59 protein-coding genes and 3 pseudogenes (1 of these 62 only partly in view) are annotated in these 56,106 nt (G+C 59.4%); 43 read left to right on the top strand and 19 right to left on the bottom strand.

Going from position 1 to position 56,106, the window contains the following annotated elements; translation table 11 throughout:
• From PHV01_RS06570 to tatC, 4 genes and pseudogenes are all read left to right on the top strand, one after another.
• A pseudogene (locus PHV01_RS06570) lies at positions 1 to 147 on the top strand (inorganic phosphate transporter); the annotation flags it as partial.
• A gap of 49 nt (positions 148 to 196) precedes the next feature.
• A complete protein-coding gene (locus PHV01_RS06575) occupies positions 197 to 829 on the top strand; it encodes a DedA family protein (protein WP_337290357.1) in 633 nt (210 codons plus the stop codon).
• Positions 830 to 919: 90 nt separating this feature from the next.
• Positions 920 to 1,207 carry a twin-arginine translocase TatA/TatE family subunit gene (gene tatA / locus PHV01_RS06580; RefSeq protein WP_337290358.1) on the top strand — a complete coding sequence of 96 codons (288 nt, stop codon included), beginning with the start codon at positions 920 to 922 and terminating at the stop codon, positions 1,205 to 1,207.
• The gene (tatC, locus tag PHV01_RS06585) at positions 1,200 to 2,000 is read left to right on the top strand and encodes a twin-arginine translocase subunit TatC (protein ID WP_337290359.1); all 801 of its coding nucleotides are present in this window, start codon (positions 1,200 to 1,202) and stop codon (positions 1,998 to 2,000) included. The genes tatA and tatC overlap by 8 nt, the downstream gene beginning before the upstream one ends.
• Before the next feature lie 151 nt (positions 2,001 to 2,151).
• Here the strand turns inward: tatC and phoU are convergent, their stop codons facing one another.
• The 8 genes from phoU to PHV01_RS06625 form a co-directional block, all read right to left on the bottom strand.
• Entirely contained in the window at positions 2,152 to 3,510 is a 1,359-nt protein-coding gene (gene phoU / locus PHV01_RS06590; protein WP_337290360.1) for a phosphate signaling complex protein PhoU, read from the bottom strand.
• A gap of 8 nt (positions 3,511 to 3,518) precedes the next feature.
• Positions 3,519 to 4,265 (bottom strand): phosphate ABC transporter ATP-binding protein PstB, encoded by a 747-nt coding sequence (gene pstB / locus PHV01_RS06595; RefSeq protein WP_337290361.1) that lies wholly within the window; start codon positions 4,263 to 4,265, stop codon positions 3,519 to 3,521.
• A 113-nt stretch (positions 4,266 to 4,378) separates the two neighbouring features.
• Positions 4,379 to 5,998, bottom strand: coding sequence for a phosphate ABC transporter permease PstA (gene pstA, locus PHV01_RS06600; protein WP_337290362.1), 1,620 nt, complete (start codon positions 5,996 to 5,998; stop codon positions 4,379 to 4,381).
• The gene (locus PHV01_RS06605) at positions 5,995 to 8,265 is read right to left on the bottom strand and encodes an ABC transporter permease subunit (protein WP_337290363.1); all 2,271 of its coding nucleotides are present in this window, start codon (positions 8,263 to 8,265) and stop codon (positions 5,995 to 5,997) included. Before PHV01_RS06605 ends, pstA begins: the two co-directional genes overlap by 4 nt.
• 19 nt (positions 8,266 to 8,284) lie before the next feature.
• The gene (locus PHV01_RS06610; protein WP_337290364.1) at positions 8,285 to 9,295 is read right to left on the bottom strand and encodes a phosphate ABC transporter substrate-binding protein PstS family protein; all 1,011 of its coding nucleotides are present in this window, start codon (positions 9,293 to 9,295) and stop codon (positions 8,285 to 8,287) included.
• A gap of 265 nt (positions 9,296 to 9,560) precedes the next feature.
• Positions 9,561 to 11,054, bottom strand: a complete 1,494-nt coding sequence (locus PHV01_RS06615) for a porin (RefSeq protein WP_337290365.1) — start codon at positions 11,052 to 11,054, stop codon at positions 9,561 to 9,563.
• A 161-nt stretch (positions 11,055 to 11,215) separates the two neighbouring features.
• Positions 11,216 to 11,575, bottom strand: coding sequence for an STAS domain-containing protein (locus PHV01_RS06620; RefSeq protein WP_337290366.1), 360 nt, complete (start codon positions 11,573 to 11,575; stop codon positions 11,216 to 11,218).
• A gap of 22 nt (positions 11,576 to 11,597) precedes the next feature.
• Positions 11,598 to 11,816 carry a hypothetical protein gene (locus tag PHV01_RS06625; RefSeq protein WP_337290367.1) on the bottom strand — a complete coding sequence of 73 codons (219 nt, stop codon included), beginning with the start codon at positions 11,814 to 11,816 and terminating at the stop codon, positions 11,598 to 11,600.
• Positions 11,817 to 12,189: 373 nt separating this feature from the next.
• Here PHV01_RS06625 and PHV01_RS06630 point away from each other — a divergent pair, with 373 nt between their 5' ends.
• The 5 genes and pseudogenes from PHV01_RS06630 (at position 12,190) to PHV01_RS06650 (ending at position 14,359) form a co-directional block, all read left to right on the top strand.
• Positions 12,190 to 12,468, top strand: a complete 279-nt coding sequence (locus tag PHV01_RS06630) for a type II toxin-antitoxin system prevent-host-death family antitoxin (protein ID WP_337290368.1) — start codon at positions 12,190 to 12,192, stop codon at positions 12,466 to 12,468.
• Positions 12,468 to 12,926 carry a type II toxin-antitoxin system VapC family toxin gene (locus tag PHV01_RS06635; RefSeq protein ID WP_337290369.1) on the top strand — a complete coding sequence of 153 codons (459 nt, stop codon included), beginning with the start codon at positions 12,468 to 12,470 and terminating at the stop codon, positions 12,924 to 12,926. Before PHV01_RS06630 ends, PHV01_RS06635 begins: the two co-directional genes overlap by 1 nt.
• A gap of 9 nt (positions 12,927 to 12,935) precedes the next feature.
• Positions 12,936 to 13,130: pseudogene (locus PHV01_RS06640) on the top strand (type II toxin-antitoxin system RelE/ParE family toxin); the annotation flags it as partial.
• Positions 13,130 to 13,423, top strand: coding sequence for a HigA family addiction module antitoxin (locus PHV01_RS06645; protein ID WP_337290370.1), 294 nt, complete (start codon positions 13,130 to 13,132; stop codon positions 13,421 to 13,423). The pseudogene PHV01_RS06640 and the gene PHV01_RS06645, both read left to right, overlap by 1 nt.
• Positions 13,424 to 14,029: 606 nt before the next feature.
• A complete protein-coding gene (locus PHV01_RS06650) occupies positions 14,030 to 14,359 on the top strand; it encodes a YnfA family protein (RefSeq protein ID WP_337290371.1) in 330 nt (109 codons plus the stop codon).
• 322 nt (positions 14,360 to 14,681) lie between these two features.
• On the opposite strand, the gene PHV01_RS06655 is transcribed toward PHV01_RS06650, so the two are convergent.
• From PHV01_RS06655 to PHV01_RS06665, 3 genes are all read right to left on the bottom strand, one after another.
• A complete protein-coding gene (locus PHV01_RS06655) occupies positions 14,682 to 15,113 on the bottom strand; it encodes an arsenate reductase ArsC (RefSeq protein ID WP_337290372.1) in 432 nt (143 codons plus the stop codon).
• A gap of 96 nt (positions 15,114 to 15,209) precedes the next feature.
• Positions 15,210 to 16,319: an ACR3 family arsenite efflux transporter gene (gene arsB / locus PHV01_RS06660; protein ID WP_337290373.1), complete on the bottom strand. Its 1,110-nt coding sequence runs from the start codon at positions 16,317 to 16,319 to the stop codon at positions 15,210 to 15,212.
• Positions 16,320 to 16,373: 54 nt separating this feature from the next.
• On the bottom strand, positions 16,374 to 16,688 hold the full coding sequence (locus PHV01_RS06665; RefSeq protein WP_337290374.1) for a metalloregulator ArsR/SmtB family transcription factor: 315 nt from the start codon (positions 16,686 to 16,688) through the stop codon (positions 16,374 to 16,376).
• 241 nt (positions 16,689 to 16,929) lie between these two features.
• Between PHV01_RS06665 and PHV01_RS06670 the strand changes: the two genes are divergently transcribed.
• The gene (locus PHV01_RS06670) at positions 16,930 to 19,239 is read left to right on the top strand and encodes a Tex family protein (protein ID WP_337290375.1); all 2,310 of its coding nucleotides are present in this window, start codon (positions 16,930 to 16,932) and stop codon (positions 19,237 to 19,239) included.
• A gap of 5 nt (positions 19,240 to 19,244) precedes the next feature.
• Positions 19,245 to 20,333, top strand: a complete 1,089-nt coding sequence (locus PHV01_RS06675; RefSeq protein ID WP_337290376.1) for a phosphotransferase — start codon at positions 19,245 to 19,247, stop codon at positions 20,331 to 20,333.
• A gap of 6 nt (positions 20,334 to 20,339) precedes the next feature.
• Here PHV01_RS06675 and PHV01_RS06680 read toward each other — a convergent pair whose 3' ends face one another.
• Both PHV01_RS06680 and PHV01_RS06685 read right to left on the bottom strand, forming a co-directional pair.
• Positions 20,340 to 22,172 carry a two-component system histidine kinase PnpS gene (locus PHV01_RS06680; RefSeq protein WP_337290377.1) on the bottom strand — a complete coding sequence of 611 codons (1,833 nt, stop codon included), beginning with the start codon at positions 22,170 to 22,172 and terminating at the stop codon, positions 20,340 to 20,342.
• Between the two features lie 17 nt (positions 22,173 to 22,189).
• Positions 22,190 to 22,873 carry a response regulator transcription factor gene (locus tag PHV01_RS06685; protein ID WP_337290378.1) on the bottom strand — a complete coding sequence of 228 codons (684 nt, stop codon included), beginning with the start codon at positions 22,871 to 22,873 and terminating at the stop codon, positions 22,190 to 22,192.
• A gap of 192 nt (positions 22,874 to 23,065) precedes the next feature.
• Here PHV01_RS06685 and PHV01_RS06690 point away from each other — a divergent pair, with 192 nt between their 5' ends.
• From PHV01_RS06690 to PHV01_RS06770, 17 genes are all read left to right on the top strand, one after another.
• Positions 23,066 to 23,404, top strand: coding sequence for a winged helix-turn-helix domain-containing protein (locus PHV01_RS06690; RefSeq protein ID WP_337290379.1), 339 nt, complete (start codon positions 23,066 to 23,068; stop codon positions 23,402 to 23,404).
• 64 nt (positions 23,405 to 23,468) lie between these two features.
• Positions 23,469 to 23,675, top strand: coding sequence for a TOBE domain-containing protein (locus PHV01_RS06695; protein WP_337290380.1), 207 nt, complete (start codon positions 23,469 to 23,471; stop codon positions 23,673 to 23,675).
• Between the two features lie 18 nt (positions 23,676 to 23,693).
• Entirely contained in the window at positions 23,694 to 24,569 is an 876-nt protein-coding gene (locus PHV01_RS06700) for a substrate-binding domain-containing protein (RefSeq protein WP_337290381.1), read from the top strand.
• A 93-nt stretch (positions 24,570 to 24,662) separates the two neighbouring features.
• Complete coding sequence (locus tag PHV01_RS06705; RefSeq protein WP_337290382.1) at positions 24,663 to 25,001, top strand: molybdopterin dinucleotide binding domain-containing protein; 339 nt, start codon at positions 24,663 to 24,665, stop codon at positions 24,999 to 25,001.
• On the top strand, positions 24,994 to 25,365 hold the full coding sequence (locus PHV01_RS06710) for a hypothetical protein (protein WP_337290383.1): 372 nt from the start codon (positions 24,994 to 24,996) through the stop codon (positions 25,363 to 25,365). The genes PHV01_RS06705 and PHV01_RS06710 overlap by 8 nt, the downstream gene beginning before the upstream one ends.
• 12 nt (positions 25,366 to 25,377) lie before the next feature.
• Positions 25,378 to 26,364, top strand: coding sequence for a formylmethanofuran dehydrogenase subunit B (locus tag PHV01_RS06715; RefSeq protein ID WP_337290429.1), 987 nt, complete (start codon positions 25,378 to 25,380; stop codon positions 26,362 to 26,364).
• 209 nt (positions 26,365 to 26,573) lie between these two features.
• Positions 26,574 to 26,867, top strand: coding sequence for a hypothetical protein (locus PHV01_RS06720; protein ID WP_337290384.1), 294 nt, complete (start codon positions 26,574 to 26,576; stop codon positions 26,865 to 26,867).
• 148 nt (positions 26,868 to 27,015) lie between these two features.
• Positions 27,016 to 28,545: a porin gene (locus tag PHV01_RS06725; RefSeq protein ID WP_337290385.1), complete on the top strand. Its 1,530-nt coding sequence runs from the start codon at positions 27,016 to 27,018 to the stop codon at positions 28,543 to 28,545.
• A gap of 212 nt (positions 28,546 to 28,757) precedes the next feature.
• Entirely contained in the window at positions 28,758 to 29,600 is an 843-nt protein-coding gene (gene modA / locus PHV01_RS06730) for a molybdate ABC transporter substrate-binding protein (RefSeq protein WP_337290386.1), read from the top strand.
• 48 nt (positions 29,601 to 29,648) lie between these two features.
• Positions 29,649 to 30,311: a molybdate ABC transporter permease subunit gene (gene modB / locus PHV01_RS06735; protein WP_337290387.1), complete on the top strand. Its 663-nt coding sequence runs from the start codon at positions 29,649 to 29,651 to the stop codon at positions 30,309 to 30,311.
• Positions 30,311 to 31,405: an ABC transporter ATP-binding protein gene (locus PHV01_RS06740; RefSeq protein ID WP_337290388.1), complete on the top strand. Its 1,095-nt coding sequence runs from the start codon at positions 30,311 to 30,313 to the stop codon at positions 31,403 to 31,405. Before modB ends, PHV01_RS06740 begins: the two co-directional genes overlap by 1 nt.
• A 31-nt stretch (positions 31,406 to 31,436) precedes the next feature.
• Positions 31,437 to 32,135 carry an ABC transporter permease gene (locus PHV01_RS06745; protein WP_337290389.1) on the top strand — a complete coding sequence of 233 codons (699 nt, stop codon included), beginning with the start codon at positions 31,437 to 31,439 and terminating at the stop codon, positions 32,133 to 32,135.
• Positions 32,132 to 33,223, top strand: coding sequence for an ABC transporter ATP-binding protein (locus PHV01_RS06750; RefSeq protein ID WP_337290390.1), 1,092 nt, complete (start codon positions 32,132 to 32,134; stop codon positions 33,221 to 33,223). The genes PHV01_RS06745 and PHV01_RS06750 overlap by 4 nt, the downstream gene beginning before the upstream one ends.
• A gap of 209 nt (positions 33,224 to 33,432) precedes the next feature.
• Positions 33,433 to 33,681 (top strand): DUF465 domain-containing protein, encoded by a 249-nt coding sequence (locus tag PHV01_RS06755; RefSeq protein ID WP_337290391.1) that lies wholly within the window; start codon positions 33,433 to 33,435, stop codon positions 33,679 to 33,681.
• On the top strand, positions 33,678 to 34,175 hold the full coding sequence (gene moaC, locus PHV01_RS06760) for a cyclic pyranopterin monophosphate synthase MoaC (RefSeq protein WP_337290392.1): 498 nt from the start codon (positions 33,678 to 33,680) through the stop codon (positions 34,173 to 34,175). Before PHV01_RS06755 ends, moaC begins: the two co-directional genes overlap by 4 nt.
• 52 nt (positions 34,176 to 34,227) lie before the next feature.
• Positions 34,228 to 35,367, top strand: coding sequence for an acetoin utilization protein AcuC (locus PHV01_RS06765; RefSeq protein ID WP_337290393.1), 1,140 nt, complete (start codon positions 34,228 to 34,230; stop codon positions 35,365 to 35,367).
• Between the two features lie 130 nt (positions 35,368 to 35,497).
• Entirely contained in the window at positions 35,498 to 35,788 is a 291-nt protein-coding gene (locus tag PHV01_RS06770) for a zinc-ribbon domain containing protein (protein ID WP_337290394.1), read from the top strand.
• A gap of 152 nt (positions 35,789 to 35,940) precedes the next feature.
• Here the strand turns inward: PHV01_RS06770 and PHV01_RS06775 are convergent, their stop codons facing one another.
• The 5 genes and pseudogenes from PHV01_RS06775 to PHV01_RS06795 form a co-directional block, all read right to left on the bottom strand.
• Positions 35,941 to 36,333: a type II toxin-antitoxin system death-on-curing family toxin gene (locus PHV01_RS06775; protein ID WP_337290395.1), complete on the bottom strand. Its 393-nt coding sequence runs from the start codon at positions 36,331 to 36,333 to the stop codon at positions 35,941 to 35,943.
• Complete coding sequence (locus PHV01_RS06780) at positions 36,330 to 36,527, bottom strand: DNA-binding protein (RefSeq protein WP_337290396.1); 198 nt, start codon at positions 36,525 to 36,527, stop codon at positions 36,330 to 36,332. Before PHV01_RS06780 ends, PHV01_RS06775 begins: the two co-directional genes overlap by 4 nt.
• Positions 36,528 to 36,861: 334 nt before the next feature.
• A complete protein-coding gene (locus PHV01_RS06785; protein WP_337290397.1) occupies positions 36,862 to 38,712 on the bottom strand; it encodes an AIPR family protein in 1,851 nt (616 codons plus the stop codon).
• Between the two features lie 321 nt (positions 38,713 to 39,033).
• A complete protein-coding gene (locus tag PHV01_RS06790) occupies positions 39,034 to 39,291 on the bottom strand; it encodes an SHOCT domain-containing protein (protein WP_337290398.1) in 258 nt (85 codons plus the stop codon).
• A gap of 266 nt (positions 39,292 to 39,557) precedes the next feature.
• Positions 39,558 to 39,671: pseudogene (locus tag PHV01_RS06795) on the bottom strand (integrase); the annotation flags it as partial.
• Between the two features lie 140 nt (positions 39,672 to 39,811).
• Between PHV01_RS06795 and selA the strand changes: the two are divergent.
• From selA to PHV01_RS06840, 9 genes are all read left to right on the top strand, one after another.
• Entirely contained in the window at positions 39,812 to 41,227 is a 1,416-nt protein-coding gene (selA, locus tag PHV01_RS06800) for an L-seryl-tRNA(Sec) selenium transferase (protein WP_337290399.1), read from the top strand.
• 19 nt (positions 41,228 to 41,246) lie between these two features.
• Positions 41,247 to 41,954 (top strand): dTMP kinase, encoded by a 708-nt coding sequence (gene tmk, locus PHV01_RS06805; RefSeq protein WP_337290400.1) that lies wholly within the window; start codon positions 41,247 to 41,249, stop codon positions 41,952 to 41,954.
• Positions 41,941 to 43,005, top strand: coding sequence for a DNA polymerase III subunit delta' (gene holB / locus PHV01_RS06810; RefSeq protein WP_337290401.1), 1,065 nt, complete (start codon positions 41,941 to 41,943; stop codon positions 43,003 to 43,005). Before tmk ends, holB begins: the two co-directional genes overlap by 14 nt.
• Complete coding sequence (ricT, locus tag PHV01_RS06815; RefSeq protein ID WP_337290402.1) at positions 43,002 to 43,901, top strand: regulatory iron-sulfur-containing complex subunit RicT; 900 nt, start codon at positions 43,002 to 43,004, stop codon at positions 43,899 to 43,901. The genes holB and ricT overlap by 4 nt, the downstream gene beginning before the upstream one ends.
• Positions 43,898 to 45,838 (top strand): methionine--tRNA ligase, encoded by a 1,941-nt coding sequence (metG, locus tag PHV01_RS06820; protein ID WP_337290403.1) that lies wholly within the window; start codon positions 43,898 to 43,900, stop codon positions 45,836 to 45,838. The genes ricT and metG overlap by 4 nt, the downstream gene beginning before the upstream one ends.
• A complete protein-coding gene (locus PHV01_RS06825) occupies positions 45,839 to 46,609 on the top strand; it encodes a TatD family hydrolase (protein ID WP_337290404.1) in 771 nt (256 codons plus the stop codon).
• A gap of 634 nt (positions 46,610 to 47,243) precedes the next feature.
• Positions 47,244 to 47,465: a hypothetical protein gene (locus PHV01_RS06830; protein ID WP_337290405.1), complete on the top strand. Its 222-nt coding sequence runs from the start codon at positions 47,244 to 47,246 to the stop codon at positions 47,463 to 47,465.
• Positions 47,466 to 47,596: 131 nt separating this feature from the next.
• A complete protein-coding gene (locus PHV01_RS06835; protein ID WP_337290406.1) occupies positions 47,597 to 49,057 on the top strand; it encodes an SPASM domain-containing protein in 1,461 nt (486 codons plus the stop codon).
• Positions 49,058 to 49,060: 3 nt separating this feature from the next.
• The gene (locus PHV01_RS06840; protein ID WP_337290407.1) at positions 49,061 to 50,917 is read left to right on the top strand and encodes a cobalamin-dependent protein; all 1,857 of its coding nucleotides are present in this window, start codon (positions 49,061 to 49,063) and stop codon (positions 50,915 to 50,917) included.
• On the opposite strand, the gene PHV01_RS06845 is transcribed toward PHV01_RS06840, so the two are convergent.
• Positions 50,888 to 51,109 (bottom strand): hypothetical protein, encoded by a 222-nt coding sequence (locus PHV01_RS06845; RefSeq protein ID WP_337290408.1) that lies wholly within the window; start codon positions 51,107 to 51,109, stop codon positions 50,888 to 50,890. The genes PHV01_RS06840 and PHV01_RS06845 overlap by 30 nt on opposite strands.
• 302 nt (positions 51,110 to 51,411) lie before the next feature.
• On the opposite strand from PHV01_RS06845, the gene PHV01_RS06850 reads away from it, so the two are divergent.
• From PHV01_RS06850 to PHV01_RS06875, 6 genes are all read left to right on the top strand, one after another.
• Positions 51,412 to 51,942 (top strand): TatD family hydrolase, encoded by a 531-nt coding sequence (locus PHV01_RS06850; protein ID WP_337290430.1) that lies wholly within the window; start codon positions 51,412 to 51,414, stop codon positions 51,940 to 51,942.
• 336 nt (positions 51,943 to 52,278) lie between these two features.
• Positions 52,279 to 52,851, top strand: coding sequence for a hypothetical protein (locus PHV01_RS06855; RefSeq protein WP_337290409.1), 573 nt, complete (start codon positions 52,279 to 52,281; stop codon positions 52,849 to 52,851).
• 635 nt (positions 52,852 to 53,486) lie between these two features.
• Positions 53,487 to 53,663 (top strand): hypothetical protein, encoded by a 177-nt coding sequence (locus PHV01_RS06860; protein ID WP_337290410.1) that lies wholly within the window; start codon positions 53,487 to 53,489, stop codon positions 53,661 to 53,663.
• 264 nt (positions 53,664 to 53,927) lie between these two features.
• The gene (locus PHV01_RS06865; RefSeq protein WP_337290411.1) at positions 53,928 to 54,662 is read left to right on the top strand and encodes an SDR family oxidoreductase; all 735 of its coding nucleotides are present in this window, start codon (positions 53,928 to 53,930) and stop codon (positions 54,660 to 54,662) included.
• A gap of 70 nt (positions 54,663 to 54,732) precedes the next feature.
• Positions 54,733 to 55,410 carry an MBL fold metallo-hydrolase gene (locus PHV01_RS06870; RefSeq protein WP_337290412.1) on the top strand — a complete coding sequence of 226 codons (678 nt, stop codon included), beginning with the start codon at positions 54,733 to 54,735 and terminating at the stop codon, positions 55,408 to 55,410.
• Positions 55,403 to 56,106 carry the 5' portion of a PD-(D/E)XK nuclease family protein gene (locus PHV01_RS06875; protein ID WP_337290413.1) on the top strand. It continues 451 nt past the right edge of the window, so 704 of the gene's 1,155 nt are visible here — the first part of the coding sequence; its start codon is at positions 55,403 to 55,405; its stop codon lies off the right edge, out of view. The genes PHV01_RS06870 and PHV01_RS06875 overlap by 8 nt, the downstream gene beginning before the upstream one ends.

Genomic DNA, 56,106 nt, shown 5'->3' on the forward strand with positions numbered 1-56,106 from the left:
TCCGGGGTCGGGGCGACCAGCGGCCTCTCGGCGGTGCGGTGGGGGGTGGCCAGACAGATCGTCTGGGCCTGGATCCTCACCATTCCCCTCTCTGCTGCCATCGCCGCTGTCTCATTTGCCCTGATCAGACTCTACTTCCGTTTCTAGATTTGTCGTGGCGTGGACCGAATATCCCTGACCTGATGTTGAGCATGGTATGTTCGGACTCTCTCCGCAAGAACTGCAAGCCTTCATGGCCCCCTATGTGGCCCACTGGGGATACCTGTTCATCGGCGTAGCGGTCATGCTCGGCAACATTGGGTTGCCGGTTCCTGAGGAGACGATCTTATTGGTCGGGGGCTATCTTGCGGCGAAGGGGATGCTGAGCCTCTGGGGGCTGATCCCGACGGCGATTGTCAGCGCCACCGGGGGGGATAGTCTTGGGTATTGGCTTGGGAGCCGGGCTGGGCGACGCCTCCTCCTGCAGTATGGAGCGGCCTTGGGGGTGACGCGCCAGCGACTCTTCGCGGCTGAGCAGTTTTTCGGGCGATACGGTCCCTGGACGGTCTTCCTGGCCCGCTTCATCGGTGGCCTTAGGTTCATGGCGGGGCCCCTGGCGGGGGCATTCCGCATGCCATTCCCTCGCTTCTTCCGCTACAATCTAGCTGGGGCGGTAGTCTACTGCACGGCGATCGTCTGCATTGCGTATTTTTCGGCCCCTTTCTTCGATCGGGTCGTTCACCTTGTTGCTATGGCACACTGGGTTTTGGCCCTCTTTGTGTTTTTGATGGCACTAGGCTTCGTTGGCTGGCTCCTTTGGGGCTCGAAGGTCCAGCAGGGCAAGGGGTGAGTGGACTGGGGCTTGACTTTGCTGGGGGTCAAGCGTAGGCTGAGTTGCGGGATAGGGATGGGTCGTCAACGTTCGTAAGGAGTTCTCGCGATGTTCGGACTTGGGATGCAGGAGCTGATCGTTATTTTTGTCATTGCGCTCTTGGTCTTTGGCCCTGGTAAACTGCCGGAGCTTGGTCGGTCACTGGGTCGGGCCATGGCGGAATTCAGGCGGGCCTCTGAAGAGCTGAAGGAAGGGTTGACTGCCGAGCTATCGACCGAGGAGGAAAAGGCAAACGCGCCGACGCGCGAAGAGCAGCAGGCCGCTAAGGTCGAAACGCCTCCGGCCGTAGGCCAGGAGGACAAGCCGAAGGGAACGCACGAGACGCGGAATGTCTGATGAGAAGATGTCGTTCTTCTCCCACCTGGAGGAGCTTCGACGGCGGATTCTCATCTCGCTGGTCGCTATCGGGATCGGCTTCGCGCTCACGTTCAACTATTCCGAGACGCTCCTCCGATATCTCAAGCGCCCCCTGACGACCGACCTGGTTTTCTCCCGGACCTACCCCTTCCTGCGATCTACTCCGCGTCCGGGTCCCCCTCTCGACTTGATCTTCCTGGCGCCTGCCGAGGCCTTCTGGATGCACATGAAGATCGCCTTCGTGGCCGGCCTAATGCTCGTCTTGCCGGTCGTCCTCTATCAGATTTGGAAATTCGTTGCACCAGGTCTGCTCCCTCACGAGAAGCGGTATGCCCTCCCATTCGTCGTGCTGGCCACGGTCTTCTTTATTGTTGGCCTGCTGTTCTGTTTCTACTTTGTTCTTCCGTTCGCCCTGAACTTCCTCCTGACCTACAAAACGGAAAACCTGAAGCCGATGATCTCCATCGGCAACTATGTGGACTTTACCACAAAATTTCTGTTGGCCTTCGGCTTGGTCTTTGAGCTCCCGTTAGTCATTGGGATTGCGGCCAAGATGGGACTGGTCACACCGCAGTTCCTGTCCAAGAACCGGAAGTACGCGATCCTGATCAACTTCACGATTGCCGCCATCCTTACCCCCACACCGGACGTCTTCAACCAGACGCTGATGGCGTTACCGATGTGTTTGCTCTACGAGATTGGGATTCTGGCCGCCCGCATCCTGGTCAAGAAACCGGCAATCACCTCGCAGGAGGCGACGGAAGGAGTCTAAGACGCTGGAGGTTCCAAGTTCGACGCGATACTGTTCACTTTAGCCGTTCGTGGTGAGCCTGTCGAACCACAATTACTCTTCGACAAGCCCAAGGGTGAACGGTTGGGAGGGCCTAAGTGAACAGCATTGAGATTAAACGAGTGGTTCCGACTTACGAATGTTTGAGGACGATCGACTCCACGACGTCAGCGACATCCTCGCAGTGGTCGGTCACTGCTTCCAGCAGTTCGTAAATCTCCTTCCACTTGGTCACCTCGAGGATCGGTCGCTCTCCCTGGAACAAGTCGGCGATGGCGCGCCGATACAGATCATCTGCCGCGTTTTCCAATCGATTGATTTCTACGCAGATCTCCTCCACCCCGGCGAATCCTGGCAGGTCCCCAATCGCCTTCACGATCTGCTCGGCCGATGCCATAATGAGAGCCACCATTTCGCGGGATTCCGGCGTGGGCTGTTCGATCTTGTAGAGCACCATCCGGGAGGCCGTTGCTTCGATGAAGTCCACGACATTATCGAGGGCTGACGTCAGCGCATGGAGGTTCTGCCGGTCGAGGAACGGAATGAAGGTCTGGTTCAGCTTCTTCATGATGCGGTGGGTGATTGCGTCTCCCTCATGCTCAGCTTCCCTGACCTCTCGCCACTTTCCCGCGGGATCGGTGTAATCCTCGAACATGACCTGTAGAGACTTTGCGGCCCGGAGGAGATTGTGCGCGGCGGATTTGATCAGGTCGAGAAACTCCCGCTCTTCCGGAATCAGCCTGTGGGCCGCGAGGGCTGCTTCTCGATCAACTCCTGGAATTTCTGGTGAGATACCGGCCGGGTGCCTTAAGCCCTTTCGTATTTCTTTGTCGCCACGCTCCCGGATATCCTCACCCCGAACGATATAGACGACATCCTCTGCGATATTGGTCGCATGATCGGCGATCCGTTCGAGATAGCGTGAGATGAGTACCAGATCCAAGGCTCTAGGGACCGTTGTAGGGTCAGTAATCATGAAGTTGAGAAGCTCTCTGAAGACCTGGTCCCGCAGAAGATCGACGGGATCGTCCGATTCGATGACGATCCTGGCTAACTCCGCATCCCGCGCTACGAAGGCATCCAGACTTTTCTTCACCATCTCTTGACAGAGTTGGGCCATCCGCGGGATATCGATAAGAGGCTTCAGGGTTGGCTGTCTGATGAGCGACATGGTCGCCTGCGTGATATTGACCGCCAGGTCACCGATTCGCTCGATGTCGCTGTTGATCTTGATGGCTGCCGCGATGAAACGGAGGTCGCCGGCCATCGGCTGCTGAAGGGCCAGCAAGGTGAAGCAGCGCTGATCAGTTTCGATGCATCGCTGATCCATCTCTTCCTCGTGGGCGAAGACCTCCTGTACCAACGCCTCGCTCCGATCCATCAACGCCTTGACGCTCTTGACGATCATCGTCTCGGCCAGACTTCCCATCGCCAACAGGTGTTCTCTCAGTTCCTGTAGTTGCTCATCGAAATGTCGATGCATGGTTTTCATCTGTTGTCCTAGCCGAATCGGCCTGTAATGTAGTCCTCCGTTTGTTGCCTGGAGGGTTTGACGAAGAGTTGCCTGGTGAGATCATACTCGATCAACTGGCCGAGGTACAGGAAGGCAGTGTAATCCGAGACCCGGGCCGCCTGCTGCATATTGTGCGTGACGATCACGATCGTGTACTGTAGCTTCAGGTCGGCTATCAGCTCTTCGATCTTTCCCGTTGCAATCGGATCCAGCGCGGAGCATGGTTCGTCCATCAAGAGGACCTCCGGTTCGACGGCAATGGCCCTGGCGATGCACAGCCGCTGCTGTTGTCCCCCTGACAGGCTGAGCGCGCTGCTGCGCAGGCGATCCTGGACCTCGTTCCAAAGGGCGGCTGCCCGCAGACTCCTTTCCACGATCTCGTCCAGCGACGACTGTCCGCGCATTCCGAGGATCCGCGGCCCATAGGCGACGTTGTCATAGATCGTCTTCGGGAAGGGGTTCGATTTCTGGAACACCATGCCTACGCGTTGGCGGAGTTCCGTGATTTCCAGGGCCGGGTCATGGATGTCGAGTCCGCCGATCCGGATGGTCCCGCTGACCGTTACCCCGTCGATGAGGTCGTTCATGCGGTTCAGACATCGCAGCAGGGTCGTCTTCCCGCACCCCGATGGCCCGATGAAGGCCGTGACCTGATGCTTGGGGATATCGAGGCTGATATCCTGGATGGCGAGCTTCTCGCCGTACTTGAGGGTCAACTTTCTGATTTCGATCATCGGCTCCGTTGTCATCGTCGGTGTTCACAGTCCAATTGAAATCTCATGGCTCCGTACCATTCCCACCAGGCACCGCCCACCGCTTTCTATATCATAGGGCATTTTCTCTATCTCTAGAACGCCGAAGATGCGTATTTTTTTCGCAGACGGTTCCTGATCAGGATCGTTGCCAGGTTCAGGATCAGGACGACCAGGAGAAGGAGGAGCACGGTGGTGTAGACCATCGGCCTGGCGGCGTCCACATTGGGCGATTGAAACCCGACATCGTAGATATGAAATCCAAGGTGCATGAACTTGCGTTCCAGATGTACGAACGGCCAGACGCCATCGATCGGAAGAGACGGGGCGAGCTTGACCACCCCGGTAATCATGAGCGGCGCGACCTCCCCGGCCGCCCGAGCCATGGCCAGAATGAGTCCCGTGAGGACCGAGGGCATGACCGTCGGCAGGACGACCCGCCAAGTCGTCTCGAACTTCGTGGCGCCCAGCGCTAGCGAGGCCTCACGCATCCCCGGCGGGATAGCCGCAAGCCCCTCCTCTGTGGCCACGATGACGACTGGGACGGTCAGAAGGGCCAGGGTCAACGAGGCCCATAAGATCCCTCCTGTTCCGAAGGTCGGGGTCGGGAGCGCCTCAGGATAGAAGAGCCGGTCGATACTTCCCCCGACCAAGTAGATGAAAAAGCCGAGACCAAAGACCCCAAAGACGATGGACGGGACGCCGGCCAGATTATTCACGGCGATCCTGACCGTACTGACCAACACCCCCTGTTTCGCGTACTCTCGAAGGTAGAATGCGGCCAGCACGCCCAGCGGGGCGACGAGAAGGCTCATGATCATCACCATCATCACCGTGCCGAATATGGCGGGGAAGACGCCACCCTCGGTGTTCGACTCCCTAGGATCGCCGGAGATGAACTCCCAGAGCCTGGACAGATAGACGCCGCTCTTGGACCACACCCCCATCGAGTTCGGTCGGATGATTCGCACAATCTGCTGAAGCGGCAGTTCCGTCTCCTTGTCGCCGATGACCGAAACGATGAGCGTCTGTTGGGAGTGGTGGCGGACCGTGGCGAGCCTCGCCTCCTGTTCGCGGTACTTGGCTGCCCAACCCTCCATCTCCTTATCGAGTCGTGCTGTTTCTGAACCTCCCTCTTGTCCTGAGAGTTGAAGCTTCTTGAGCTTGAGGCGGATCTTCTCTTGGGCATAATTGATCGCCCCGATCTCCTTTTTCTCGATCTGCCTGATCTCCTGAAACGTCGATGTCGCATTCGGGAGAAGGCCCTGAAGAGTGGTCCAGGCCGCCTCAGGCCCAGCAGTTACGGCGCGCTCGTTATCCCGAACCTCTTTGATAAAACCGTAGAGATTGCCCCACTCCCGTCGCTCGATGAGGACAGCCTCCGCAGGGAAGTCGCGGCGAGCGATCGTGGCCTCCTCGACCCAGACGAAGTCGGCGCCGTACAGGTCACGATTGCCGACCTTGACCTGAATCCGGTAGCGCGGGGCGGTCCCAGGAGATGCGTCTGGTTGCGGGATCGCCTCCCGTTGCGTCACCTGGCCTAATAGCTCCTTGCCATCCGACAGTATCAGGCGCACAATCGGCGACGGCCAAAAGAAGCCCAGCCCGTTGAGCAGCACCAAGAGGACGAGCCCGGCCACCATGAGCAGGCTGAGGGCTAATGCGCCTCCAGTGAGCCAGATGAATGGATCGCCGCTCTTCCAGAAGCGCTTCATAGGGAACGATACCTCTGCCGGAGCTTCAAGCGAACCAGCTCGGCCAGGGTGTTCACGATGAATGTCATCACGAAGAGCAGGAGGGCTGCCAGGAAGAGAATTCGGAAGAGCGTCCCGCCCTCAGGCGCCTCGGGAAGCTCCACGGCGATGTTGGCCGAGAGGGCCCGAAAACCGTTGAAGATGCTCCAGTCCATCACCGGCGTATTTCCCGTGGCCATCAGGACGATCATTGTCTCGCCCACCGCCCGTCCGAAGCCGATCATGATGGCGGAGAAGATCCCAGGGCTTGCCGTCGGCAGGACGACCCTCAGCGCGGTCTGCCACCGGGTGGCGCCAAGCGCGAGCGAACCGGCCACAAGGTGTTGAGGCACGTTGGAGAGCGAATCCTCGGCAATGGTAAAAATAATCGGGATGACGGCGAAGCCCATGGCGATGCCGACAACCAGGGAGTTTCGTTGATCATAGGTGAGTCCGAGGACATGTAAGAGCCAGCCTCGATAGTCGCCTGACAGCAACAGGCGCTCGACCGCCCCACCGAGTTGGAAGGAGATCCAGCCTCCGAGGATCACGATCGGGATGAGCAGGGCGACCTCGGTACCCGCCTTGACACGACTGCGGATGCCGATGGGAACGAATCGCCAGCACAAGACGGCGATCAGAATGAGGAGTGTGGTCACGATCGGCATGAGGAAGAGACCTGGAACGACCTTTTCGACAAGGGGCGCAAGCCATAGGCCTGCCAGGAAGCCCAGGACGACGCTCGGAAGCGCAGCCATGATCTCTACGGTCGGCTTCACGATCCCCCTGAGCATCGGGTGCATGAACTGGGAGGTGTATAGAGCGCCCAGGAGCGCCAGCGGGATTGCGAAGAGCAGTGCGTAGAAGGTCCCTTTGATCGTCCCGAAGATGAGCGGGGTGAGGCTAAACTTTGCCTCAAAATCGTCGGTTCCTCCAGTGGACTGCCAGACATAGGCCGGCGCAGGGTACCCTTCGTACCAGACCTTCCCGAATAGGTTCCCCCAACTGATCTCGGGGTGGGGGTTCTCCACGGTCCAGTGTGAGAGGCCCCCCTTCGCATCAATCGTCATGACGCCGTCGGCTTTGGGGGCGAAGGTGACCGCGCTCAGTCCCACATCTGCAGCCTTGAGCGTCAGCAAGGTCTTCCCCGTGGTGCCATAGTGGATGCGGATGATGCCGGAGGCATCCGCCGTCACAAACCCCTTATCGCGGCGGGACGGAGCGAAGGCGACGACGGGTCCCGTGTGGGCCAGAAAGTCATGGACCTTCGCCAAGCGCTGCTCTGTGCCATCCGCCTGCACGAGTTGCCAGGAACTGATGCCGCCCATCGCATCACCTATCACCAGTGTGCGGTCCCCGATCAGGAACCCCATCGTGCTCACGCCGATCCCTGGTCGGATCGTAGCGGGGACAACGCCGACAACCTTTGGGTCGTTTGGGTCTCGGAGGTCTACCCTGATGACTTGGCCGGACGAGGTACCGGCGAACAGGTTCTCGCCGCGGCCATCGAGGAGGATCTGAGTGATCTCTCCCTCGATCGGTAGAGTGAGACGCTCACGTGACTCCTCCTTCGTGGACGGACCGATCAGGGCCTTCATCTCTTTGATGGTGACGAGAATGATAGCTTTTGGACCGACGACAGCCGCTGTTACGGGTCCGTTTGGGGTGGAGGCGTAGGCGAGCCTAGCGACCGGGTGCCGCTCCGGATCGACCGCGATCGGATCGCCGGCCGTGAGCTCAGCCTCGACGCGGCGCTTTCCTTCCGGGAAGGTGACCGAGAATCTGACCTCAGCGGGGATCGCACGCCCATCCGAGAGTCCCAGTACAAACGGGCCTCGTCCTAATCCTGATACCCCGACGACCGTCGCGTCGCGCAGCCCCTGGAGCCGATTGGATGTCAGTAACGTTCCGTCTTTGGCGGACACGAACTGTACGCCGGAGGCGGTCACTACGTACACGATCTCGCGGTATTCGTCCACCCCGACCGCGAGCGGGGCCGAATCGAGCGTCGTGGTAATCGCCCCAAGCGGTACTGCCGTCGGCCTTCTGAAGAGGGGATAGACCTCGGCGGCAATGACAAACAGGATGGCCAGAATGGAGACGATGATCGCCGCCCCCCCGAGCGTGACGACCCAACGGGCCAGGCGATCCAGCAGGAGACGCCGCGTGATCTTTTGGTGCGGGACAGTAAACGGGCGAGCCGCCTGCAGTGGCTCGCCCGGTACGATAGCCTTGGTGCTGTCCTTCATGGAGATGCTCAGTGAGCCATTAGAGCGCCTTACTCAGCTCTTCCTTGGCTACGGAGTTCGGGATCGGAAAGAATCCATCCTTGATCACGACCTCCTGCCCCTCCTTCGAGAGTACAAGCCTGATGAACTCACTGGTGAGGGGGTCAAGGCGCTTACCAGGCGCGCGATTGACGTAGATGAACAGGAACCGTGACAGGGGGTACTTCCCGGAATAGGCGTTGGCTGCGGTGGCCTCGACACACGTACCGCCTTCTTTCTCGGCCAGTGGAACGGCCCGCACGCCGGCGGTGGTGTAGCCGATGCCACTATAGCCCATGGCGTAGCGGTCAACGGCCACCCCCTGGACGACAGAGGCCGAGCCGGGCTGCTCCTTTAACTGATCCTTGTAGTCGCCGTTCTTCAGCGCGTGCTCCTTGAAGAATCCGTACGTCCCGGAGGCCGAGTTCCGACCAAACAGGCTGATCGGACGGTTGGCCCAGTCACCGGTCAAGCCGAGCTGCCCCCAGGTTTTGAGGTCTTCCTTGTGGCCGTAGCGCCTGGACTTGGAAAAGATGGCATCTACTTGGGCGATTGACAGGCACTTGATCGGGTTGTCCATATTCACAAATACGGCCAGGGCGTCCACGGCAGTGCGGAGCTCGGTCGGCTTGTGGCCGAACTTCTTTTCAAAGGCATCGATCTCGGTTCCTTTCATGGGCCGAGACATGGGACCGAGCTGAGCGGTGCCGGAGATCAGCGCCGGCGGAGCCGTGGAGGAGCCTTTCCCCTCGATCTGGATCTTCACATTGGGGTAAAACTTGTTGAGCGTTTCGGCCCAGAACGTCATAAGATTGTTCAAGGTGTCCGATCCGACACTCGAAAGATTGCCCGAGACGCCGCTGACCGCCTTGTAGGTCGGGAGTGCCGGATCTACCTTCAGGACCTCAGCCACGGCGAGCGCAGACCAGAGCAAGATCGCACACACTATCTCTGAAAGCAGCAGTAAAAAAGTATAACCTCTTCTCCATTTGCCGTTCTCTTGCCTTAGCATTGTTGGCCTCCTTTTTCAAAAGGTTATCAGATGAAGTATAACGATCACGTTACATCTATGTTACGGATATGTTACATGTTGGCAGCATGCACAACCGGAGATTGTTGGCCCCAGATCGGCTCATCGCCACCATGATTGGAGGGAGGGCTACAATCAGGGGCAGCGATGAGCCTCCAGGGCAACGTACACAGCCTGCTCAAATGCAGCGCGGTACCTCAAATCTGCAGCGCTCGTCGCGAGTGAAACTTGTCATCAAATCTACCGTTTAGAACTGGATCTGCACCTCAGCAATCCCCTCGTGAACCAACTCGCCGTGCGTGCTATTGCTTACCCCGATGGTATTCCGACCCGGCCGGACATCGGTGAGGAGGTAGTTGGCTCGCAGTCGGACACTGGGGTTGACATACCAGTTCAGCCCGAGGGTGCCGGAGCGCATCTCCATTGGCCGCTCCTTGGTGGCCGAGGCGGGTGCCGTATAGGTGCCTGTGTTGTCATCGACCCGCAGGTGCTCGTAGCGGCCGATGGCCAGTAGGCCACTGCGCTTATTACCGAAGATCCAGTAGCCGATCGACCCGTAGCCACCCTGCATGATGAGGTTGTCGAGATTGCTGCCGCCAGCGCCCAAGGCGTCACGCTCCTGAGAGGCGTAGGCATACTCCCCTTTGATGATGAATGGATAGAAGTCGAAGACGAGGTCGCCGCCACCCGTGACGCGGTTCCCATTGATCAGGAAGCCGTTCTGCGACGTGCCGGCCCCGTCGCCCCCCAATTTCCAGCCGGTCGCCTGGATCGGATCGAAGCGATGAAACGAGGTACCGGTGACGGGCGTCGTCACACCGTTTGCCTCGGTTGCCCCTTTCCCGTTCACCATCCTGAAGGTGCGGTGATCGGCGTTCAGCCCGATGGTGAGATTGCCGAAGGGCATAGGAGGCGACAAGGTCAATCGCCCGGCGAACGCCTTATCGCCGTCGTTGTCGATTCCCCCAGGGCACTGATCGATCCGGCCGCAGCCGTTATAGATCGAGGCCCCATAGTAGACAGGCATGGTGGCGAGTTTCAGCGTGCCCTCGACAGTGGCGCCAAGCTGCTGCTCCGGGGACAGCGCTCTGGAGATAACCGCTCGCTCGGCGAAGTCCAGGTCCGAAGAGGAGGTGAGCATCTCGAGGCCGAACCGAGGCTTGTGCTGCCCGACGACGACTTTCGCCCACGGGGCGTACGTGTAGCTGCCCCAGCCCTCTTCGAGCCGCGCAGCACCGGTGATATCAGGCTGGATATGGAAGTTAAAGTCATTGAAGAGTTGGCCGGTCACGAGCAACCGAACGCGGCGCTCCCTGAAGGTGCTCGGGTTGTGTCGAGCGATACCTGCTACCTTGTCTGCAGCGCTATAGTCCTCTTCCTTTCGCGACCCTTCAACTTGCATCCAGGTCTGGAGGTACCCGCCCAGGTTCAGTCGGAACTGGCCATCGGCTGATTTCAGGTAGAACCCCTTCCCCGGGTCATATCCGGTGAGCAGTGACGAGGCGGCGGCCTCGGCGGCCTTCTTCTCCACCTCCATCACGCGCCTGTCCGTGTCTGTCTGTTGCGCAGTCCGATCCTGTCGCAACCGGTTCATCTCCTGCTGCAACTGCTGCAGCGACTGCTGCTGCGCCTCAAATGCCTGCTCGATCTCCGTAAGCTTGTCGGCCCACGCCCCTACCGGGGCGAGCAGCAAGGCGCTGCCTAAGACGACACCACGAACCCACCACCTTCTTTGAGCCATGATTCTCCTCTCTGTGCGTTGTTCGGTTAATCACTGCGCTCCCGAGTGCAGAGCGCTTTGTTGATGCGGGGCGCTGCATTGATCTCGCCCCGGTCCCCTGCATGGGGTGATGCTGGCCGTTGCGGCCCGTGGATGCGCTACACTTATGGTGCTCATTAAGTTCAGGCTGATCGCTTCAGGGGCAGGTCCGGCATCTGTGAGAAACTGCTTTCAAGGTCGTGGTACAACGCGTAGACCTGAAGGAAGGGATTCCAATCGAATTGCGCCCGAAGTTTGTCTTGAAGAGCGCACAGCCGGAGGGTGCCGTCCTGTGCCTTGACCTCTTGGCGGATAGCGCCCAGGACGCCCAGCTCCGGGATGCCGAGCTCGTCAAGTCCGGTCAGGTTGATGACGACTTTCACGCCGTGGCGCCGCAGCAACGGCAAGAGGACTCGGCGTAACCTTGCCTCCTCGTTGTCCAGCGCCTTCCCATCAAGCTTGATGAGCAGACTCCCTTTGCGCTCCTTGATCCGGTATCGCATACTCCACTCCTCTTCGTTATGGTTACGCCGCCCGTCGTTCCCCGCCCATTGGTCGAATGCTGATGCGCAGTGCCTGCTCTTCCCTGTTGTACGAGATTCGTTCGATGGTTCCATCGATGGGGCTCAGCACAAATTGATCATCGAAATATGGAGAGAGACCCAACAGGTAGCCCCTCTTTACCTCGCCCTTTGTGATCAGCCGGTTGTAAGAACTCGCATCAACCTTTAACGTAATCAACATGTCATCCTCCTTTTTGCTGGCATCCTAACCGTGACTTGTTACAACCGTATGAAGGATCGATGACACGGGAGTAAATTTGAGGCTTTTTCGGTGAGTATCTCAGTGAGGCTGGAAAGAGGATCAAGGTCAGATACTTGGCGGAGATTCTCGATAATAGCGAGGGTAATAACGTGGATTCCAGCGAAGAGGCGTAGGTCGGGTTAGCGTAGCGTAACCCGACAACCCGGCTACACTAGGCTCAGGATATCGAAGCCGTCTGGCCGCTCGCTATTTCCAGAGAGGCAAGGTCTATTCTTGGGGAGCACTTTACCGTTGACCGCAACTGTATTTCACAGTAACGTAGTAATGTCACTACGTCGATAGCGAGGTCTGGATGCGGATAGGATTGCGAGAAGCCAACCAGCAGTTCTCAAAAGCCATCAAGGCGGTCAAGACCGGGGAAGAGGTGGTGCTGACCGAACGCGGGAAACCTATCGCCGTAATCAGGCCGTTGGGGCAACCGGGTGCCGCTGAGGCGGAGGTTCGACACCTGGAAGCGGCAGGGCTGTTACACGCGGCGTCCAAGCGCCGGCCTCTCCCCCCCTGCGCGCCACGGCCCTTGAAGGGCCCGCCGATCTCCCGCACGCTTCGTGACGAACGAGACGAATCCTGATGCCTGTGCCGTGGGCGTACTTCGACACCAGCGTCCTGCTCAAACGGTATATCCGTGAAGCGGGTTCGGCGCAGGCGCGCGCCACGCTGCGCCGTCATCGCTTCCTCTCCTCGGCTATTGCTCCGGTTGAGGCGATATCAGCGCTGTGTCGACGGCGTGCATCGGGTGAACTGGCCGAACAGGATCTGACCGTGATTCTCTCTCGCATGCGGCAGGATCGCAGTTATTGGGAACTTGTCGCAGTGACTCCGCTGGTCCTCACCCATGCCGAGGAGCTTATTCGGACGACGGGGGTCAAAACGCTCGATGCCCTCCATCTGGTCTCAGCCCTGGCCTTTCAGACGATGTCTGGAATTCGGATTCCCTTTATCACGGCAGATATACGCCAGCGGGACGCGGCGAGCCAACTCGATCTCACAGTGATGTGGATTGGATCGACTCAGCCACACGCCAATTAAGGGCATGCCCGGCTGCGGATGCTGTTAGTGGCCCTGGATACAGCTCTGAATATCGAGGACATGAACATTCCTGGGTTTCGTTTACACCCTCTGAAGGGATCAGAGCGCGGTCGGTGGTCGGTGTGGGTCAACGGTAACTGGCGCGTAACCTTCGCATTCAAAGACGGACACGCCCACGTCTTGGATTATGAGGATTATCACTGATGGCTATGCACAATCCACCCCATCCCGGAGAGTTCATCACTCAGGTCTATCTGGAGCCGAATCACCTGAGCGGCCGGGAGCTGGCTGCAAAGCTCGGTGTGGCACCTTCGACATTGCATCGTATTCTGGTGGGCTCCAGCCGTGTCAGTCCGGAAATGGCGCTGCGGCTCTCCAAGGCCCTTGGGCGTTCTCCCGAGAGCTGGCTTGCTATGCAGAACAACCATGATCTTTGGCAAGCGAAACAGCGCCTCAAACTCGGCAATGTTGGTAAGGTGCGGCTCACGGCGGCCTAACCCGCCGCTTAAGCCGACGGAAAACTTTTGTGGTGGATCATTCCGTTTTCTGATAGCGACTCAGCGACACAACGTTCGACTTGAAAGGTGGACCGGCCAAGATTGACGCAGAGCAGAGCAATGATGGCAAACGCGTGAGATCGACGAGGGGCGGTGCCGAGCGCGGATCATCATGTGTCGCAAAGCCACCAGGCGCGAGAGAGGGCAGTATGGCAAGTGAGGAGATGAGAAAAGAATACGACTTTTCGAAGGGTGTTCGGAGCAAGTCCAGGACGACGGCAGCTTTACGGGTGGGAGTCCAGCGATTTACTCTTCGGGTCGACTCGGTCATTCGTCACCTCCTGGTTGAGTCGCCCCAGTTTGTCACAAGCGATGTCTACTCCTCAAGGGGGTCAGTATATTCGTCGTGAAGACATGAAAAAGATGATCCTCGCAACCCGGGGCAAGGTATTCACACTCAAGACGCTTAATCAACTCATCGAACATACAAAGCTTAAGGATTTCAAGACCAGGTAACATGCAATTCGAGCGGCATGGCAGGAAGGTGCTGCATCTGGCCGCCAATCCGCTGCGCTTCATCGCAGCAGGTGAGCTTTCCTTCGGCATATGGAGTTACTGCGATCTCTTGGGCTGTTTGTATTGACGGCGGTGGCAGAAATAGTCGGCTGTTACCTGCCATTCCTTTGGCTTCGAAAGGGAGTGTCGCCATGGGTCCTCGCTCCGGCTGCAGTCAGTCTGGCCGTCTTCGCCTGGTTGCTGACTCTCCATCCCACTGCGGCAGGGCGCGTTTATGCTGCATACGGCGGAGTCTATGTGAGCGTCGCGATCCTTTGGCTTTGGGCCGTGGATTCTGTTCGGCCGAACACAACTGACATCGTCGGAATTGCCCTTTGCCTATCCGGAATGCTGGTGATCATGTGGGGTGCCAATGTCTGACTTGGCACTGGAGCGACCGCACGCATCTTTGCGGAAGCCGGGTGTGTACGCCGCTCAGCCTTGGTATGAGGTGCTAGGGCACAGGTCAGTGGTGTCTAGGGGAATTATCTCTACGACCGAGCGCGATGCAGACTGCACTCCCGTGATGTGCGCTTCGTCGCTCCCCTGAATAACCTGTCGTCTTCCTCTCAGCCGATAGCTCACTCCGGATAGCTCGTCGCATAGCCCATCTGCTGATCAGGTGGCTCTTACTTTGCGCCACCTCTCAGTTCCCATGCCCCCAACTACCGGTGGGGACAAGAGGGAATTCGATGACGCCAGGCTACGAGGAGGATTTCTCTTGATCGACGAGCCAGTCGCGAAGCTTGGCGTGGATTTCATCGCGAACGCGACGGAATGTCCTTAACTTGTCTTCATCTGTGCCGGTGGCCTGAGAGGGATCGTCGAAGCTCCAGTGGAGGCGGGTCGTCTTTCCTGGAAAGATCGGACAACATTCGTTGGCGTTGTCGCAGACTGTGATCACATAGTCCCATGATTGGCCGAGGAAGGCGTCGATGGTTTTGGAGGAATGTCCGGTCAGGTCGATGCCGATCTCCTGCATGGCCTGGATCGCAAGCGGGTGAACGCGTGTGGCCTCGGTTCCGGCGCTGGCGACGTCGAAATGATCTCCCGCAAGCGCGCGAAGGAGACCTTCGGCCATCTGGCTCCTGGCCGAGTTGTGTGTGCAGAGAAACAGGACGCGCAATCTGGTCATAGAGCTCCTCTCAGCGTGGAATGCTGACCGTAGATCGCTGGATACTATCCGGAAGAGTTCCCAAATATGGTGAAGCAGAGATCGTGCTGAACATGGTCAGGCCCGCCTGCCGATTGGCCGCCTGGCCGATTCGACGACCGGGACCGCCGTGGGCTCGGTAAACCAATGGCGTGTACGATTACAGACCGAGCATACCGAGAGCATGACCGGCACCTCGACGAGGACCCCGACCACCGTGGCCAATGTCGCGCCGGAGGTGAGGCCAAAGAGCGAGATGGCGGTGGCGACGGCCAGCTCAAAGAAGTTACTGGCGCCGATCAGCGCGCCGGGAGCCGCGACCGAGTGGGGGACGCGGAACCGCCACGCTAACCCGTACGCCAATCCCGAGTTGAAGTAGACCTGGATGAGCAGGGGGATCGCGATGAGCACGATGTGCGACAGCTTCCCCAGGATCACCTCCCCCTGGAAGGCGAAGATGATGAGGAGGGTGGCCAGGAGCGCCACAATAGTGACCGGCTTGAGCCGTGCAAGAAAGACTCCCTCGAACCACGTGGGGCCATTGGTCCGGAGGAGCGCCGCGCGGGAGGCAGCCCCGGCAGCGAGCGGAATAACAATGTACAGGATCACCGAGTACAGCAGTACGTCGTACGGCACCGTGATGTTCGAGACGCCCAGGAGAAAGATCACGATGGGCGCAAAGGCGAAGAGCATGATGAGGTCGTTCAACGCCACCTGGACCAGTGTGTATGCCGAGTCGCCGTCAGTCAGATAGCTCCAGACAAAGACCATGGCCGTACACGGGGCAGCCGCTAGGATGATCGTTCCCGCGAGGTACTGATCCCCGAGCGCGGGACCGATAATCCCGGCAAAGAGATGCTTGAAGAAGAGCCAGCCGAGGAAGGCCATGCTAAAAGGCTTGACCAGCCAGTTCACGAACAGGACGATCAGGATTCCCTTCGGTCGACGCCCGACGTCCCGGAGTGCCGCGAAATCGATCCGCAACATCATCGGATAGATCATCAACCAGATCAGGATCGCGACCGGGAGGTTGACGTGACGCACCTCCATCCGGCTTAAGGCACCCACCAGTCCAGGGCTGACCTTACCGATGGCGACGCCCGTCACGATACAGAGCGCCACCCAGACAGAGAGGTAACGCTCAAAGATGTTCAGCCGCGTTGCAACTGTGATGCCCTGCTTGCTCATATTGTCTTCCCGCTATCCCATCAAGATTCATTGATGAGTCAGGCCAAAAAAAGGTCAATCACATCGTTTCAACGAAACGCGGAGGCTACGTCCTCTTGGTTTCAGCGAGCCAATAAACCGCTCCAGGTCCTCGATCGCCTCCTGGTTCAACGAGTAGTACACCCATCGACCCTCCCGTCTGTCCGTCAGGAATCCGGCCTCCTTGAGTGTCTTGAGATGGAAGGAGAGCAGCGACTGAGTTGTCGCCAGCATGTCGGTCAAGTTGCAGACGCACTGCTCGCCGTCGCTCAGACGTTCGATGATCTGCAGGCGCGTTTCATCGGAGAGTGCGTGAAACCAGCGTGCAGCCCGAGTGAGATCTTTCGGCATCAGAAATAGCATGAACTGAATATATCAAATGTTATTGATGTGTCAAACGACTATGAAATAGGGCGTCTTCCTCGTAACGGCTGGGCTACACACACCAACGAACCCGGGTAATTCCTACATGGCCAGAACTGTGGGGTTGCGGTTCGCTACCCTATGATTTACACTCGGTACGTTGATCGTTGAAGTCATACGCTTAATGACAACCGACTACATCCTAATTCTCCAATAACTCAAATCACCTATGCTTCAAACTATCGAACAGTGCATCGCCACCGAGCTCGGTGTCAAGCCTGCCCAAGTCATTGCCGCGGTTCAATTGCTTGACGAGGGAGCCACCGTACCCTTTATTGCCCGCTACCGCAAGGAAATCACCGGCGAGCTCAACGACGTCCAATTGCGATTACTTGAGGAACGATTGACCTATCTGCGCGAACTCGAAGAGCGCCGTGCGACAGTACTTGCGTCCATAGACGAGCAGGGCAAGCTGACTGCCGAGTTGAAAGCCGAGATCGATGGCGCAGAGACCAAGCAGCGTCTCGAAGATCTCTACTTGCCCTACAAATCCAGACGACGCACCAAGGCCCAGATTGCTCGAGAGGCGGGCCTGGAGCCCTTGGCCGATGCCCTGTTCGACGATCCAACGCGGGTTCCGGAAATTGAAGCCGCACAATATGTGCGAACCGACCTTGAGCCACCAGAGCAGCATGTACCGGATATCAAGGCAGCGCTCGATGGCGCACGCCAGATCCTGATGGAGCGGTTCTCCGAGGATGCCGGACTGCTCGGCGGGCTGCGTCGTTACCTGTCCAATCATGCCCTGATCGCCTCCAGGGTGGTCGAGGGCAGGGAGGCCGAAGGCGCCAAGTTCCGCGACTGGTTCGATTTCCGCGAACCGATCAAAAGCGCTCCCTCGCACCGGGTTTTGGCCATGTTGCGAGGCCGCAACGAGGACATCCTGCGTGTGGCGCTGAAGACCGAACCCGAACTTGAAGATCCGCCGCGTGTCTCGCCATGCGAAGCCATGATTGCAGGCCATTTCGGTATCGCCGACAAAGGGCGCCCGGCGGACAAGTGGTTGCTGGACTCGGTACGCTCGGCCTGGACGATTAAGCTCTCGCTACACCTGAAGCTTGAACTGATAAACGAGATGCGGGAGCGTGCCGAGGACGAAGCCATCCGGGTCTTTGCCTGCAACCTTCATGACCTGCTGCTCGCGGCACCGGCCGGCCCGCGCGTCACCATTGGTCTTGATCCGGGGATTCGCACCGGAGTCAAGGTCGCTGTCATCGACAAGACCGGTAAGCTTGTCGATACCTCCACGATCTACCCTCATGAACCGCGCCGTGACTGGGAAGGTGCGCTGGCTGCCATTCGCCGGTTGGCTCAACAGCACGGTGCAGAGTTGATTGCTATCGGCAACGGTACAGCCAGCCGGGAAACCGACAAGCTCGTCGTCGATCTCATCAAGCGCCACCCCGAATTACAACTGACCAAGGTGGTGGTGTCGGAGGCAGGGGCCTCCGTGTATTCAGCCTCCGAACTGGCCTCGAAGGAATGTCCCGATATAGACGTCTCTTTGCGGGGCGCCGTGTCTATCGCGCGCCGCCTGCAAGACCCTCTGGCAGAACTGGTCAAGATCGACCCGAAGAGCATCGGCGTCGGCCAGTATCAACACGATGTGAATCAGAGTAAGCTGGCAAAGTCGCTCGGCGCAGTGATCGAGGACTGCGTGAACTCGGTCGGCGTCGACGTCAATACCGCATCTGTGCCCCTGCTGACTCGTATCTCCGGCCTCACCCCGACGCTTGCCGGCAACATCGTCAGCTACCGCGATCAACATGGCGCCTTCAAAAGCCGCAAGCAGTTGCGGCTTGTCCCCCGCCTGGGCGACAAGACATTCGAACTGGCTGCTGGTTTCTTGCGCATCAACAATGGCGACAACCCGCTCGATGCCTCGGCTGTGCATCCGGAAGCCTATCCCGTCGTCGAGCGCATTCTGGCCGACATCAGGAAGGGCATTCGTGAAGTGATCGGAGACGGCAAGGCCGTGCGCGCGCTCGAACCCGGGAAATACACCGATGACAAGTTCGGCCTGCCCACGGTTCAGGACATTCTCACAGAACTCGAAAAACCTGGTCGCGATCCGCGACCTGAGTTCAAGACTGCGGTATTCCGCGAAGGGGTTGAACACCTCAAGGACCTTGAGCCCGGGATGATACTGGAAGGCATCGTCACCAATGTCGCCAATTTCGGCGCCTTTGTCGATATCGGCGTACACCAGGACGGTCTCGTCCACGTCTCAGCGCTTGCCGACAAGTTTGTCAAAGACCCGCACAGCATCGTCAAAGCGGGCGACGTCGTGAAGGTGAAAGTGTTGGAGGTTGATATCGCGCGCAAGCGCATTGCCCTGACTATGCGCCTGTCGGACGAAGTCACGGCGAGGAACGACGGCACCATTTCGCATCGAAGAGGCACACCCCCGCTACCGAAACCAGATGCAGTGCAACAACGCAGTGCGATGGCAGCGGCTTTCGCGAAATTAAATAGGTGAGGCCGGTGACGCAGGCTATTCTCGTTCGCCGACCGAGTGGTCTGACGGTCGCCTGGGCCCAACGCATCGTTGCGCAACATGCTGCAGATGCCACGGTGTCGGAGGTCAATGTGCTGTCCGCTGATATCGGGACGACAACGCGGGTGCGCGTTGCGGTTGAACACAATGGGCCGGAGACGTTGCCCCGTCGTTGGTTCGTGAAACTGCCGTCGCGGTCCTGGCGAGCCCGGTGCATTACGGCGTTACCCCGCCTCCTCCAGACGGAAGTGCGTTTCTATCAGGAAGTGACGCAGGCTATCCCCGTACTTCGGCCTACCATTTTAGCGGCACAGAGCCAGGCCGGACGAGGCACGACGCTGGTCCTTGCTGATGTGACAGAACATGGCGCTGTTCCCGGCGCTCCCGGGGATGCTTTGACGGCCGTCCAAGCGACCATGGTGGTCGAGCAATTGGCCAGACTTCACGTGCAGTTTTGGAATAAAGCGAGTCTCGATCGCGAATATCGGTGGTTGGACGGTCCTGTTCGACGCTGGGAAGATCGATTGGGAACAGCCCTGGCAGTGCCGTTGATGCAACGGGGGTTACGGCGTGCTGGGAGCGTCGTTCCGATAGCGCTCCACGCCCCCGCTGTGCACTATGCGCGTCGGCGTCGTCAAGCGATGCGCGTGCTTGCAGACGGCCCACGCACCCTCGTCCATCACGATGTACATCCCGGCAATCTCTTCTGGCAGCAGTCCCAACCAGGATTCCTCGACTGGCAGCTCGTCCGCATTGGTGAGGGGATTGGTGATATCGCGTACTTCTTGGCTACCGCGCTCACACCTGAAATCCGGCGGACGTGCGAAGCGCACCTGCTCGCACGGTATCAACAGGTTCTTGAAGACCATCAGATTGCGGATCTCGATTCCACGACGCTGCGGCAAAGATATCGCGCCCATCTCGTCTATGCCTTTGAGGCCATGGTGGTGACGCTTGCGGTCGGTGATCTGATGCCTCTGGAGAGCAATTTAGAGCTTATCCGCCGAACTGCCGCGGCGGTTGAGGATCACGATGCCTTTGCGTTCAGACCGGCGAAGAACGCCCATCTCGATTGATCCATATTACACGAAGTCCTTACCAAGAGGGGCGATTGGCAGCGTAAAGCGGACGGTGGTTCCTTGGTTTAATTGGCTTTCGATGGCTAGCTCCCCGCCGTGCGCCTTGACTAGGTGCTTCACGATGGCCAGGCCAAGTCCTGTCCCGCCCATCTCCCGAGAGCGGGCCCTATCTACCCGGTAGAATCGCTCCGTGATCCTGGGTAAGTCCTGAGAGGGGATGCCGATACCGGTATCCTGCACTGCAACCTCCACGAAGTCAACGGCAGGGTGTAGGGTATCGGGTGTAGGGTGGGTGAGCGAAGCGGACACCCTGACAGTCCCGCCCTTTGGAGTAAACTTGAAACTGTTGTCCAGGAGGTTGATCATAACCTGTGCGATCCGATCGCGGTCGGCCAGAACGCACGGTAGATCATGGGGAAGCTCGGCCTGAAGCTCGATCTCCTGCTTGGTCGCTTGCGGTCCGTAGATTGTCATAACGCTCCCCACCACCTCGGCAAGGCTCATCGAGCGCCGGTGAAGGGCGATCTTCCCCAACTCGAGGTTGGAGAGATCCAGCAGGTCGTCCAGGAGCCGACCCAAACGCTCGGTGTGCTTGTGAATCACCTCGAGGAACGGACGGGCATGCTCCCGATCCTCGAGCGCTCCCTCCAAGAGGGTCTCCAGGTATCCCCTGACTGAGGTGAGGGGGGTGCGGAGCTCATGAGAGACGTTGGCCACAAACTCCGTACGGGCCGTCTCCAGCCGACGGAGCTCGGTGACATCATGCATCACCCAAAGGGCGCCTGATGGTCGTTCGCTGCCCTTGAGGGGAGAGGCGTGCACTTGAAGCACCCGCTGCACCGGGGTAAAGATATGAAGCTCCCGCGGGGCGAAAATCCCCTCCCGAAGCGTTTGATTCAAAAGATCTAACATCTCCTTGTTGCGGATCACCTCGAGAAATGGCCTGCCCTCCGCTACGACCGACGAGATGTTGAAGAGCCGGCAGGCGCTGGCGTTAATAAAGAGGATCCGATTCATCCCATCAACCGCCAGCACCCCTTCCACCATGCTGTCAAGGATGGCGGCCCCCTTGGCCCGTTCCTCTTCCAGCGCGGTGAGCCGATCCTCCAGCCCCTTTGCCATCAGATTCAGGGCATTCCCTAACTGGCCAATTTCATCGGAGGAGACCGCGGAAATCTTTCGGGAGAAGTCCCCATCGGCCATGCGACGAGCGACGGCTGTCATCTCGGCGATGGGGCTGGTCACCTGACGAGCGAAGATGAAACCCAGGACCGCTGCCGCCGCCAGGGCAATCAGGCCCCCAATGACCAGTGTGTGCCTGATTAACGCGAGATCACGACTGAGATCAGAAAGCGGCATCGCAACGCGGAGGACCCCGGTGATTACCCCATCCTGTCGCAGGGGGATGGCCAGATACAGCATCGTGACGCCGAGGGTGTCGCTTTGACGAAGAACGCTCCCCACACCATCGGTGATGGCAGCCTGAACCTCCGGGCGGTGCAGGTGATTGTCCATCAGCGCGACTTGCTCAAGCGTTCTCTCGGAATCGGCGAGGACTCGGCCTCCCGCCTCGATTACCGTGACTCGGGTCGCGACCTGCTGAGCGAGCCGTTGCGCCAACCGCTGAAGCTGCTCGGCATCCCGGGAGAGGAGGGCGGGATTCACCTCGTTGCTCATGAGCTGAGCTTGGGCCTGTAAGCTTGTCTTCAACCGATCGATCGGGGTGCGCTCGAGCGAAGAGAGGAGATAGACGCCGGCGACGGCGACGATGACCAGCACTAAGAGGAGATACGTGCCGATCAGCTTGCGCTGAAACCCGCCTTCGATCCGTGACATCCTTACTGTTCCGCCGATCAGGAGTCCTGGTTGAACCGGTACCCGACGCTCTTGACTGTGACGATGCGTGCGGCCTCCGGTCCCAGCTTCTCCCGGAGGCGTCGGACATGAACATCGACGGTGCGGGATTCTATTTCGGAGGCCCGCTCGTATCCCCAGACACGGTCCAACAGGTACTCCCTGGTCAGGACGCGGCCCTTGGCCAGAACGAGGGCTTTCAGAAGGTCGAATTCCTTCGGTGTCAGCTCGACGGCCCGCTTGCGGATCGTAACAGTATACCGGTCGAGATCGATCTCAAGACTGCCGGCCTTCACAACCTCTCCCCCCTGGACCTCCTCGCTTCTGCGAATCAGGGCCTTGACCCTGGCTATCAGCTCCTTAGGGCCGAACGGCTTGGTGAGATAGTCGTCGCCGCCCAACTCCAGGCCCAGGACCTTGTCGGTTTCTTCCGCCTTGGCGGTCAGCATCAGGATCGGGAGGCGCGCAGTGTCGGGTTCTTTGCGAAGCCGACGGCAGACATCTAATCCGCTCAGATGCGGCAGCATCAGATCCAGGACCAGCAGACTTGGTCGCTCACGCTTGACCAATTCTAAGGCCTGAAGGCCATCATGTGCCTGAAGGACACGGAATCCCTCGCGCTCCAGATGGTACGCGACCAGGGCGGTAATGTCTTTCTCGTCATCGACTACAAGGACCTTCACGACTACACCTCCAGTCAGGTTATCAGCATCACGTGGTTAGGGTAAGCAGTGGCGTATCCGATGATAGCGACCTTCACGGTGAGTCGCAAGCGCTTTACCTCGGTCAGGGGTCTCTCGACAATTTTATTTGACGCAATAAGCACATGATGCTAGATTTTCGATATGTTCATGCAAACATAACGGAAATAATCGATGCGCGTTGAAGTGAAATCGAAGACTTGGCTGGAGGCCGATGGCAAGTTCATCATCGGGGAGCACGGGATCGCGCTCCTGGAGGCGATCGATGAACTCGGGTCGATTCAGCAGGCGGCGAAACAGCTTGGGTGGGGCTATCGGCACACCTGGGGGTATCTCAAGAATATGGAGCGGAATGCCGGCGTGCCGATCCTGCTTGTTCGCCATGGAGGGCAGTCAGGCGGCGGGACGCAGCTTACACCGCAAGGGCGCAAGCTCCTACGAGACTACAAGCGATTGCAGAAGACGTTGCGGGCAACCATACAACGGAAATCGCGGTTGCTGTTCTCGTACTAAGCTACAGGCGCAGAAGTGACAGATATTACCAAGGTGATGTTCGGAAAGGGAGGAGGTGGGGAGGATGGAGATGAGCGCTCGGAATCAACTGCCTGGGACCATTAAGAAGGTCAAAGTCGGTACCGTGATGGCTGAGATAGTCATGAAGGTGGGAGATCAGGAGCTGGCCGCGGCCATCACCAGCGGCTCGGCCAAGCGAATGAAATTGAAGGTGGGTGATAAAGTCTTCGCCGTCATCAAAGCCACCGAAGTCATGATCGCCAAGGAGTAGCGGGAGATGATTGGGGTCATGGGTAAGAGATGGCTGAAGAGCGCTCGTAAACGCTTTGTCGTGGGTTTGGCGGCGGTTGGCATTTTGCAGATCGCGTTGATCTGTAGCGTTCAGGCCACAAGCCAGAATGTCATTCTGGCGACGACGACGAGTACGCAGGATTCTGGTCTACTTGACGTCCTAGTTCCGCTATTTGAAAAGCGAACTGGCTACGTAGTGAAAACGATTTCCATCGGAACCGGTCAGGCGCTTGCGTTGGGCGGTCGAGGCGAAGCCGACGTCGTCCTGGTGCATGCGCCTGAGGCTGAGAAGAGGTACGTGGCTGAGGGGACGCTCATCAACCGTCAGTTGGTCATGCACAACGATTTTATCATCGTCGGCCCGGAATCCGATCCAGCCAGGATTCGTAGTCTTCGGAAGGCGAGTGATGCGTTTCGCAAGATTGCCGAGACGAAGGCGGCGTTCGCCTCGCGCGGCGACAACTCCGGAACGCATCAACTCGAACGACGCCTCTGGAAAGAGGCGGGACTGAACCCGAACGGCGACTGGTATTTGCAATCGGGCCAGGGGATGGGGCAGACCCTCGCAATCGCGTCAGAGAAACGGGCCTATACCCTCACCGACCGTGGAACCTATCTTGCCTTGAAAAGACAGAGACGCCTCGCCCTGGACACTCTGGTCGAGCGGGACCCATCGCTCCTGAATATCTACTCGGTCATGGAGGTCAGTTCCGCCAAGCTCCCGAAGGTGAACGCTGCGGGCGGGAAGGCGTTCGCCGACTTTATGGTCTCGCCTGCGGCCCAGGAGGTCATCAAGAGTTTCGGGGCAGATAAGTTCGGTGAGCCGCTCTTCTACCCGGACGCAGGCAAACACGAGGAGGAGATTGGGCGCTAATAACTATCGACTCATGGCAACTTTAGGCTCAGTGTGGTTCTAGGATGGCGGGTACCCTTGCAGGCGAGGGGCCTGGGAAGGAGCACGCTTGAGATGACGAAGAGACGGTTTACGGTGATCACGGCCCGGACGCTCACGCAAGGCCAGGCGATGCACGTCGGAAAGGAGTCGAAAGAGTATGTGGACGAGATCTCTACGGCGCGAATGAACCTCAAAGACTTCGAGGAACTCGAACTGCATGACGGGGATCGCATTCGATTAGCGACGAAGCACGGGTCAACTGTGCTGAAATGTGCAAAGGGTGATGTGCCCCAGGGGATGGTGTTCATTGCGTATGGGCGACTGATTAATCCGATTGTCGGCACGGATACCCAAGCGACCGGGATGCCGGACTACAAGGGTATCGAGGTGGAGGTGGAACGCTATGTCTGAGAATGTGGCTGTAATAGACTTGAAGAAGGTGGAAGTGTTTACCGGTGTAGTCTGTCCCTTCTGCGGCACGGCGTGCGATGACATCGAAATTCGTGTCGAGGATGGAAAAATCAAGACGGTGAAGAATGCCTGTGCCCTGGGCAAGGCCACCTATATGCACTATCAAAGCGACCTGGCGACGCCAAGGATTCACGGGCAACCCGCGACCATAGAGCAGTGCATCGATGCGGCCGCAGAGATCCTGGCCAACGCCAAGTACCCCTTGATCTATGGTCTGGACTCGACTGAGTTAAGTGCCCAGCGGAAGGCGATCGAGTTGGCGGAACTGATCGGCGCCAACATCGACCATACGTCATCGGTCTGACACGGACCAGGTCTGCAGGGTCTGCAGACAATCGGTCTTCCGACGTGCACCGTGGGAGACATCAAGAACCGGGCCGACCTCGTCGTGTACTGGGGGTCGAACCCGGCAGAGGCGCATCCGCGACATCCCAGTCGCTATGCCGTAACGGCCAAGGGGCTTTTTACCCCCTTGGGAAAAAAAGAACGGACGATCGTGACGGTCGATGTGAGACCGACTCCTTCGGCCCGGATGGCCGATATCGCTTTCCAGATCAAGCCGAACTCCGACTATGAGGTTCTTTCCGTCCTGTTGGCGCTGGTGAAGGGTCACGAGCTGGATTGCCGTGAGGTGGGTGGAGTGGCGATCGAGGAATGGAAGGCGCTTGCAGACAAGATGAAGCAGTGCAAATTCGGGATCATCTGTTGGGGGATGGGCATCACCATGAGCCGGGGCAAGACGATGAATGCGATCGCCATCCTGAAACTGGCTCAAGAGCTGAACCGATTCACCAAGTTTTCGGGTATGCCGATGCGTGGTCATGGCAACGTGGTGGGTATCCAGCAGGTGCTGACCTGGCAGACCGGCTACCCTATGTCGGTCAACTTCAGCCGGGGCTATCCTCGATACAACCCGGGAGAGTTTTCAGTCGCCGACCTCGTGGGCCGCAGAGAAGTAGACGCCGCCATGATCATCGCGGCGGATGCCGTTGGTCACCTTCCCGGTAAGACCGCGGAGCATCTTCGGTCGATTCCGCTCATTGCCATAGACCCAAAAGAGAGCGATACGACGAAGGTGGCGACGGTGGTGATTCCCGTGGCGCAGGCTGGGGTGGCTGCCGCCGGCATGCAGTATCGGATGGATCACATCCCGCTCAAGCAGAAGGGGGTTGTCGACTCGCCCTGGCCGACGGATCGGGAGGTTGTGGAGCGGATTGTTACGAAGATTGTCGCGAAGAAGAACGGTAGGAGCGGCGTTGCCGCAGGCTTAGGGAAAGGGGGAGCAGTAAAGGGCAAGTGGTAGCGATAAGGGGCTGAAGACAATAATCGCGATCCCCCCAACCGCCATTTGCCCTGCCTGAACCCCCTGCCGAACCGTCGCCAGAACGGGCGCGAGATCCAGAGCGCCCTGCCTTTCTCAGTGAGCTTCTCTAAAACGACTACCAGCCCGGAAAGCGAAAACTCCCACGACCGAGCGCGTAGGTCGGTTCCGGTATTTCCAAAGGGGGTTCGGTGAACAACTCCGTGACCAAGACGGAGGCGGCCGAGACGTTCTATCATCTCGTGAGTCCAAATCTGCCTCCGTTCTGCCAAGGCACCGCCTGTTTTGTGGCGCGCCACCTCAATCCGTGGCGTTTCTCGCAAGCCGAGGCCCAATCCTCTCGCCTGAAGCCCGGCGAACTCTTCTCCACCTTTCATTCCCCGGACTTATTTCTGAACAAGGTCACCGGTCCGCACCGCGACTCGCAGGTCAAGACACCGGAATACAAGCTAACCGCGGTCCATATTGAGGCCGCGGGAACATAATCCGAATGGCGGTGAGGATCTGAAGTCCGCGTACACCAGGCAAGAGATCATCCGATCAGGGCGGGGGCAGTTGAACGCCCCGCATCAACAAAGCGTTCCGCACTCGGGAGCGCGGTAGTTAACCGAACAACGTACAGAGAGGAGAATCATGACGCAAAGAGGCTGGTGGGTTCGTGGTGCCGTCCTGGGTAGCGCCTTGCTGCTTGCCCCGGTGGGGGCGTGGGCCGATAAACTCACGGAACTCGAGCAGGCATTTGAGACACAGCGGCAGTCGCTGCAGCAGTTGCAACAGGAGATGAACCGGCTGCGGCAAGACCGGACCGCGCAACAGGCCGAGACGGACCGGCGCGTAATGGAGGTGGAGAAGAAGGCTGCCGAGGCCGCGGCCTCGTCCCTGCTCACTGGGTATGAGCCCGGGAAAGGGTTCTTCCTGAAGTCCGCCGATGGCCAGTTCACCCTGAACTTGCGCGGCTACGTTCAGACTTGGTTCATCACGGAAGGGGCGCGACAGGAAGAAGAGTTCAACGCCGCAGACAAGGCAGCCGGGATCGCGCGACACACCCCGAGTACCTTCAGGCAGCGCCGCACTCGGTTGATCGTGAGCGGCCAGGTCTTCAATGACTTCGGCTTCTACATCGAGCCAGAGCTCTCCTTCGGTGGGGTTCCCGATTCCACCGGGCAAAGTACAGGCGCTGCACGGCTCGAAGCGGGCTATGTCAACTATACGTATGCTCCGTGGGCCAAGGTGACCGTCGGGCAATACAAACCCCGCTTTGGCCTCGAAATGATCACCGCCTCTACTGATCTGGACTTCGCCGAGCGAGCGGTGATCTCCAAGGCGCTGTCCCCGGACTGGCAGCTAGGCGCCACCGTCGAGGGTACTGTGAAACTGCTTCCCATACCCGTCTACTATGGAGTGGGGATCTATAACGGCTGCGGCCGGATCGATCAGTGTAAGGGCGGCATCGACAATGACGGCGATAAGGAGTTCACCGGTCGAGTGACCGTTGCCCCCCCGATGCCCTTCGGGAATCTCACCATTGGGCTGAACGCCGATCATCGCACCTTCCGAGTCGTCAATGGGAAGGGTGCGACCGATGCAAACAGTACGACGACATCGGTCAGTGGTACCTCGTTTCACCGCTTCAACCCAGCCCAGGCGACCGGCTGGAAATTGGGGGGTGACGGGGCCGGCACGTCACAGAACGGCTTCCTGATCAACGGTAACCGCGTCACCGGCGGCGGCGATCTCGTCTTCGACTTGTACCCATTCATCATCAAGGGGGAGTACGCCTACGCCTCTCAAGAGCGTGACGCCTTGGGCGCGGGTGGCAGCAATCTCGACAACCTCATCATCCAGGGTGGCTACGGGTCGCTTGGTTACTGGCTCTTCGGTAATAAGCGGAGTGGCCTGCTGGCCATCGGCCGCTATGAGCACCTGCGGGTCGATGACAACTCAGGCGCATTTACGGCGCCTGCCTCGGCCACCAAGGAGCGGCCAATGGAGATGCGGTCCGGCACTCTCGGCCTGAACTGGTATGTCAACCCCAGCGTCCGGCTACGGGCCAACTATCTTCTCACCGACGTCAGGCCGGGCCGGAATACGATCGGCGTGAGCAATAGCACGCACGGTGAGCTGGTGCACGAGGGGATTGCTGAGGTGCAGGTCCAGTTCTAAGCGGTAGCGCACGGGCAGGTTTCAGTCGGAACCTACTATCTGAAAGGACATACATTCACGATTGATGCAGACCGTGGGCTACCTGCGCTGCACCTGGCGATCGCGAGTGGGATCGGTCTAATGGAGGCGGGCCGGCACCGGGTGACCACAGGTAAGAGCCGATCGAGGTCAGGATTGCGTTTTAAGCCGCATTCGGCATATACTGAGCCAGAATGCTGCGGGGCGATCGAGAGACAATCCGACCGGGCTGGCGCTTACGCTTACCTGGTTACGCAACGAAGGGTTGGCTGTTAGGTCTCCTGACGGTCATTGCGTGGTTTACCATCGCATCTGCGGCGTCGAAGCAAGAGTTGCTGATTTCCGCCGCGATCAGCCTGAAGGAGCCGCTGCAAGAGATTGGCGCGCTGTTTGAACAACGCCATCCAGAGGTGAAGGTGATTTTCAACTGGGGCGCCTCCGGCGCGTTGCAGCAGCAGATCGAGCGTGGCGCTCCAGTAGATGTGTATGTCTCCGCCGCGTCGAAACAGATGGACGAGCTCGAGGCTAAGGACCTTCTGCTCAATGAAACCCGGCGTACACTTGCTGCTAACCTGCTGGTCCTGATCACATCTTCTACTCTTCGGTCCGATTTCGCTTCCTTCAAAGATTTGACGAAGTCAGGGGTCAAGCTGATCGCCATCGGCAACCCACGGACTGTCCCTGCTGGAGGGTACGCGCAGGCGGCCCTGATGAGTCTTGGGTTGTGGGATTCGCTGCAACCGAAGCTGATCTTCACAGAGAATGTTCGTCAGGCTCTGGCCTACGTCGTACGAGGCGAGGTCGAAGCCGCCCTGGTCTATGCCACCGACGCGCAGAGCGCCGGCGAAGCGGTCCAGGTGGCCGTCGCCCCACTGGAGGGGAGTGCTCCGCCGATCTTGTACCCGATCGCCGTGGTCAGGACCTCAAAACAAAGCCAAGAGGCCAGGGCCTTCGTTGATCTGACGCTGAGCGAGGCGGGCCAGCGGATCCTAAGGGCTCATGGGTTCCTGCCGCCGCCAAAGGTCCTGGCTCGCTGAAGGGGACGGTCAGGACGCGAGACCGCCTCTCATGAAACGAGGACAGCCATGACTCAAATCCCACTGTCCCCCCTGTTTCTATCGTTGAAGATCGCCGGCTTGGCAACAGTGGCTACGCTTCTTATCGGCACTCCGATTGCGTGGATGCTGGCGCGAGGCCGTTTTCCAGGCAGGGCAGTCCTGGAATCGATCGTAGTGGTCCCGCTGATTCTGCCTCCTACCGTAACTGGCTACTATTTGCTGCTGTTGATTGGCCGACAAGGACTGCTGGGACGTCTTCTGGAGCAAGGGCTGAATATCGGCATTATCTTCACCTGGAAGGCCGCCGTTCTCGCCTCGACCATCGCCGCGTTGCCGCTGTTCATTAAGGCCGTCCAGGGTGCGTTCGAAGGAATCGACCGCCGGATCGAGGATGCGGGTCGAACGTTCAGACCTGCCGTGATCGTGCTGTGTACCATCACCCTTCCCCTGGCGTGGCGGGGCATCTTGGCAGGGTCGATCCTGGCTTTTGCCAGGGCCATGGGAGAGTTCGGGATGACGCTGATGATTGCCGGAAGCATCCCGGGGCGGACCCAGACGCTTGCCCTCGCGATTTACGACGCGGTCCAGGCAAATCAGCCGCAGGAGGCGAATGCCCTGTCGATCCTGGCGACGGCCACCGTGCTGCTGATCCTCGTGTTGGTCGGTCGGATGACGAAGGTCAAATACTGATGCTTGAACTCGCGCTCGACAGACGACTGCCGGGATTCCACCTCCAGACGCATCTTCAGATCGGCGATGAAATCGCCGCTCTGTACGGCCCATCCGGTTCGGGCAAGAGTCTGACGCTCCTGGCCATCGCCGGCCTGATCAGACCGACCTCCGGGACGATTCGCATCAACGGTCGGACCGTCTTTGATGCGAAGACCGGCATCGATCTTGCGCCGCATCAGCGGCGGGTTGGCCTCGTGTTCCAGGAGTATGCCCTCTTTCCTCATAAGACGGTATCAGGGAATCTCTCGTTCGGACTGGCTCGAGGGGTCTCCACACATGAAGCGACCCTTCGGGTGGACGAGATGCTTCATCTCCTGCGGCTCCAGTCATTCGCACAGCATTATCCGCATCAGCTCTCAGGCGGACAGCGGCAACGCGTGGCCTTGGGACGCGCCCTGATCGGTCACCCTGAGATCCTGTTGCTGGACGAGCCGTTCTCCGCCCTTGATCCGGCCGTCCGCGAGACCCTCCGACAGGAGTTGCTTCAGATGCTGGCCGACTATAAGGGCACGATCCTGCTTGTGACCCACGATCTGCAGGAGGCGTATCTTATGGCCTCCACCATCGCCATCATCGACGGCGGCAAGGTGCTCCAGATGGGAACTCGGGAAGAGGTGCTCCATCAACCACGGACCCGGCGCGTAGCCGAGCATACCGGCGCGAAGAACATCTTGCGAGGTGTGGCCTGCCGAGACCCAGATGGCGCCTTGGACATCGTCTGGCGAGGACATCATCTGCGGGCCGATGGCCCTGGGCCGACGGTACCTGGGGAGGTGGAATTCTGTATCCGACCGGAGGATGTCAGACTGGTGTGGCCGGAAAGGGCGGAGCGGCGTGTCAACCTCCTGCGGGGCCAGATCGTCCACGAGCTTGGGCGTGGTCTTGACTATCTGCTCTTTGTGAGCCTCGTCGATGGGGGCGATCGCGCGAAGTATGATCTGGAAATCCAGGTCCGAAGCCGCCTGCACCACTTGATGACGCTGCACGTGGGAAAAGAGGTCTGGCTGTCGTTGCCGGCAGACCGTCTGCACCTGCTGGCCCCTGATGAGTAATGGTTGAGCGTAGCTGCGTGGAGGAGCGAGGATGGAGCTGATCTGGCAAGGCATCAAGCAGGCTATTCTATTGCTTGTTCACGGCGACCCGGAGGTGCTGCGGATTATGCTGCTTTCGCTGCAGGTCTCGGGGACCGCGACCCTGCTTAGCCTGCTGATCGGCATCCCCCTTGGCACCGTCTTGGCTCTAAGCCGCTTTCCTGGGCGGAGCATTGCCATCAGCCTGGTTAATACCGGGATGGGCTTGCCGCCGGTCGTGGTTGGTTTATTCGTGAGCATCTTCCTCTGGCGGAGTGGGCCGCTTGGCTTTCTGGAGTTGCTTTACACGCCGACTGCCATTGTCCTCGCCCAACTCGTGATCGCCGGCCCGGTTGTCACGGGCCTTACGGTGGCCGCCGTTCAGCAGTTGAACCCGCGACTGTGCCTGCAACTCGTGGGGCTTGGTGCGTCGAGGCTTCAGGTCGTGTACCTCCTCCTCAAAGAGGCGCGCCTGCCGCTCCTGGCTGCGCTGATGGCCGGCTTCGGTGCGGTCATCTCCGAGATCGGCGCCTCCATGATGGTGGGCGGCAACATCTACCGGCAGACGCGGGTACTCACCACCGCCACTGTCCTGGAAACCAGTAGGGGGAATTTCGACATGGCGATTGCGCTCTCTCTCCTGCTGTTGCTCCTGACCTTCGGCGTGAACGTGACCCTTACCTGGATTCAGCAACGGGGACGGACACCGTGAGCGGGCCGATACTCTGCCTCGACAGGGTCACAGTGACATACGACGGCATACCGGTCCTGGACGCGCCGTCATTTGAGGTCCAGGAGGGGCAGATCCTGGCCGTCATCGGCCCAAACGGGGCCGGCAAATCGACACTGCTTCGACTCCTCGGATTTTTGGAGCGTCCTACTGAAGGACGCGTCCTCTTCAGGGGTCAGTCGGTCCAGCCGTATAGCAATCTGCTAATGGTCCGTCGCCGCATGGCCAGTGTCTTTCAGGAGCCATTGCTGACTGATGGAACCGTGGAGGCAAATGTGGCCCTCGGGCTCAGGCTCCGACGCGTCGATTCGGCCGAGGTCAGCAGGCGCGTTCAGGAAAGCATGGGCACCCTTGGCATCGGGCATCTGGCCAGACGGCGGACCCGAACCCTTTCGGGCGGCGAGGCTCAAAGGGTGAGCCTGGCGCGGGCCCTGGTCCTCGATCCGGAGGTCTTCCTGCTTGATGAGCCGTTCGCCGCCCTGGATCCGCTGACTCGCGAGGGGCTACTGGTTGACCTCAAGGCGATTCTCGACAAGAGACGGATCACGACGATCTTTGTGACGCACGATCGGAACGAGGCGTTGGCGCTTGGCAATCAGGTCGCTGTCATGATTGGTGGGCGGGTATTGCAGGTGGACATGCCTGAGCGGGTCTTTACCGAGCCTATCAACGAGGAGGTGGCCCGTTTCGTCGGTATTGAAACGATCCTCCGCGGCCATGTACAGTCCATCAGCCAGGGACTCGCTACCGTCGAGGTCCCGGGGTGGGCGCTGGAAGTGGCAGCGCCGTTGACGCCGGGGGAGCGCGTGCTGGTCTGCCTCAGGCCGGAGGAGATCACGCTCTTCCCTCGCGGGGTAACCCTGACTACCTCCAGCGCGCGGAATCAGTTCTACGGGCGGGTGATCCGCCACCTGCCGGCTGGCTCCACCTTTCGGGTAACGATCGACTGCGGTGTCCTGATCGTGGCGACAATCACCCGGCAGTCGTGGGAGCAACTCGGCCTGCAGGACGGGGTCGAGGTTGTTGCCGCATTCAAAGCAACCGCTCCCCATATCATCCGCTGCGCCTGATGGTTTTTGCCCTTGACTTTTTTCTCATAATTGGGTAGGGTAAAATCAAAATGGGATGTCCCTCACAACATATGCCTGCCTTTACGCATGAGCAGTTTAGCCTCCCAATGCTGAGAGGCGCTCGTCATCGCGAGCCTTTTGGCGTTGAGCTCCATTCAGTTACGAGAGGTTGTCATCGCGGTCAAAATCCACCCGAGAGGAGGTAAAAGATGGAAGAGACGGAGGCGCAACTCTTTGCTCGTCTCAGGGAGGAGCATCCGGAGTTCCAGCGGCTGGCCGAGAAGCACCGAGAATTTGATCAGAAGATCAGCGAGTTTGACCGAATCTATTACCTGACGAGCGAGCAGGAGCGAAAGCGGAAGGAACTACAGAAGCTGAAGCTGACGATCAAAGACCAGATGCATGTGATTATGCATCAATATCGGCGCAACCATACGCCGGCTACGTCCCAAAAATGAAGCGGCTGACTCACATCGACCGACACGGCCAGGCCCGCATGGTCGATATCAGTGAGAAGGATGAAACCAGGCGGGAGGCCGTAGCCGGCGGTACAGTTACGATGCAGCCCGAGACCCTTCGTATGATCCAGAAAGGAAGAGTCCCGAAGGGCGATGTCCTGGCCGCTGCCAGGCTTGCCGGGGTCATGGCGGCAAAAAGGGTGCCCGACCTCATTCCACTCTGTCATTCTCTCCTGCTCTCCAGCGCCGAAGTCGAGTTCACGCCGGTCGAGGAAGCCGGGCGCCTCGACATCGAATCCCGGATCAAGGTCACGGGCCGAACCGGAGCAGAAATGGAGGCCCTCACCGCTGTGGCGATGGCAGCCCTGACCATCTATGACATGTGCAAGGCGGTGGACAAGGAGATGGTGATCGGCTCAATCCGTCTGATCGCCAAAACGGGGGGGAAGAGCGGGGTGTATCGTCGGCCTGGCGAGAACGGAGTCGAGGGCTGAGAGGCCCCCGCAAAGGATTAAGGGCCCAGACATACCGCTCTTGGCGTTCAGGATGCCTTCAGGACTGAGGACAGCGTTCATTTACACCCCACGGTTCCTGGAGTTCGACTATGGACCGGGGCACCCCCTTCGCAATGAGCGACTTGAGTTGACCTATGATTTGATCAGCGCCTGCGAGTTACTACCCATTCCCTCTGCCCGCTATGTCGAACCTGAACCCGCCACCGACGAGGAACTCCTGGTCTTTCTGAAGCCCGACTACCTGAATGTTCTCAAGGCGGCCGATGCCGGTCACCCTCCGTTGGAAGCATTCCGGTACGGTCTTGGCACCTCCGACAACCCAATCCTGCCGGGAATCTACCGGTGGTCTGCGCTGGTGGCCGGCGCCTCGCTGCTCGCCATGCGCCTCGTGGAATCGGGTGAGGTGAGAACGGCGTTGAACATCTCCGGGGGTCTCCACCACGCCGGACCGGGAAGCGCCTCCGGGTTTTGTTACATCAACGATGCTGCGCTGATTATCGCTGACCTCTGTCGGCGTGGGCATCGAGTAGCCTACGTGGACATCGACGCGCACCACGGCGATGGTGTCCAGTGGGCATTCTACGACACGGATCAAGTGTTGACACTTTCAATTCATGAGAGCGGCCACACTCTGTTTCCTGGTACCGGGTTCGTGGAGGAACTTGGTGAAGGGAAGGGGGAGGGGTACTCAGTCAACATCCCCCTTCCGTCCTCGGCGGACGACGAGATCTTTCTTTGGTGTTTCAATGAGGTGATCCCGCCTCTTATAGACGCCTTCCAACCCGATATCCTGGTTACCCAGCTTGGAATCGACGCACACCGGACCGATCCCCTCTCCCACGTCGGGATCAGTCTTGGGGCATTCGTCCAGACAGTCCGGCGCCTGAAGGGTGTGTGTGACCGGTGGGTAGCACTCGGCGGAGGCGGATATGACCTGAGGAACGTCGCTCGCGCCTGGACCGCCGCCTGGGCCATCATGAATGATCGTGAGCCACCGGCCTTGCTCCCGGAATCCTTTCTGGCCAGGCATGGGGGGCTCGGGTTCAGCGACCTTACATTTATAGATGCCCCTGCAATCATTGAGGGGAAGGCCAAGGCGCGTGCCTGGGAGGAGGCCCGAGAAACGGTAGGACTTCTCAGGCAGTTAGTGTTTCCGCGGCACGGCATCTGACGTTGGATCTTAACCCAGGGGGAGGGCCTATGACGAGGCGAAGGTAGAGGCTAGGCGGGAACGGTACGAGTGGAGCGTTGAGGTACGGGAGTAGCGCAAAAACGGGCTTCGGTTTGGCAGGAGGCAGCCAATGGCATTCCAGGATAGGTCACTGACGTGTGTCGATTGCGGGCAACAGTTTGTGTTTACTGCGGGGGAGCAGGAGTTTTACGAGCAGAAGGGATTCATGAATGAGCCGAAACGGTGTAAGGGCTGTAAGGCGGTACGCAAAGGGACAGGCGGCCATGGCGGCCCCCGCCAGGAGTACGAGGTCGTCTGCTCAGCCTGTGGCCAGCAGACCTCCGTTCCTTTCAAACCGATACTCGATAAACCGGTCTTCTGCAAGCCCTGCTTCGTGGCCAAGCGATCGGCGACGGCGTGAGATGCGCAAATCTGAATAACCTGTTGTTGTAAGCGTGTGCGAAGGGCCGGGCGAATAGATGGCAGCCCGGCCCTTCGCTTTCCGTATGCGATCACGGAGTAGTTGGTCGCATAACACCGCTATGAGCTATCGGCGGAACGCTAAGCCCGCCGCTATGATGGCTTGCGAAGGATATGCGAACTTACCCACTCGGTGAAAGCGTCGCGCTCCAATGTACCTGACGCGAGCCGCAGCATAATCGCCTCCTGCTCATCTATCGAAGCATGGAGTTCATAACCGTTCAGCAGCAGGAATACTTCCATGGCGGCGTGCCCCGTGCGCTTATTGCTATCGCGGAAGGGATGATCCTTCACCAGCGAGAAAGCCAGGGCCGAAGCTTTCTCTGCAATCGTGGGATATACCTCCTGGCCACTGAAAGTTATGCGCGGTTGCGCCAGCGCCGACTCAAGCCCTTCTAAGCTGTGAATGACGACTGCGCCGCCCGATGCAGCCATCACCTGCCGATGTAACTCCAGCAGTTCGGAAAGCGTGAGATACCGAATCAAGCGAGCCGCCGGTAGAGTTCAGCGTTCTTTTTGAGGACCGTATCGATCGCGCGCTGAAACGCTTCGTCCGGGCGGTTGAGCAGTTCTTCGATGCCGACACGAGCCAACTCTTCCGGCGCAATCTGAAAGCGGGCCGCGATTGCCTCGAGCTGGCGCAGGCGGTCATCAGAGAGGGTGATGGTGATGGTTGTCATGGGTACCTCCATGAGTAAGGATACCATCGGATTTGGGTTAATGCCAGTATCGAGCGTACGCCACTTGGCGGGCCTAGACATAATGACTGCTGGTTGATAACGCGTATTAGTAGGATCAACCTGGTGAGTGTTGGCTCTGTCTTCGCAGGTCCTTTCCCCACTGGAGGTAATGCCCATGTAGCTCGACCAAGCCGCAGAGCCCCTTGACGCCGGAAGTCATATCAACGGTTCCACGATGAGCTACGGCGGGCCGTCTACCGCGGAGTTTCACGTAACCGCCCACGCCCATGGCGGCCCACTACCAGCTCCATCGCGACTTTGGCACGCCCCACTCCTATTCCTCGGGTGCGGCCCACTCGATTTCATTATCAAGGTTCTCGAATGCCTTAAATGGATCCACCTGCGACAGTTTTAGCGCAGCCAGACAACTTTGATATGCCGAGGCCATGTTCTCATTCGATTTACTTTCTAGGGACATGAAACGGTCCTTTAATTCACGCTTGACTTTAGAGTGGTAATTATCCAACCAAGAACAGACCTGCTCTCGAAAGAGTTTCTTGCCTCCCCAGAGGGTTGTTCCGAAAGTTATGATGTCGCCGTGCCTCTCCTCCTTTGCCAGGTAGCGTGTGAGCAGCGCCATTGTATAGTAAGTGAGGCTGCCCGGCTTTGGGGCCCCTGGGTTAGGCTCAAGGCCAAGGTTCTTTTTGAGCACCACACCGAGGACATTGTGAAGATTCTGAAGAAAGACACAAAACGCTATAGAACTCACGCGGGATGGCGCGAACGTCTTCGCGTACAACCTATCACTTTCGAAGATGTCATTCGGATGATGGGCTGCGTGGATCTCTCCTGCTACCGCAGCGATGGATCGAGCGAGATCGACGATCGAAACATAGGAGCCAGCCGTCTGGGCATAGATGTCTGCGAGAAGCTCCGGGTTCGTTCGCTCCAGCTGCTCAAAAGCGCCCTCCTGTCGCTGGTAGAATATATTGTGCCTACGAAAGCGTTGCTCCAGTTCGAGTTGTTCCGAGTCGTTCGCCCGGAGCGCAGCGGCGGAAATCGAGTTTTGGCGGTTGTTCGCAACGGTGACCCGCCTCACGAGTTCTTCGCTCTTTGTCGTAATCACGCGAACAGGAATGCGAACACGCTTCCAAAGATCCTCGTTGAGTTTCCCCTTGGCAGATGCGTCCGTTGCGAACATATGGGCTGTCTTTATCGTCTGACAACCATTCAAAACATACGGGTCGCGCACCCTGCAGAGCCCATTGTCGACTTCCGCCTCGCGGGCAAAGATCGTCACCCCATTGTGGTAGAATGCGAACAACTCAGGCGAATCCTCTCCTTGCGTCACGAGGCGCTTGAGTGTCTCTCGAATCTTTCCCGATGGTCCGGTCTCGACATTTGCCTTTCTGCTGATAAAGTAGCGGATGTTCTTAGAGAAAAGCTCGCTGCGTCTCTCGTTGTATAACTTGACCAATTCCGCAAGGACCCCTATGCCGTAGAAAAAGGCTGCATCCTGTCCCGAATGAGTCGTCCTGCACGAGACTGCCTCTAGCGTCAAGTTTGACCAGACGGGCGGTGCCTGTACGTCCGAGACATGGAACGCGAAAGCGGCGGGTCCCAGAAACGACGTTGTGACGGTGTGCTCGGAGAGGTGCTCCAAGGCTGCCTCAAGCAGCATGGCGCGCGCCGGCTCCGTCTTCTTATAGATATACTCCGGATCTTCGCCGGAAAGATGGATAACGACAAAGTCGATGGCGAGCGCACTACGCTCTTCATGTGAAAGCCGGTTTAGCGTTGCACGTAGATTCACGACCACCTTGTTCTCCAGAAGGGCGATGCTTTCCTCGCCTCGAAGGAGCCTAGCCACCAGTGGGACTCCCTTTCTTGCAACTTCCCGAAAGCCCTCGGCGATCAGGGCATGCTTGATGGTGTACTTGCTCTGGATGATCACAAGGCGATTGCGACCTTCGTCGCGGTGCAGATGAAAGGCGTCGATCGCAGAGTCATGCCCCTTGGGGCCTGACTCAAGTGCGGGGTCCGAAGTTTGCGCGATGGCTACCGTCTCGGCGATCTGAAACCTGCGGGTCAGATACCACGCGGGGAAACAATCCTCGGCCTTCCCACCATAGGCCGTTTTTACGCGAAATGCCTCCACCTGCGTTCGGACAAGGGTCGAGTCCATGTACCCTCCTGTTGAGATACCCCTGTGAGGCGTTTGTATCACTGGTCGAAACCCAAGGAAAGGGGCAAGGGTGAGCCTGGCGGGTCTGCCGAACGCCCTGCCGCTCAGCCGCGAGCGGCACTTCCATTTCTCGCCATTAATCCGACCTCGACCGCACCGCTCGACGGCTGCAGCGGCTTGTGAGGCGGCTTAGCTGAAGGCTCACCGGCTGCGGAGATCAGAAGCCCCAACAGCCTTCAGAAAGAACGAATACGCCAACCCAAAAGCGCACAAAGATACGCGAGGCGACCGTGCGCCTCTGGATGCTCACAACAACGGTAGCTAAGCTCCGAGTAGCCGTGACTTGCGAGTTGAGAACTCCTCTTCCGTTATGACACCGGAGGCCCTGAGTTCAGCTAGCTTGCGGATTTCGTCTGCAACGGATCCGTCCGCCGTCAGAGGAGAACGCCCAACCTGATCCTCAGGAACGTAGCCGTCTTTCAAAAGGCTCTTCCGATACTGATCGTTCGCAAAGAACGGAAACGCGAGCCATGAGAGCCCCCACGTAACGATCGCCAGCAGGAAGGCTAAGATGCCCATTCCCCACAGCCCCTTCGCTACATACCAAAAACACCCAGCGAAGAAGCAAGGCCATGAAAAGCCTCGGAATACGGGGACTCTATCCTTATTAACTGGATGGACGAGCGTGCCTGCCGGTTGAGACATAGCTACATCTCCCTATAGACTCGAGGTCACTCAGTCGTTTCGCCTACGTTCGACCGGTGCGTCCGCCTAACTAATGAGGAGATTGATCAGCCTATCTCCATTAGCTATTTTCGTAGTTAATGCAGATTATATTGTGTTCTTTAGCGGTTAGCAAGGAATTTCTGATTCAAGACGTGGGTATGGATCATCATAGGGCTGTAATCCCGATGACCGAGCAACTCCTGGACCGTCCGGATATCGTAACTCTCTTCTATCCGCGCCATGCCTACCGCGAGGCAGGGGAGGGAACGGCGGGATGCGGAGTTGAATCGGGCGGGTAAGTGTGATAACGTGACAAGAAAGCAGCTATCAGCTAACGGCTTTCAGCGATCAGCTATTGGAGAAAACAGCTTCCGTGGATAATCGGGCCAGACTGTTGCTCAGACAACTTCCCTCGGTCGATGAGATCTTGCAGGAGCCGTCGATCCGAGAGACGGTTCAGACGCTGCCGCGCTGGGCGGTCATTGAGGCGATCCGAGAGGTGTTGGAGCGTTGGCGGCGAATGATCACCACCGGGCAGTCCGAATCGACGCCGGCCGATCTGCCGTCCAGGGCCGCTCTGGTTGCCGAGGCGCAGCGGATCGCGCTGCGGCTGAATCGGCCGGCCCTGCGGCGTCTCATTAACGCAACAGGTGTGGTCATTCATACGAACCTCGGTCGCGCCCCGCTTGCCGAGGTCGGTATCGAGCGCATGGTCGAAGTGGCTCGGGGGTACTCGAACCTGGAGTACGACCTTGAACGGGGGGACCGGGGGTCCAGGCAGGCCCATGTGGAGCGGCTCTTATGCCGCCTTACGGGGGCCGAGGCCGCACTTGCGGTGAACAACAATGCGGCGGCGGTGCTGCTGGCTATTAATACGCTGGCCGAGGGGAAGGAGGTCATCGTCTCGCGTGGCGAGTTGGTGGAGATCGGCGACTCGTTTCGGATTCCCGATATCATGCGCCGCGCTGGCGGCATCCTGCGAGAAGTGGGAACTACCAACCGAACCTATCTGAGAGATTACGAGGACGCGATCGGGACGGCGAGCGCGATGCTGCTGAAGGTTCACACCAGCAACTTCCGAATCCAGGGCTTTGCCAGCCAGGTTCCTATAGCCTTATTGGCGAGCCTGGGCGAGAAGACCGGCCTTCCGGTAGTAGAAGACGTGGGCAGCGGTGCCCTCGTCGATCTGTCACAGCTCGGGCTTTCCAAGGAGCCGATGCCTTCGGAGAGCATCCGCGCCGGAGCAGACCTGGTGACCTTCAGCGGAGACAAACTGCTGGGAGGACCTCAGGCAGGCCTGATCGCGGGGAAGCGACTGCTGGTCGAGAAGCTCCGCCGCAATCCGCTGGCGCGTGCCGTGCGGATCGACAAGCTCACGCTGGCTGCCTTGGAGGCGACGTTGCGCCTTTACCTCGATGAGGGGCAAGCCTTTTCCCACGTTCCGGTGCTCCGAGCGCTTGCCATGCCGCTTCAGGAGATCGAGCAGCGAGCCGAGCGTCTGTGCGACCGTATCGCCACGCTCGCCTCGGGTCATCTTGAGGTCTCTGTTATCGAAGGTACCTCGGAGGTCGGTGGTGGCGCGCTGCCCCTCGAGTCGATCCCGACGCGACTGGTGGCCGTACAGGCCGCCCATCTGACCGCACCGGTCTTGGAGGGACGCCTGCGCCGGACCGACCCGCCGGTGATGGTTCGGATCAAGGACGATCGGATCATCCTGGACCCTCGCACCGTCTTGGAAGATGAGCTGGACACACTGGCCAACCTAGTGGCCTCGGTTGCAGTGCCGTAGGTGGTGCGAGGCGTGAAAGATGAACGGACTGTTTATCACCTTTGAGGGGGGCGAGGGGTCCGGGAAGTCGACCCAACTCAAGCTGTTGGCCAATCGAATTCGGGCCTTCGGCAAAGAGGTCATTGAAACTCGAGATCCAGGCGGGACCGCCATCGGCAAGGAGATTCGGACGCTCCTGCTCCATTCCCCGCTTAATACATGCGGGGACAGGCCGGAGTCGCGGCCCATCGCGGCTGCCACGGAGTTGCTGCTGTATGAGGCCAGCCGCGCGCAGCTTGTCCGGGAGGTGATCGCTCCTGCCCTCGCGCGCGGGGCAGTGGTACTTTGCGACCGTTTTACCGATTCCACGCTGGCGTACCAGGGATTTGGAAGAGGCATCGACCTTGATCTGATACGGCAGTTGAGCCGGTTCAGTACCGATGGGCTTGTCCCGGACCTGACCGTCCTGCTGGATCTCGACCCGAAGATCGGACTGATGCGGTGCGGAAGAGGTGCCGGCGTCGATGCGTCAACAGGGCTCAGCACAGGACTGTCGTGCTGGGACAGGATCGAGGCCGAGCCGCTTGCCTTTCACCAGCGGATCAGAGAAGGGTACCTTGCCCTGGTACGCGAAGACCCGGATCGCATCGCCATGATCGATGCCGGCTTGGGTGTGACCGAGATCGAGACGATCGTGTGGAATCAGATCATCCGTCTTCAAGATCGATGCGGTTATGCCGTTTCGTGATCTGATCGGACAGGCGCGAGCCATTCGGTTCCTTCACCGGGCGCTCACGACCGGGCGGATCGCCCACGCCTATCTCTTCAGCGGGCCGGTAGGGGTGGGCAAGCAAGCCGCCGCGCTCGCCTTTGCCCAGGCGCTCAACTGCGAACAAGTTGCAAGTGTCGAGTTTGGAGTTTCGAGTGGTTACCCGACACCCGACACCCGACACCCGACACCTATGGATGGATGTGGGGAGTGCCGCGCTTGTCGCAACATCGCCAATGGACAGCATCCGGACGTACAGGTAATCGAGCCGGACGGTGCGACAGTGAAGATTGAGCAGATCCGGACCCTTGAGGCCGATGCGGCTCTGGTCCCATACGAGGCTCAATGGAAAGTATTTATTCTCAATCGGTCGGAGAGAATGACGGAGCAGGCAGCCAATGCTCTCCTCAAGACCCTGGAAGAGCCACCTAGGAGAACTGTGTTCATCCTCCTGACCAGTACGGTGTCCGCCCTGCTTCCCACGATCGCCTCTCGATGTCAGACAGTTACCTTCTCCCCGCTCCCGCACGGACAGATCGAGGCTCTCCTGACAGAGAAGGGGATGGAGCCGTCTCGGGCCCGACTGATCGCCTCGTTGAGCCAGGGCAGTATCGAGCGGGCGCTGAGCCCCGAGATGTCGTCCCTGCCGACGACGAGGGATCTGCTGCTCGAAGGGCTTGGGCGAGGGCTTCAGGGTGGACCCGCCGCCCTCGTTGAATTGGCCGAGAAGCTGGCGAAGGATCGGGAGAAGCTTCAGCAACAGCTGGAAATCCTTTCGGCCTGGCTGCGCGATCTCATGGTTGCGAAGGCATCCGGACGGCGGAATTGGCTTGTGAACGATGATCGCCACGAGGCGGTCACCCGCCAGGCGGAGGGCGTACCCCTGGACGCCATCCTGGACGGCCTTCGCGCGGTCCACGCCGTGATGGAGAACCTCGTTCGTAACGCGAACCCGCGCCTGTCGATGGAGGATCTGTTGCTCCGGCTGCGCGAACTGCTCCCGTCTGGCCTGTTGTCGGTGTCCGCATGAAAACAGTACGCATTAGCTTGGGAGAGACCGAGTACCAGGAGCAACACTACGATCCGCGAGGCGTGAAATTAAAGCCGGGCGATCAGGTGGTGGTCGAAACCAAGTGGGGACAGGGGCTGGCCCGGGTGCTCGCCACCTTCCCGATGTATCCCAGTCAAAAAGCCGCGGAACCGCTCCCAGCCGTCCTCCGTGTGGCAACGACGCGGGATCGCGCCAATGAGGAACGGATCAGGCGCCTGGAAGTCGAGGGGAAAGCCTCTTGCTTGCGGAAGATCACAGAACGGGAACTGCCGATGAAGCTGGTTGATGTCAAGGCGAGCTTCGACCGGAGCAGAGTGACCTTCTACTTTTACGCTGATGAGCGGATCGATTTCCGCGAGTTGGTGAAGGAATTGGCCCAGCAGCTCCACACCCGTATCGAGATGCGACAGATCCGGGCCCGGGATGTCGCCAGCAAGTTGGGCTGCGTTGGCCCGTGCGGCCGACAGCTCTGCTGCAAAACCTTTCTGAAGGAGTACGAGCCGATCTCAGTCCGGATGGCCAAGGACCAGGGCCTCCCCCTGAATCCAAGTAAGCTGGCGGGGATGTGCGGGCGGCTGAAGTGCTGCCTTCGCTACGAACACTCCATGTACGAGGAGCTGAAGCGGCGCCTGCCCAAGGTTGGTTCCCCCGTTGAGGCGCCTGAGGGAGTGGGGATTGTAAAGGCGAGGAACATCCTGACTGAATCGGTGGTCGTCGAACTGGAAGACGGCGCGCAGATCACTGTGAAGGCGGCTGACCTGATTCACATCGGTCCCCCCCTGGACGAGAACTCACCCCGGAATAGTTGCGGCGGCGGAGGCTGCAGCAGTGGCGGCTGCGGAGTTGACGTTGCGCCGAACCGCGATCACTCATGAGTGACGAGAGCTTTTACCTTACCACCCCGATCTATTACGTCAACGCCACCCCGCATCTGGGACACGCCTACACCACGATCCTGGCCGACACGATGGCCCGCTTCCAGAAGCTTCGGCTGGGGCCTGAGCGGGTCTATTTCCTCACCGGTACCGACGAGCACGGCGACAAGATCGCCCAGGCGGCCGCACAGGGCGGCGAGACTCCACAGGCCTATGCCGACCGGATCAGCGGCATCTTTCAGGAGACGTGGAAGCGGCTGGGGCTTGCGCCGAACCAGTTCATTCGCACGACCAGCGAACCTCACAAGCGCGCCGTACAGCGGTTTCTGCAACAGATCTACGATACCGGGGATATCTATTTCGGAGAGTATGGCGGCCAGTATTGTTTTGGCTGCGAACGGTTCTACACTGAGAAGGAGTTGCAGGACGGCAAATGCCCCGATCACCAGACGGCCCCGACCTTTATCAAGGAGCAGAACTACTTCTTTCGGATGGGGAAGTATCAGGATTGGCTGATCGAGCACATTCGCCACAATCCCGACTTCATCCGGCCGGAGCGCTTCAGGAACGAGGTCCTGTCCTTTCTGAAAGACCCGCTGGAGGATCTCTGCATCTCCCGGCCTCGAACCCGCCTTGAGTGGGGGATCCCGCTTCCCTTCGACGACAAATACGTCACCTATGTCTGGTTCGATGCCCTCATCAACTATATCTCGGCGTTGGACTGGCCTGAGGGCGAGACATTCCGGCGTTTCTGGCCCAGTGTCCAGCATCTGATCGCCAAGGATATCCTGAAGCCGCATGCGATCTACTGGCCGATTATGCTGAAGGCGGCCGGACTGACGCCGTATCGGCACCTGAACGTCCACGGCTACTGGAAGATCGAAGAGGCCAAGATGTCCAAGAGTCGCGGCTCGGTCGTCCGTCCGCTCGATCTGGCTGACAAGTACGGCGTCGACGCCTTTCGCTACTTCGTGCTGCGGGAGATGACGTTCGGCCTGGATGCCGGCTTCAGTGAGGAGGCGCTCGTGGCCCGACTGAACGCGGACTTGGCCAATGACCTGGGGAATCTCTATAGCCGTGTGCTGAAGCTGATCCAGCGATACTACGATGGGAAAATCTCCGAATCGCCTGGGGGCGGGGCGCTGGCTGATGCCACGCGGACCGCTATGGTGGACGTGACAGCGGCTACGGAACGCTTCGCATTCAGCGAGGCGCTGGCGGCTATCTGGAATCTGATCTCGGCTACGAACAAATACCTGGTGACCAACGAACCGTGGAAGCGGGACCCAGGGGATGCTCAGACGAAAGCGGTCCTTTTCAACGCAGCAGAAACCCTCCGCGCGATCGCCATTCTCCTGTGGCCGTTTCTTCCCCAGACCGCAGAGCGGATGCTTCAGGGGTTGGGCATCTCGGAGCCAATCGGATCGATTCGCGTCGAGGAGGCGCTCTCATCACCGTGGCATCTCGCGTCACGGCAGTGGCAAGTTCAAGAGGTGCAGCCCCTCTTCCCCCGTATCGAGGCGACCGCTCCCCGCTTAAAACCCGCGGGGACAGGCGCAAAGCCGGCACCAGAAAAAACGGAATCGACTGCTGTCCCCGAGTCCGTAGCCGAACAGATCGCTATCGAGGAGTTCCGGCGCGTCGACCTGCGCGTTGCGGAAGTGATCGAGGCGGCGGCGATCCCGGGATCGAAGAGGCTGGTCAAACTGCGGGTGAAGCTTCAGAATGAAGAGCGGACCGTTGTGGCCGGTCTGAAGGAGCACTATCCGCCGGAAAGCTGGGCAGGGAAGCGAGTCATCATGGTGGCCAACCTGAAGCCGACCAAGCTGATGGGGATCATGTCTCATGGAATGGTGCTCGCCGCCGAAGACGAGGCAGGCCGAATCGTACTGCTCACACCGGAGGCGCCGATCGCCTCGGGTTCCAAGGTCCGCTGAGTGTTTATCGATACGCATAGCCACATCCAGATGCGGGAGTTCGAGTCCGACAGGGCCGCGGCGCTCACGCGGGCCGAGGCTGCCGGGATCGGCCTGATGCTCGCGGTCGGGTATCACCTTGAGGCAAGCCGTCTGGCGGTAGAGGCTGCGGAACGCTACCCACAGGTCTACGCCAGCGTCGGCATTCATCCCCATGATGCCAAACAGTACGATGATGCGGCTGAAGAGACCCTTCGATCCCTCGCCAAGCAGCCCAAGGTGGTGGCCATCGGTGAGGCCGGCCTCGACTTCTATCGCGATCGCTCGCCTCGCGATGTTCAGGCTGAGGCGTTTCGCTGTCAGATCCGCCTAGCCAGAGAGCTGGACCTGCCGCTCATCGTCCACGATCGTGACGCCCATCGCGAGACGATGCAGATGCTGGAGACGGAAGGGGCCGAGCGCGTGGTTTTGCACTGCTTCTCCGGGGATCTCGCCATGGCTGAAGAGGCCTGGCGGAGAGGCTACTACGTCTCAATCGCCGGTCCGGTGACCTATCCCAAGAACGAGGCCCTCCGCGAGGTCGTACGGAAGGCTAAGACGGATCGCCTCCTCTTGGAGACCGATTGCCCCTATCTCCCTCCCCAAACGTTCCGAGGCCAGCGCAACGAGCCGGCCCATCTCCTCCACACCGCCCAAGAGGTCGCCAGGCTTCTGTATATGCCGCTGACCGAGCTAGGTCGCCTGACCACCGAGAATGCCCGCCATCTGTTCCGACTCCCTCCATTGGAATGAGTGCCAATCACTCTACTATAAAGTTTCTTGGGTCTTCTCCCAAGTGAGTGGGTAAAAATCAGGTAATAAATTGTCGAAGGTTAGCTTGGGATGACGCTGCCGGGCCTCCAGCCTGCAGGACGTAGCCAACGAACTGCATCTGAGCTGGAATGTCAGGGGACGATGCGGATCATCAGTGTCATCAAGGACCCGTCGGTGATTCGGGATAGCCTCACTCATCTGGGACTATGGCTGGCAAGCGCAAGCCCGCCACCAAAAGCTCACGCCACGCCAATCCGGGAATACGCCGCTTGCGATCGACAGCTTCACATACACACTGATACTATCTACGGCGACCCCGACTACACCCGGGATGACTACAGACAGTCATCACGCATTGTGAAAAAGAGGTGCGCAAGAGCGGTATGTCTGAATCGTGCGCAATAATACCCTCTTGCCGGGTGATTCGACCACAAGATGAGCTGATTACTCAAAGGAGCAGTCGCCGACCCATTTTTCCCTTATCTAACCGCATCGTCAGCCACTGTTTTTTGATGTATAATATCCCTTGACAAGCAAAAACATCTTTCCTATACTTCCAGCCATCGAAAGCAATGTCTTATAAACTGTCAACCAACTCAACAGGAGGAAGACAATGGCGAAGTCGAAGGCCGAGCTCTCCGAGATCAACGTGCGGCAGATTTCTTCCCTTGTGAAGAAGGACATCGCTTCTCTGCAGGCTCACGCGGATCGCCTCACCTCATTCCTGAAGTCGCCGGGCGCAGTCGCCCTCAGAATCTGCGAGTGCTGTATCAACGTATCCAAGCCCGATCCCGGGACAGAGCCGCAACGCATTCGTTCGGCACGACGTAAGTAAGGTCGGCCCGAGCGTGGCTCCTCCGGATGTTCTATTCGAACGTCACCCTACTCGCTCGTTCGAATGGAGGGCTTCGATTGGCCGTGCAAAGCGCTTATAACGTGGTGGTCCCTCTTCCAATGGAGGGGCCAGTGCGGTACTTTGCGCTCTTCAACACTCTTGCCGGCTCCATCGACATCCTCGATCAAGGCATCGTTGAGGGACTAAAGACACTGCAAGCCGCGGGGTCGCAGCAGTTGCTGCAGATTCGGACCCGCACTCCACGTTCGGTGCCACTCGACGACGCCGTGACGAGCTACCTCGATCGGCGCGGCTATTTGTTCGAAAGCCTCGACGAGGAGCGCGTGCAGGCTCGTTTGCTGTACGACGAGATGCTGCGCTTCCACCGCCAGGTCGTGCGTCAGCCGCTCGCCATTATTCCGAGCTACAACTGCGACCTCAAGTGCCCTTATTGCTGGCAGCGTCTCTACGACATGGACTCCCCGATCATGTCGGAGGAGACGGCTGAGCGCCTGTTCGAGGCCCTCCCGCAGGTGATCGGCCGATCGCCAGACCAGCCGGTGGACCTGGCGATCTTTGGCGGCGAGCCACTTCAGGACGTGCCCGCGCTCCGCGAGCGCGTCCTGCAACTGCTCGACCTGTCGACGGCGGCCGGTTTCTCGACCAAGATCATCTCCAACGGCGTCGGCTTGGCGGCCGCTGCGCCACACATCGCCGGCAAGGTCGAATCGGTGCAGGTGACCATCGATGGGCCAGCCGAGGTCCATCGCCGACGCCGTCCGCTGCCGCATGGCGACTCCTTCACCGCGATGGCCAACGGCGTCGATGCCGTCCTCACCCATCGCATTCCCGTCCACGTACGCGTCAACGTCGATGTCACCAATCTCCCGACGCTACCGGCACTGGTGGACTTCGCACGCGACCGCGGATGGGTGGGGAGCGGGCTGGTCGATTTCCACCTCGCGCCCGTCAAGAATCACAACCTGCGCAAGGAAACCAACCTAGAGGGCACCCTCCTCGATGAGGTTCTGGCGCTGAGCGATCGTCACGAGCAGATGTCGATCTTCGAGATGACGGGATTCCCGGGAATCAAGTACTTCGAGGGATTCCAGGAGTCTGGTCTGTTTTCGCTGCATCGCTTCTTCAACTGTGAAGCGCAGATCAACTTCTTCGCCTTCGACCTTCACGGCGATATCTACGCGTGCTGGGACGCCGCCGGAATCACGGATCTGTCGGTCGGCCGCTTTCTCCCCGATGTGGAAATGTACGAGAGGCGCCTCAACATGTGGCGCAGGCGCACCGCCCTCGACATCGGCGGGTGCGAGGGCTGCACGTCACAGCCACACTGCGGCGGCGGTTGTCAGTTCCTCGCGCTCGAGCACACGAACTCGTTCTTCTCTCCCAACTGCGACTCGATGATCGAGGGGTATGTGCGCTCGATCGAGCGGAATGCGACGTGGCTGCTCGAGCGCGCGCAAGCCGGCGACCACGCCGTCGGACTGGTTACCTCAGACGGCGTCATCAGCCCTGTCGAACGTGAGTTTGGCTTGGTAGAAATTGGCGGAGTGAACCTCGCCGTCAATTGCGGCTGATCCATGTCGAGCCAGGTTGGCGCAGCACCAAAGCCTCTGCAAACGCTGTTCTTTCTCGACTACGACGACGGTCTGGGAGGGCGATTCACTAACTCCCCAGGGCTTCTGCCGCTGATCGGTCACGCGCGCGCCGCCGGGTTTGATGTCACGTTCGTCGATGCCGAGGAGCGGCTGTTCGCCGCGCTCGACGACGGCCTAATCGACGTAGTCGCGATCTCCTCGATGGAGCGACTCTTGCCCCGTTCGATCCAGACGGCGCAACGAGTGCGCGAGCGCCGCTCGGACGTGGTGCTGATGCTGGGAGGCAGTGCCATCGAGGCGTTCGCGCTCGACTTGGCGGCGTCCTTGTTCGACGTCGTTGTGACGGGCGAAGGGGAGCACCGATTCGTGCCGCTCCTCACCGCGATTGCGCAGTCGCGTGGTCTGTTGATCCCCACTCCGATCCCGGCGACGATCCGGCTACCGGCCCACCAACGCGACCTCGGCCCAGCGGAACCGGGCGGCGTGCTCGACGCCAACGCGGTCGCGTGCATTGCCGCCGCGACGTTTCGGCGCAGCGCAAAGCGAGCGTCGCACGTGTCGCTCGATATCGGACTCGGCGGGGTATACTTGCGGGCCGTCGACACGGGCCGCGTCCTGCTCATTGAAGCGCCGACGCGAGCCCAGCTCGCCGACGCCATCAAGCGGTTCGACGACGAAGGCACTACGCTCCCCCCCGACGTCGCAGCCACGTCCCTGGACGCGACACCGCTTGCCGAGGAGCTAGACGCCTTCTGCATCTATCCGTGGGACGAGGTAAATACGAACCGCTGGTCGACCCTTGAGTTCTACACGCAGCGAGGGTGCTGCTGGGGGCGCTGCGAATTCTGCTCGGTCGCCGATCGCAACATCCGTGCGATCTCCCATGACCGCGTGCTGGATGTGCTCCGCGAAGCGGCGCAACACGGTATCGAAACCGTTTCCTTCTCCGACGATCTCTTCGTGCAGGACACGGCGTGGAATCGGCGTCTGCTCGAACGCCTGCTGCCGCTTCACCTCGGCTTGAAATACCGCGCTCAGACGATGGCGAACCGCTCCGTCTGGCCACTTCTAGACCTGATGCGCGATGTTGGATTCCTGGAGCTCTCGTTCGGGGTCGAAACGCTCAACGGCGCGCGGGCGCGCTTCATGGGCAAGTCTTACAACGGCGAGCGCTACGTCGAAGGCGCTACCGAAACCATCACCAGAGTTGCCGAGGCCGGCATCTGTCCCGTCCTCTATCTGATCATGGCCGATCCCTGCTCGACCTTGGAGGAGATCGCGGCGGAATTGGCGGACGTCGTGGACTTCGTGGGGATGGTCTATTGCCGCACGGGCGTGGTCCCGAAGACCTCGTATTCCCTGGCGATGTTACCGGTCGCGGGTCCCGCCATGACCGGACGTTACCGCTACTCGACGACGAACGTGAAGGTAGGCGACCGCGTGCTTCGCCTCCCGGCGGAGTTTCATTTCGCGCCGCTCGTTTCTCGCTATCTGCGCAGCGTCGCGGCGACGACCGACGCCCTCCCGTTCCGACGCGAGAACCTCGGCTGCTTCCCGATCTACCTCCGCATCGCGCGCGAAGTGGCGGCCGACGCCGCGGCGCCGGAGCAGGCCGCGGTGAACGCCCATGTTGAACGCGGTCTCTGCGCCTTCGAGGCCCTGGCACGCGAGCTCGACCGCGACATTGAGTGGACGGCGCGGGAACTCGCAGGCGAGGGAAGTGGACGTACGCTCCAGTGTCGCGATGAGCTCCGTTTCGAATTCGCCCGATTCGGCGGCTACATCGCCGGCGTTCAGCGCTACCACGAGCTACTCGACGCGGCTGCGGGCGCGCAGTAAGTGGAAGCCTCGTGCCGCCACCTGCCGCTGTGGCGGCTTGGCTCGTTCTCGACGACAGCGTCGCCTCACCCACGGCGCGTGCTCCTCGTGGCGATGCGCTACCAGAATGTGGCGGTAGCGCCGCTTGGAATCACGCTGCTGGCGACGCTCCTCCGCTCGTGCGACGTGCCAGTCGTCGAGGCCTACCTCCACTTCGATTTCGACCGGTTGCTGGGTCGTCAGGCATACGCGCGCATCGCCACCCACGGCGCGCGCAATGGCATCGCTGGCGAGCTGGTCTTTGCTGAGACCTACCGGGGGGTTACGCGGATGACTCTCAGCTGGATGAGGTCCTCCGCCCGACCTTCGGCCAGTCGCCCGCGGTGTTGGGCCCTAAGCAGATTCGCGCCTACCAACTGTATTTGACGAACGACCAGCACCGGGCCCCGGCGACGATCGGCAGTGCCGTGGCCGCGCTGCGCTTCCTCTACACGGTCACACTCCAGAATAAATAAATTGCCAAGCAGCCCAAGGTGGTGGCCATCGGCGAGGCCGGCCTCGACTTCTATCGCGATCGTTCCCCTCGCGATGTTCAGGCTGAGGCGTTTCGCTGTCAGATCCGTCTGGCCAGAGAGCTGGATGTGCCGCTCATCGTCCACGATCGTGACGCCCATCGCGAGACGATGCAGCTCCTGGAGACGGAAGGGGCCGAGCGCGTGGTCCTGCACTGCTTCTCCGGGGATCTCGCCATGGCTGAAGAGGCCTGGCGGAGAGGCTACTACGTCTCAATCGCCGGGCCGGTGACCTATCCCAAGAACGAGGCCCTCCGCGAGGTTGTGCGGAAGGCCAAAACGGATCGCCTTCTCCTGGAGACCGACTGCCCCTATCTCCCTCCCCAAACGTTCCGAGGCCAGCGAAACGAGCCGGCCCATCTCCTTCACACCGCCCAAGAAGTCGCCAGACTCCTGAATATGCCGCTTACTGAACTCGGTCATCTCACCACCGAGAATGCCAGCCGCCTGTTCCGACTCCCTCCATTGGAATGATTGTCACCCGCAAACCTCCGTTCACCCTGCGACAAGGGCGAACGGTATACGCATTGAACAGATTGACGTTTTTCCGTTTGTGCTAAGTCCTTCGACTAGGCTCAGGACAGGCTTGTCGAAGCCTGTAGTGAGTGAGGTCGAATCACACAACAAGAGATTTAAAGGACAGACGCTTTAGACTCCAATATTTCGCGACTTATTCACGTTTTCCCTTGACAGAGAGGATAGAGCCTTGTAAGTTGCGCCAGCACTATTTCCAGTGCCCTGAGATACGGTGCGTTGTGTTCTGGCCGAGGCGAGCGCATACTCGCCTCCACTCAAACGAGGAGAGCACCCATGCTGAACCAGAAAATGACTTGGATCCGTTGTGCCGTAACGGTGGCGGCCGGCGTGGCCGCCCTTCTCACCACGGTGCCGCGAGCCGAAGCGCGAGGGATGGTTCCCGGTAATCCCGACAAGGTGGCGTTCGGTCTTGTCGGCATCACCCGTGACCAGTCGGCGCGGATCAACGTGGTCATCGGCAACCCCAACCTCATCGGCAACCCCAACCTCATCGGCAACCCCGACCTGCGGCCTGCGTCCTGCCACGTCATGCTGAGCTTTGTCGATGAGACGGGCGCGCCCTTCCTGAACCGCGACGGCAACCGTATCGCCGTCGACGGCAGCGTCCGGCCCGGACAGTCGCTCTCGCTGGATATCCACTCGTTCGATGTCTTCCGGACGGGTGACAGCCAGCGCCGGCAGATCCGCGCCGTCGCCTGGGGCGAGCAAGCTCCAGGGGCCCCGGACTCCCCGAGCACTGCGTGCCTGCTGCCGGCAGCTCTGACTGAGGAGATCTACGAGCTGTCCTCTGGCCGGACCTCCGTGCTCTACCCGCTCGCGCTCGGTTTCCTCCCTGCGGTACAGTAGCCGGCGCGCCCCTGGCGCCACCGGGGCGTCCACAAGAAAATAGGGACAGACGCTAGCATCGTGACAACTCGTGGTGTTCGCGGCCATGAACGTGCATGCCACGAATTACCCGAACCGTCGTATTCGGCCACCCGTATCATGTGAGGCAACGAGGGAATGATCGCCAGGCGGCCTTTCGGAACGATAGCGATTCGAATTCGCACGATGAGAGAGCGGCCACTGCTAAGAGACGGGTTCATCTGGGAGGTGCGCAGGAAACTGGACGAGTAATACATGTGTTGCAGAGGGGAAGACCAAGGAAGGATTCCAAGAAATAGTGTCTGTCCCTATAGCACTCGCCGCCTGTTCCGACTCTCTCCATCGGAATGAGTGCCAATAACTCTACTAATATTGCTTGACAACTTTTTGATAATGCGTAGAATTTCCAATCGAACCGCCATGGTCCACCGAAGCTGTTAGCTCACCAGGCTTTTCCTTCGGTATCGCTATTACACTCAGTTCGATGTATGTATTGTACGCTTCGTATGGGTGTATGCCTGCAATTGTGGTACGTGTGGTACGCTGGCGGTTTGCTCGTGTGGGTCGGACCAAGGGAAGACATCGTATGTACTGCGTGAAAGGAGGGAGAAGTCGACATGGCGGAGAAGCCACAAGGAGCAAAGCTTGCCAGCCGCGCGAAGGGCCAGGTTCGGAAGACGGCCGGTCAGTGCCAGTGCGGCGGCGATCTGATCTGGAGTATGGTGTTTAACCCGCGCGGTCGCATGATGAAAGTCTGCGAGAAGTGCGGAACAGCCCTGCCGAAGGCGAGCTAAGACGCGGCAGCAAGCAGCCCCTTAAGATAATAGGGCCTCCCGGTATGATCCGGGGGGCCCTTTGTGTTTCAGGGTTGACGTGTAGATCGTGGCCGGTAAGTCGTGAACCGAGCGCCGAGAAGCCTTCGCGACGCTTCAGCGAAACGGGAGATAATGCTTGGCAGTGGCCAGCCCAAACAGTATCATATCCTCGAATCGGATATGTAACCCTGATCGCGCGTGAAGGCGTGACGGGGTGAGACTATCGGGAGCTGAGCGGGGGAGATGGAGCTTCGCGGACGAACGGCGTTGGTGACCGGGGCGGCCAGACGTGTGGGCCGGGCAATTGCCCTGGCGATGGCCGACCGAGGCGCGGATCTAGTAATCCACTACAAAAGCAGCGAATCCGAGGCCCACGAGACGGTAGAGGCGGTGGAGCGCCTCGGCCGTCGAGCGTTCGCTATCCGGGCCGATCTGGCGGAGCCTGCGGAGGTCGAAGAACTGGCCGATCGGGCGGTTCAGACCTTCGGGAGGATCGATGTTCTTATCAACAACGCCGCCCTCTATCACCGGACGTTTCTGGAGACGCTTGCGTTAGCGGACTGGGAGCAGTTCCTGCGCATCAATCTCACGGGGCCGTTTCTGCTGAGCCAGCGACTGGGCCTGCTGATGCGGCGACAAGGCGGAGGGAAGATTGTCAATGTCGTTGATATCATGGGGATGAAGCCATGGGCCGACTTCCTGCCCTACGGTGTCTCCAAGGGCGCCCTGATCGCGCTGACCCAGGGCCTCGCCAAGGCATTGGCACCGGAGGTACAGATCAACGCGGTTGCGCCCGGCGCGGTGCTGCTTACGGAGGCAGAGGGGGAGAAGGAGCGGGAGGCGATTGCCAGGAGCACGCTGCTCAAGCGGATGGGCGACCCGACCGATGTTGCGAAGACGGTCCTCTTCCTTCTGGAGGGTTCGGACTTCATTACCGGTCAGGTCGTGGTGGTGGATGGAGGTCGATCGCTCAAGTAGTGCGCCCTCGATGTTGGCGGCGAAGCGAGCCATCGAGGAACGGTGAGGCGGAACGAAGGAGAACTGACGCGTGGACACGTCCCTCTACCTGAAGCAGGTTGAATTGGGCGAGATGGCCAACTACGTCTATCTGATCGGCTCGACCAAGACGAAAGAGGCTGCCGTGATCGATCCGGCGTGGGAGATCGATAGGATTGTGGAACTCGCCCAGGCTGATGAGATGAAAATTACCCACATCCTCGCCACCCACACCCATCCGGATCATGTGGGTGGTAAGCTGTATGGTCTTCAAATTCAGGGAGTCGCGGAGTTGCTCGAGCGGGTAGACGCCAAGGTAGTAGTCCATAAAACTGAAGCCGGCCACCTGACCCCTCTTGCCGGATCGAACATCATGCGGGTCGACCATGGGGACACCGTGAACCTCGGCGATGTTGCTGTGACATTAATCCATACCCCCGGCCACACGCCGGGGTCTCAGTGTTTTCTGGTATGCAATCGCCTGATTACGGGCGACACGCTGTTTATCGGCTCATGCGGCCGGGTTGATCTTCCGGGCAGCAATCCTGAGCAGATGTACGATTCGCTGACCAATAGATTGATGAAACTGGACGACAAGACCGTGGTCCTGCCCGGCCACAACTATGCCGCCGGCCGCACCTCCAGCAGCATCGGGGAGGAGCGGAAAAAGAACCCCTGCTTTCAGTATCGTTCTCTCGCTGCATTCCTCCGCGCCATGGGCCATGCCTGAACCAAACGTGGTACCGAGCCTTCGACAACACTCAAGACCGGTCTACTCGGCTTCTCGACTCTCCACGTACGAGTCCTGCCCCCTTCAATTCAGGTTTCGCTATATCGATCGGATCCCCCGAACGGAGGAGTCGATTGAGGCGTACCTTGGCTCGCGGGTTCATGAAGCGCTGAGCACGCTGTACCGAACGCTGCAGCTTGGCGGTGAACCATGCCTGGCTGATCTGCTGAACGACTATCATCGGTTGTGGGAGCAGCACTGGCACAACCAGGTGAAGATCGTCAAACAGGACCGTTCGATCGAGCATTACAAGGAGTTTGGCGAGCGGTGTCTGACGAACTACTATCAGGCTCATACGCCATTCAACCACGGACAGGTGCTGGGATTAGAATATCAGGTAGCGGTATCCCTTGATCCTCATGGCTGCTACAAGATTCAAGGATATATCGACCGTCTTGTGAGGGTCGGATCGGGGCGCTATGAGATCCATGACTATAAGACATCCGGTCGTCTACCGAGCCAGGGAGATCTTGATGTCGATCGGCAACTGGCCCTCTATCAGCTCGCGGTAGAAGATCTGTGGTCTGACGCCAAAGAGATCGAGCTGGTCTGGCACTACCTGGCTTTTGGAAAGGAACTCCGTTCAAGGCGAACGCCGACAGGGCTCGAGAGGCTGAAAAGTTCGACGATTGCCGT

This window comes from Candidatus Methylomirabilis sp. (genome assembly GCF_028716865.1).
Classification (GTDB): Bacteria; Methylomirabilota; Methylomirabilia; order Methylomirabilales; family Methylomirabilaceae; genus Methylomirabilis.

Excerpts from the sequence above, each read along its gene's own strand:
- PHV01_RS06575 (WP_337290357.1), top strand. The coding sequence starts at position 197 with ATGTTCGGACTCTCTCCGCAAGAACTGCAAGCCTTCATGGCCCCCTAT.
- tatA (WP_337290358.1), top strand. The coding sequence starts at position 920 with ATGTTCGGACTTGGGATGCAGGAGCTGATCGTTATTTTTGTCATTGCG.
- tatC (WP_337290359.1), top strand. The coding sequence starts at position 1,200 with ATGTCTGATGAGAAGATGTCGTTCTTCTCCCACCTGGAGGAGCTTCGA.
- phoU (WP_337290360.1), bottom strand. The coding sequence starts at position 3,510 with ATGAAAACCATGCATCGACATTTCGATGAGCAACTACAGGAACTGAGA.
- pstB (WP_337290361.1), bottom strand. The coding sequence starts at position 4,265 with ATGATCGAAATCAGAAAGTTGACCCTCAAGTACGGCGAGAAGCTCGCC.
- pstA (WP_337290362.1), bottom strand. The coding sequence starts at position 5,998 with ATGAAGCGCTTCTGGAAGAGCGGCGATCCATTCATCTGGCTCACTGGA.
- PHV01_RS06605 (WP_337290363.1), bottom strand. The coding sequence starts at position 8,265 with ATGAAGGACAGCACCAAGGCTATCGTACCGGGCGAGCCACTGCAGGCG.
- PHV01_RS06610 (WP_337290364.1), bottom strand. The coding sequence starts at position 9,295 with ATGCTAAGGCAAGAGAACGGCAAATGGAGAAGAGGTTATACTTTTTTA.
- PHV01_RS06615 (WP_337290365.1), bottom strand. The coding sequence starts at position 11,054 with ATGGCTCAAAGAAGGTGGTGGGTTCGTGGTGTCGTCTTAGGCAGCGCC.
- PHV01_RS06620 (WP_337290366.1), bottom strand. The coding sequence starts at position 11,575 with ATGCGATACCGGATCAAGGAGCGCAAAGGGAGTCTGCTCATCAAGCTT.
- PHV01_RS06625 (WP_337290367.1), bottom strand. The coding sequence starts at position 11,816 with ATGTTGATTACGTTAAAGGTTGATGCGAGTTCTTACAACCGGCTGATC.
- PHV01_RS06630 (WP_337290368.1), top strand. The coding sequence starts at position 12,190 with ATGCGGATAGGATTGCGAGAAGCCAACCAGCAGTTCTCAAAAGCCATC.
- PHV01_RS06635 (WP_337290369.1), top strand. The coding sequence starts at position 12,468 with ATGCCTGTGCCGTGGGCGTACTTCGACACCAGCGTCCTGCTCAAACGG.
- PHV01_RS06645 (WP_337290370.1), top strand. The coding sequence starts at position 13,130 with ATGGCTATGCACAATCCACCCCATCCCGGAGAGTTCATCACTCAGGTC.
- PHV01_RS06650 (WP_337290371.1), top strand. The coding sequence starts at position 14,030 with ATGGAGTTACTGCGATCTCTTGGGCTGTTTGTATTGACGGCGGTGGCA.
- PHV01_RS06655 (WP_337290372.1), bottom strand. The coding sequence starts at position 15,113 with ATGACCAGATTGCGCGTCCTGTTTCTCTGCACACACAACTCGGCCAGG.
- arsB (WP_337290373.1), bottom strand. The coding sequence starts at position 16,319 with ATGAGCAAGCAGGGCATCACAGTTGCAACGCGGCTGAACATCTTTGAG.
- PHV01_RS06665 (WP_337290374.1), bottom strand. The coding sequence starts at position 16,688 with ATGCCGAAAGATCTCACTCGGGCTGCACGCTGGTTTCACGCACTCTCC.
- PHV01_RS06670 (WP_337290375.1), top strand. The coding sequence starts at position 16,930 with ATGCTTCAAACTATCGAACAGTGCATCGCCACCGAGCTCGGTGTCAAG.
- PHV01_RS06680 (WP_337290377.1), bottom strand. The coding sequence starts at position 22,172 with ATGTCACGGATCGAAGGCGGGTTTCAGCGCAAGCTGATCGGCACGTAT.
- PHV01_RS06690 (WP_337290379.1), top strand. The coding sequence starts at position 23,066 with ATGCGCGTTGAAGTGAAATCGAAGACTTGGCTGGAGGCCGATGGCAAG.
- PHV01_RS06695 (WP_337290380.1), top strand. The coding sequence starts at position 23,469 with ATGGAGATGAGCGCTCGGAATCAACTGCCTGGGACCATTAAGAAGGTC.
- PHV01_RS06700 (WP_337290381.1), top strand. The coding sequence starts at position 23,694 with ATGGGTAAGAGATGGCTGAAGAGCGCTCGTAAACGCTTTGTCGTGGGT.
- PHV01_RS06705 (WP_337290382.1), top strand. The coding sequence starts at position 24,663 with ATGACGAAGAGACGGTTTACGGTGATCACGGCCCGGACGCTCACGCAA.
- PHV01_RS06710 (WP_337290383.1), top strand. The coding sequence starts at position 24,994 with ATGTCTGAGAATGTGGCTGTAATAGACTTGAAGAAGGTGGAAGTGTTT.
- PHV01_RS06725 (WP_337290385.1), top strand. The coding sequence starts at position 27,016 with ATGACGCAAAGAGGCTGGTGGGTTCGTGGTGCCGTCCTGGGTAGCGCC.
- modA (WP_337290386.1), top strand. The coding sequence starts at position 28,758 with ATGCTGCGGGGCGATCGAGAGACAATCCGACCGGGCTGGCGCTTACGC.
- modB (WP_337290387.1), top strand. The coding sequence starts at position 29,649 with ATGACTCAAATCCCACTGTCCCCCCTGTTTCTATCGTTGAAGATCGCC.
- PHV01_RS06740 (WP_337290388.1), top strand. The coding sequence starts at position 30,311 with ATGCTTGAACTCGCGCTCGACAGACGACTGCCGGGATTCCACCTCCAG.
- PHV01_RS06745 (WP_337290389.1), top strand. The coding sequence starts at position 31,437 with ATGGAGCTGATCTGGCAAGGCATCAAGCAGGCTATTCTATTGCTTGTT.
- PHV01_RS06755 (WP_337290391.1), top strand. The coding sequence starts at position 33,433 with ATGGAAGAGACGGAGGCGCAACTCTTTGCTCGTCTCAGGGAGGAGCAT.
- moaC (WP_337290392.1), top strand. The coding sequence starts at position 33,678 with ATGAAGCGGCTGACTCACATCGACCGACACGGCCAGGCCCGCATGGTC.
- PHV01_RS06765 (WP_337290393.1), top strand. The coding sequence starts at position 34,228 with ATGCCTTCAGGACTGAGGACAGCGTTCATTTACACCCCACGGTTCCTG.
- PHV01_RS06770 (WP_337290394.1), top strand. The coding sequence starts at position 35,498 with ATGGCATTCCAGGATAGGTCACTGACGTGTGTCGATTGCGGGCAACAG.
- PHV01_RS06780 (WP_337290396.1), bottom strand. The coding sequence starts at position 36,527 with ATGACAACCATCACCATCACCCTCTCTGATGACCGCCTGCGCCAGCTC.
- PHV01_RS06785 (WP_337290397.1), bottom strand. The coding sequence starts at position 38,712 with ATGGACTCGACCCTTGTCCGAACGCAGGTGGAGGCATTTCGCGTAAAA.
- PHV01_RS06790 (WP_337290398.1), bottom strand. The coding sequence starts at position 39,291 with ATGGGCATCTTAGCCTTCCTGCTGGCGATCGTTACGTGGGGGCTCTCA.
- tmk (WP_337290400.1), top strand. The coding sequence starts at position 41,247 with ATGAACGGACTGTTTATCACCTTTGAGGGGGGCGAGGGGTCCGGGAAG.
- holB (WP_337290401.1), top strand. The coding sequence starts at position 41,941 with ATGCCGTTTCGTGATCTGATCGGACAGGCGCGAGCCATTCGGTTCCTT.
- ricT (WP_337290402.1), top strand. The coding sequence starts at position 43,002 with ATGAAAACAGTACGCATTAGCTTGGGAGAGACCGAGTACCAGGAGCAA.
- metG (WP_337290403.1), top strand. The coding sequence starts at position 43,898 with ATGAGTGACGAGAGCTTTTACCTTACCACCCCGATCTATTACGTCAAC.
- PHV01_RS06830 (WP_337290405.1), top strand. The coding sequence starts at position 47,244 with ATGGCGAAGTCGAAGGCCGAGCTCTCCGAGATCAACGTGCGGCAGATT.
- PHV01_RS06840 (WP_337290407.1), top strand. The coding sequence starts at position 49,061 with ATGTCGAGCCAGGTTGGCGCAGCACCAAAGCCTCTGCAAACGCTGTTC.
- PHV01_RS06855 (WP_337290409.1), top strand. The coding sequence starts at position 52,279 with ATGCTGAACCAGAAAATGACTTGGATCCGTTGTGCCGTAACGGTGGCG.
- PHV01_RS06860 (WP_337290410.1), top strand. The coding sequence starts at position 53,487 with ATGGCGGAGAAGCCACAAGGAGCAAAGCTTGCCAGCCGCGCGAAGGGC.
- PHV01_RS06865 (WP_337290411.1), top strand. The coding sequence starts at position 53,928 with ATGGAGCTTCGCGGACGAACGGCGTTGGTGACCGGGGCGGCCAGACGT.